This window comes from Ekhidna sp. (assembly GCF_039960695.1).
Taxonomy (GTDB): domain Bacteria; phylum Bacteroidota; class Bacteroidia; order Cytophagales; family Cyclobacteriaceae; genus Ekhidna.
The window spans coordinates 230,685-288,355 of the sequence record NZ_JBDVKP010000020.1; the positions used below are offsets into that span (position 1 = coordinate 230,685).

General features: G+C 38.5%; 54 protein-coding genes (2 of these 54 cut by a window edge). 39 read left to right on the forward strand and 15 right to left on the reverse strand.

The window, feature by feature from the left end:
- Nucleotides 1-1,029, reverse strand: the 5' portion of a protein-coding gene (locus ABJG98_RS17235; protein WP_348280790.1) for a sensor histidine kinase. Its footprint begins 453 nt before the window's first position; the window shows 1,029 of its 1,482 coding nt (coding positions 1-1,029); it begins with the start codon at nucleotides 1,027-1,029; its stop codon lies off the left edge, out of view.
- A gap of 147 nt (nucleotides 1,030-1,176) precedes the next feature.
- Here ABJG98_RS17235 and ABJG98_RS17240 point away from each other — a divergent pair, with 147 nt between their 5' ends.
- A complete protein-coding gene (locus ABJG98_RS17240; protein ID WP_348280791.1) occupies nucleotides 1,177-2,961 on the forward strand; it encodes a DUF885 domain-containing protein in 1,785 nt (594 codons plus the stop codon).
- 17 nt (nucleotides 2,962-2,978) lie between these two features.
- Nucleotides 2,979-3,332 (forward strand): ArsC/Spx/MgsR family protein, encoded by a 354-nt coding sequence (locus ABJG98_RS17245; RefSeq protein ID WP_348280792.1) that lies wholly within the window; start codon nucleotides 2,979-2,981, stop codon nucleotides 3,330-3,332.
- Nucleotides 3,333-3,358: 26 nt separating this feature from the next.
- Here the strand turns inward: ABJG98_RS17245 and ABJG98_RS17250 are convergent, their stop codons facing one another.
- Nucleotides 3,359-4,735 (reverse strand): amidohydrolase family protein, encoded by a 1,377-nt coding sequence (locus ABJG98_RS17250; protein ID WP_348280793.1) that lies wholly within the window; start codon nucleotides 4,733-4,735, stop codon nucleotides 3,359-3,361.
- A 225-nt stretch (nucleotides 4,736-4,960) separates the two neighbouring features.
- On the opposite strand from ABJG98_RS17250, the gene ABJG98_RS17255 reads away from it, so the two are divergent.
- The 8 genes from ABJG98_RS17255 to ABJG98_RS17290 all read left to right on the forward strand — a co-directional run bounded on the left by ABJG98_RS17255 (nucleotide 4,961) and on the right by ABJG98_RS17290 (nucleotide 11,248).
- Nucleotides 4,961-5,845, forward strand: a complete 885-nt coding sequence (locus ABJG98_RS17255) for a hypothetical protein (RefSeq protein WP_348280794.1) — start codon at nucleotides 4,961-4,963, stop codon at nucleotides 5,843-5,845.
- Nucleotides 5,846-5,878: 33 nt separating this feature from the next.
- Nucleotides 5,879-6,454 (forward strand): hypothetical protein, encoded by a 576-nt coding sequence (locus ABJG98_RS17260; RefSeq protein WP_348280795.1) that lies wholly within the window; start codon nucleotides 5,879-5,881, stop codon nucleotides 6,452-6,454.
- Nucleotides 6,451-7,419, forward strand: coding sequence for a YafY family protein (locus ABJG98_RS17265; RefSeq protein WP_348280796.1), 969 nt, complete (start codon nucleotides 6,451-6,453; stop codon nucleotides 7,417-7,419). Before ABJG98_RS17260 ends, ABJG98_RS17265 begins: the two co-directional genes overlap by 4 nt.
- Before the next feature lie 5 nt (nucleotides 7,420-7,424).
- Nucleotides 7,425-7,913: a nuclear transport factor 2 family protein gene (locus tag ABJG98_RS17270; RefSeq protein ID WP_348280797.1), complete on the forward strand. Its 489-nt coding sequence runs from the start codon at nucleotides 7,425-7,427 to the stop codon at nucleotides 7,911-7,913.
- Nucleotides 7,914-7,998: 85 nt separating this feature from the next.
- Nucleotides 7,999-8,640, forward strand: coding sequence for a GyrI-like domain-containing protein (locus ABJG98_RS17275; RefSeq protein WP_348280798.1), 642 nt, complete (start codon nucleotides 7,999-8,001; stop codon nucleotides 8,638-8,640).
- Entirely contained in the window at nucleotides 8,633-9,004 is a 372-nt protein-coding gene (locus tag ABJG98_RS17280; protein ID WP_348280799.1) for a VOC family protein, read from the forward strand. Before ABJG98_RS17275 ends, ABJG98_RS17280 begins: the two co-directional genes overlap by 8 nt.
- A complete protein-coding gene (locus ABJG98_RS17285; protein WP_348280800.1) occupies nucleotides 9,001-9,354 on the forward strand; it encodes a DUF1801 domain-containing protein in 354 nt (117 codons plus the stop codon). Before ABJG98_RS17280 ends, ABJG98_RS17285 begins: the two co-directional genes overlap by 4 nt.
- A gap of 73 nt (nucleotides 9,355-9,427) precedes the next feature.
- Entirely contained in the window at nucleotides 9,428-11,248 is a 1,821-nt protein-coding gene (locus tag ABJG98_RS17290; protein WP_348280801.1) for an ATP-binding protein, read from the forward strand.
- A gap of 3 nt (nucleotides 11,249-11,251) precedes the next feature.
- Here the strand turns inward: ABJG98_RS17290 and lpdA are convergent, their stop codons facing one another.
- Genes lpdA through ABJG98_RS17305 form a run of 3 tightly spaced genes read right to left on the reverse strand, consistent with a single transcriptional unit; the run spans nucleotide 11,252 to nucleotide 16,993 of the window.
- Nucleotides 11,252-12,646, reverse strand: a complete 1,395-nt coding sequence (gene lpdA, locus ABJG98_RS17295; RefSeq protein WP_348280802.1) for a dihydrolipoyl dehydrogenase — start codon at nucleotides 12,644-12,646, stop codon at nucleotides 11,252-11,254.
- A 27-nt stretch (nucleotides 12,647-12,673) separates the two neighbouring features.
- On the reverse strand, nucleotides 12,674-14,230 hold the full coding sequence (gene odhB / locus ABJG98_RS17300; protein ID WP_348280803.1) for a 2-oxoglutarate dehydrogenase complex dihydrolipoyllysine-residue succinyltransferase: 1,557 nt from the start codon (nucleotides 14,228-14,230) through the stop codon (nucleotides 12,674-12,676).
- Nucleotides 14,231-14,278: 48 nt separating this feature from the next.
- Nucleotides 14,279-16,993, reverse strand: a complete 2,715-nt coding sequence (locus ABJG98_RS17305; protein WP_348280804.1) for a 2-oxoglutarate dehydrogenase E1 component — start codon at nucleotides 16,991-16,993, stop codon at nucleotides 14,279-14,281.
- Nucleotides 16,994-17,293: 300 nt separating this feature from the next.
- Here ABJG98_RS17305 and ABJG98_RS17310 point away from each other — a divergent pair, with 300 nt between their 5' ends.
- The 12 genes from ABJG98_RS17310 (at nucleotide 17,294) to ABJG98_RS17365 (ending at nucleotide 29,741) form a co-directional block, all read left to right on the forward strand.
- Nucleotides 17,294-18,112: a 30S ribosomal protein S16 gene (locus ABJG98_RS17310; RefSeq protein ID WP_348280805.1), complete on the forward strand. Its 819-nt coding sequence runs from the start codon at nucleotides 17,294-17,296 to the stop codon at nucleotides 18,110-18,112.
- Nucleotides 18,113-18,118: 6 nt separating this feature from the next.
- On the forward strand, nucleotides 18,119-18,640 hold the full coding sequence (gene rimM / locus ABJG98_RS17315) for a ribosome maturation factor RimM (RefSeq protein WP_348280806.1): 522 nt from the start codon (nucleotides 18,119-18,121) through the stop codon (nucleotides 18,638-18,640).
- Between the two features lie 9 nt (nucleotides 18,641-18,649).
- Nucleotides 18,650-19,324 carry a tRNA (guanosine(37)-N1)-methyltransferase TrmD gene (gene trmD, locus ABJG98_RS17320; RefSeq protein WP_348280807.1) on the forward strand — a complete coding sequence of 225 codons (675 nt, stop codon included), beginning with the start codon at nucleotides 18,650-18,652 and terminating at the stop codon, nucleotides 19,322-19,324.
- Between the two features lie 88 nt (nucleotides 19,325-19,412).
- A complete protein-coding gene (locus ABJG98_RS17325) occupies nucleotides 19,413-20,342 on the forward strand; it encodes a hypothetical protein (RefSeq protein ID WP_348280808.1) in 930 nt (309 codons plus the stop codon).
- Nucleotides 20,343-20,534: 192 nt separating this feature from the next.
- Entirely contained in the window at nucleotides 20,535-21,071 is a 537-nt protein-coding gene (locus ABJG98_RS17330; protein ID WP_348280809.1) for a hypothetical protein, read from the forward strand.
- 14 nt (nucleotides 21,072-21,085) lie between these two features.
- Entirely contained in the window at nucleotides 21,086-22,714 is a 1,629-nt protein-coding gene (locus ABJG98_RS17335) for a sensor histidine kinase (protein ID WP_348280810.1), read from the forward strand.
- Complete coding sequence (locus tag ABJG98_RS17340) at nucleotides 22,711-23,328, forward strand: response regulator transcription factor (RefSeq protein WP_348280811.1); 618 nt, start codon at nucleotides 22,711-22,713, stop codon at nucleotides 23,326-23,328. The genes ABJG98_RS17335 and ABJG98_RS17340 overlap by 4 nt, the downstream gene beginning before the upstream one ends.
- Nucleotides 23,329-23,404: 76 nt before the next feature.
- A complete protein-coding gene (gene rplS, locus ABJG98_RS17345) occupies nucleotides 23,405-23,770 on the forward strand; it encodes a 50S ribosomal protein L19 (RefSeq protein ID WP_348280812.1) in 366 nt (121 codons plus the stop codon).
- Between the two features lie 69 nt (nucleotides 23,771-23,839).
- The gene (gene dapF, locus ABJG98_RS17350; RefSeq protein WP_348280813.1) at nucleotides 23,840-24,610 is read left to right on the forward strand and encodes a diaminopimelate epimerase; all 771 of its coding nucleotides are present in this window, start codon (nucleotides 23,840-23,842) and stop codon (nucleotides 24,608-24,610) included.
- A gap of 112 nt (nucleotides 24,611-24,722) precedes the next feature.
- The gene (gene secA / locus ABJG98_RS17355; protein WP_348280814.1) at nucleotides 24,723-28,076 is read left to right on the forward strand and encodes a preprotein translocase subunit SecA; all 3,354 of its coding nucleotides are present in this window, start codon (nucleotides 24,723-24,725) and stop codon (nucleotides 28,074-28,076) included.
- Complete coding sequence (locus ABJG98_RS17360) at nucleotides 28,058-28,558, forward strand: SPOR domain-containing protein (protein ID WP_348280815.1); 501 nt, start codon at nucleotides 28,058-28,060, stop codon at nucleotides 28,556-28,558. Before secA ends, ABJG98_RS17360 begins: the two co-directional genes overlap by 19 nt.
- Nucleotides 28,551-29,741 carry a M20 family metallopeptidase gene (locus ABJG98_RS17365; protein WP_348280816.1) on the forward strand — a complete coding sequence of 397 codons (1,191 nt, stop codon included), beginning with the start codon at nucleotides 28,551-28,553 and terminating at the stop codon, nucleotides 29,739-29,741. The genes ABJG98_RS17360 and ABJG98_RS17365 overlap by 8 nt, the downstream gene beginning before the upstream one ends.
- Before the next feature lie 3 nt (nucleotides 29,742-29,744).
- Here ABJG98_RS17365 and ABJG98_RS17370 read toward each other — a convergent pair whose 3' ends face one another.
- A complete protein-coding gene (locus ABJG98_RS17370) occupies nucleotides 29,745-30,914 on the reverse strand; it encodes a porin (RefSeq protein WP_348280817.1) in 1,170 nt (389 codons plus the stop codon).
- Between the two features lie 220 nt (nucleotides 30,915-31,134).
- On the opposite strand from ABJG98_RS17370, the gene ABJG98_RS17375 reads away from it, so the two are divergent.
- The 4 genes from ABJG98_RS17375 to ABJG98_RS17390 are packed head-to-tail and all read left to right on the forward strand — an operon-like array spanning nucleotide 31,135 to nucleotide 34,753.
- A complete protein-coding gene (locus tag ABJG98_RS17375; protein ID WP_348280818.1) occupies nucleotides 31,135-32,853 on the forward strand; it encodes a Na/Pi cotransporter family protein in 1,719 nt (572 codons plus the stop codon).
- A 26-nt stretch (nucleotides 32,854-32,879) separates the two neighbouring features.
- Entirely contained in the window at nucleotides 32,880-34,022 is a 1,143-nt protein-coding gene (locus ABJG98_RS17380; protein ID WP_348280819.1) for a Na/Pi symporter, read from the forward strand.
- Between the two features lie 25 nt (nucleotides 34,023-34,047).
- Entirely contained in the window at nucleotides 34,048-34,407 is a 360-nt protein-coding gene (locus tag ABJG98_RS17385) for a hypothetical protein (protein WP_348280820.1), read from the forward strand.
- On the forward strand, nucleotides 34,385-34,753 hold the full coding sequence (locus ABJG98_RS17390) for a hypothetical protein (protein ID WP_348280821.1): 369 nt from the start codon (nucleotides 34,385-34,387) through the stop codon (nucleotides 34,751-34,753). Before ABJG98_RS17385 ends, ABJG98_RS17390 begins: the two co-directional genes overlap by 23 nt.
- Here the strand turns inward: ABJG98_RS17390 and ABJG98_RS17395 are convergent.
- The 6 genes from ABJG98_RS17395 to panC form a co-directional block, all read right to left on the reverse strand.
- Complete coding sequence (locus ABJG98_RS17395) at nucleotides 34,750-35,664, reverse strand: AraC family transcriptional regulator (protein WP_348280822.1); 915 nt, start codon at nucleotides 35,662-35,664, stop codon at nucleotides 34,750-34,752. The two genes, ABJG98_RS17390 and ABJG98_RS17395, sit on opposite strands and share 4 nt — an antisense overlap.
- Nucleotides 35,665-35,778: 114 nt before the next feature.
- The gene (locus ABJG98_RS17400) at nucleotides 35,779-36,918 is read right to left on the reverse strand and encodes an acyl-CoA dehydrogenase (protein ID WP_348280823.1); all 1,140 of its coding nucleotides are present in this window, start codon (nucleotides 36,916-36,918) and stop codon (nucleotides 35,779-35,781) included.
- Nucleotides 36,919-37,039: 121 nt separating this feature from the next.
- Complete coding sequence (locus tag ABJG98_RS17405; RefSeq protein WP_348280824.1) at nucleotides 37,040-37,732, reverse strand: zinc metallopeptidase; 693 nt, start codon at nucleotides 37,730-37,732, stop codon at nucleotides 37,040-37,042.
- A gap of 122 nt (nucleotides 37,733-37,854) precedes the next feature.
- Nucleotides 37,855-38,829 carry a lysylphosphatidylglycerol synthase transmembrane domain-containing protein gene (locus tag ABJG98_RS17410; protein WP_348280825.1) on the reverse strand — a complete coding sequence of 325 codons (975 nt, stop codon included), beginning with the start codon at nucleotides 38,827-38,829 and terminating at the stop codon, nucleotides 37,855-37,857.
- A gap of 3 nt (nucleotides 38,830-38,832) precedes the next feature.
- Nucleotides 38,833-39,183 (reverse strand): aspartate 1-decarboxylase, encoded by a 351-nt coding sequence (gene panD, locus ABJG98_RS17415; protein WP_348280826.1) that lies wholly within the window; start codon nucleotides 39,181-39,183, stop codon nucleotides 38,833-38,835.
- Between the two features lie 6 nt (nucleotides 39,184-39,189).
- Nucleotides 39,190-40,041 (reverse strand): pantoate--beta-alanine ligase, encoded by an 852-nt coding sequence (panC, locus tag ABJG98_RS17420; protein ID WP_348280827.1) that lies wholly within the window; start codon nucleotides 40,039-40,041, stop codon nucleotides 39,190-39,192.
- 114 nt (nucleotides 40,042-40,155) lie between these two features.
- Between panC and ABJG98_RS17425 the strand changes: the two genes are divergently transcribed.
- The 7 genes from ABJG98_RS17425 to ABJG98_RS17455 all read left to right on the forward strand — a co-directional run bounded on the left by ABJG98_RS17425 (nucleotide 40,156) and on the right by ABJG98_RS17455 (nucleotide 47,629).
- Entirely contained in the window at nucleotides 40,156-40,965 is an 810-nt protein-coding gene (locus tag ABJG98_RS17425) for a glycogen/starch synthase (protein ID WP_348280828.1), read from the forward strand.
- Nucleotides 40,966-41,002: 37 nt separating this feature from the next.
- Nucleotides 41,003-42,337, forward strand: a complete 1,335-nt coding sequence (locus tag ABJG98_RS17430) for a DUF4270 family protein (RefSeq protein WP_348280829.1) — start codon at nucleotides 41,003-41,005, stop codon at nucleotides 42,335-42,337.
- Between the two features lie 10 nt (nucleotides 42,338-42,347).
- Nucleotides 42,348-44,186, forward strand: a complete 1,839-nt coding sequence (gene glmS, locus ABJG98_RS17435; protein ID WP_348280830.1) for a glutamine--fructose-6-phosphate transaminase (isomerizing) — start codon at nucleotides 42,348-42,350, stop codon at nucleotides 44,184-44,186.
- 9 nt (nucleotides 44,187-44,195) lie between these two features.
- The gene (locus ABJG98_RS17440) at nucleotides 44,196-44,573 is read left to right on the forward strand and encodes a RidA family protein (protein WP_348280831.1); all 378 of its coding nucleotides are present in this window, start codon (nucleotides 44,196-44,198) and stop codon (nucleotides 44,571-44,573) included.
- Between the two features lie 68 nt (nucleotides 44,574-44,641).
- On the forward strand, nucleotides 44,642-46,171 hold the full coding sequence (gene gltX / locus ABJG98_RS17445) for a glutamate--tRNA ligase (protein WP_348280832.1): 1,530 nt from the start codon (nucleotides 44,642-44,644) through the stop codon (nucleotides 46,169-46,171).
- Between the two features lie 11 nt (nucleotides 46,172-46,182).
- A complete protein-coding gene (locus ABJG98_RS17450; RefSeq protein WP_348280833.1) occupies nucleotides 46,183-46,365 on the forward strand; it encodes a hypothetical protein in 183 nt (60 codons plus the stop codon).
- Nucleotides 46,366-46,423: 58 nt separating this feature from the next.
- Nucleotides 46,424-47,629, forward strand: coding sequence for an NAD(P)-dependent oxidoreductase (locus tag ABJG98_RS17455; protein ID WP_348280834.1), 1,206 nt, complete (start codon nucleotides 46,424-46,426; stop codon nucleotides 47,627-47,629).
- Nucleotides 47,630-47,685: 56 nt separating this feature from the next.
- On the opposite strand, the gene ABJG98_RS17460 is transcribed toward ABJG98_RS17455, so the two are convergent.
- Together ABJG98_RS17460 and rho are read right to left on the reverse strand one after the other, a co-directional pair.
- Entirely contained in the window at nucleotides 47,686-48,747 is a 1,062-nt protein-coding gene (locus ABJG98_RS17460) for a hypothetical protein (protein ID WP_348280835.1), read from the reverse strand.
- 105 nt (nucleotides 48,748-48,852) lie between these two features.
- Nucleotides 48,853-50,427, reverse strand: a complete 1,575-nt coding sequence (gene rho / locus ABJG98_RS17465; protein ID WP_348280836.1) for a transcription termination factor Rho — start codon at nucleotides 50,425-50,427, stop codon at nucleotides 48,853-48,855.
- 243 nt (nucleotides 50,428-50,670) lie between these two features.
- Here rho and serS point away from each other — a divergent pair, with 243 nt between their 5' ends.
- The 3 genes from serS to ABJG98_RS17480 all read left to right on the forward strand — a co-directional run bounded on the left by serS (nucleotide 50,671) and on the right by ABJG98_RS17480 (nucleotide 54,676).
- Complete coding sequence (gene serS / locus ABJG98_RS17470) at nucleotides 50,671-51,954, forward strand: serine--tRNA ligase (RefSeq protein ID WP_348280837.1); 1,284 nt, start codon at nucleotides 50,671-50,673, stop codon at nucleotides 51,952-51,954.
- Between the two features lie 74 nt (nucleotides 51,955-52,028).
- Nucleotides 52,029-54,167 (forward strand): prolyl oligopeptidase family serine peptidase, encoded by a 2,139-nt coding sequence (locus tag ABJG98_RS17475; RefSeq protein ID WP_348280838.1) that lies wholly within the window; start codon nucleotides 52,029-52,031, stop codon nucleotides 54,165-54,167.
- Nucleotides 54,168-54,229: 62 nt separating this feature from the next.
- A complete protein-coding gene (locus tag ABJG98_RS17480; protein ID WP_348280839.1) occupies nucleotides 54,230-54,676 on the forward strand; it encodes a GNAT family N-acetyltransferase in 447 nt (148 codons plus the stop codon).
- On the opposite strand, the gene ABJG98_RS17485 is transcribed toward ABJG98_RS17480, so the two are convergent.
- Nucleotides 54,673-54,978 carry a DUF4286 family protein gene (locus tag ABJG98_RS17485; RefSeq protein ID WP_348280840.1) on the reverse strand — a complete coding sequence of 102 codons (306 nt, stop codon included), beginning with the start codon at nucleotides 54,976-54,978 and terminating at the stop codon, nucleotides 54,673-54,675. The two genes, ABJG98_RS17480 and ABJG98_RS17485, sit on opposite strands and share 4 nt — an antisense overlap.
- A gap of 91 nt (nucleotides 54,979-55,069) precedes the next feature.
- Here ABJG98_RS17485 and ABJG98_RS17490 point away from each other — a divergent pair, with 91 nt between their 5' ends.
- From ABJG98_RS17490 to crtI, 3 genes are all read left to right on the forward strand, one after another.
- Complete coding sequence (locus ABJG98_RS17490) at nucleotides 55,070-55,960, forward strand: MerR family transcriptional regulator (protein WP_348280841.1); 891 nt, start codon at nucleotides 55,070-55,072, stop codon at nucleotides 55,958-55,960.
- Between the two features lie 117 nt (nucleotides 55,961-56,077).
- Complete coding sequence (locus tag ABJG98_RS17495) at nucleotides 56,078-56,584, forward strand: RNA polymerase sigma factor (protein WP_348280842.1); 507 nt, start codon at nucleotides 56,078-56,080, stop codon at nucleotides 56,582-56,584.
- Nucleotides 56,574-57,671: the 5' portion of a phytoene desaturase family protein gene (gene crtI, locus ABJG98_RS17500; protein WP_348280843.1), read on the forward strand. 399 nt of this gene lie beyond the right edge of the window; 1,098 of the gene's 1,497 nt are visible here — the first part of the coding sequence; its start codon is at nucleotides 56,574-56,576; its stop codon lies beyond the right edge, outside the window. The genes ABJG98_RS17495 and crtI overlap by 11 nt, the downstream gene beginning before the upstream one ends.

A 57,671-nucleotide genomic window follows, 5' to 3' on the forward strand; every position in this document is an offset into this window, starting at 1 on the left:
TATGTGTTCTTTCTGGACATGAATTCCATCCAGTTGCTTATAACTCCAGTGAAGCAATCGCTCCATGATTACCAAGCTCTCAGATAAACCTACCTTGGTCTTGTGTGTAAAGGCGATCATTTTTTCAGGATCTAACAAATTCTGCTCAAGCAACTCTATTAAGCTCGAAAGATTTTGTAGAGGATTTCTTAAATCATGTGCCACCAGGGTGAACAATTTATTCTTTAAGTCATTGAGTTTTTGAAGCTCATTTCTCTGTTTCTCTACTTCTTTCATTGCCTCTTTCAAAGAACTTGTTTGAAGATCTACTTCCTTTTTCAGCTTCTGGTTAATATTCCGTTCAAGCACAAGCTTTTCTTTCTCAATGTTCTTGATTTTGTATCCTACAAAGACCGAAAAAAGTACCATTTGAGTCGCCATCCCACTATAGATGATCAATCTTATATATGGAATATCCACAGTCCCACCGTCCTGTATTGAAAACCAAATTATGATATAGGCTGCAGAAGCTGCTATCATTGGCAGATTTGTATATAAATAGAGGCTGGCAAGTTTTTCTCTCCTCCACAAGGAGAAGCATACTGTGAAATTGATGAGCACCGTGAGAAAAGTTGTGATAGCAGCCAAATAAGAAAGGCTAGTACTTAATGCGTCGCTACTTAAAAGAATCATATTAAGCAGCTGACACACAATAATTATCAGTGCTGCAACAATCAAAACCCGATACATTATCCACCAGATTCGATACTTATCTCTGGTAATTCCGATGAAGGACTGGGTGAAGTAAAGTGCGCCAACAGCTGTAGATAAGGCTGTAATTACAGAAAATTTACTTACAAAACTGAAATAATTCTCACCCCAAAGTGGCAGTGAAATATGCGTAGCCAAAGCAAATACAAAAACACAAAAATGAATAAATACCTTATGCCTGAGCACGAAGTATAGCAAGAGACTATTTAATCCCAAAATCCCAAAAATTGAGGAAAAAATAACTGTTGTATTAAATTCAAAAAGCTCTGGTGTGGTCAATATCTATCTTGCTTAAGGCTAACAAAGTAACGATTAGATGGGTAAACACGAAAGATTGTGTATTTAGGACCGGTTGCTAATCCTAATTATGTAAACAATACTTTAATAGTTTTGCGAGCGACTTAATTTTAGGATAAAACACAACCTATGAAAAATCTGGCCTTACTATTCATATTCGGACTATTAACTTTTTGTGCCCAAAAAACGCAAGAAGAAGAAAAGTCATTATCAAATGACGCATTCGCGACCATGCTGGAAAACTACTATCAGGATGGACTTAAGCTTTTCCCACTCAATGCTACCTTTCAAGGTGACAATAGATACAACGATAAGCTCAGAAATGATCTATCTAAAAGTTTCAACCAAGAATTGCTATTATATTATAACAGCTATCTACAGAAGCTTGAAACATTTGATCGTGCATCGCTCACTGCAGAAGAACAAATCAGTTATGATATCCTAACATGGGAATGCGAAATTGCCCTTGCCGAAATGAAGTATCATGCAGGCTTGCTACCCATTGATCAGTTCTGGACTACTCAGTTAATGATTGGTCAGCTTGCTTCTGGCTCAAGTGCCCAACCATTCAAGACGAAGGAAGATTATGACAATTGGTTGAATCGTGTTGATGTCTTTGTGGAATGGTGCGATACGGCTATTGTGCGGATGAGAGAAGGTATGTCACAAGGGATTGTGCTTCCAAAATCATTGTCTGCTAAGGTAATTCCACAGCTAGCTGCATGGAAAGATGGCGCTGCAGAGTCTCACCACTTTTACCTTCCCGCAAAAAACATTCCTGAAGAAATTGCAATGGTAGATGAAGAGGATATCAAAGCGACATATAGTGATATGGTTGAAAATAAAATCATTCCTGTTGTAAATAGATTGCATGAATTTTTCAAAGAAGAATACCTCCCGGCAGGGAGAGAATCGTCCGGTATTGGTGCATTGCCAAGAGGAGATGAGTGGTATCAGCACAGAATCAAACTATATACAACCACAGATATGACTGCTGATGAAGTGTTTGAACTTGGGAAATCAGAGGTAGCACGCATCAGAGCTGAAATGGAAAAAGTGATGACGGAAGTAGAGTTTGAAGGAACGCTTAACGAATTCTTCGCTCACGTCAGATCTAATCCTGATCTTATGCCATTCAGTGGACCGCAGCAAGTCATTGATAATTTCAATGCGATACATGAACGTATGAAACCAAACTTGAAAGCATTATTTGATCTTACTCCAAAGACCTCTTTTGAAGTGAGGAGAACAGAAGCATTTAGAGAGGCTTCAGCAAGTGCTGAGTACAATCCAGGATCAATTGACGGTACGCGTCCGGGGATTTTTTATGTACCAATTCCAAATGTGAAAGGCTATAACATGTACTCTGACGAAAGTCTATTCTTACACGAAGCTATACCTGGACATCACTATCAGATCTCTTTAGCACAAGAAAACGAGCAACTACCATCATTCAGAAGGTCACTTTGGTACAGTAGCTATGGAGAAGGTTGGGCGTTATACAGCGAGTCGCTTGGAAAAGAGCTGGGATTGTACACTGATCCATATCAGTATTTTGGAATGTTAAGTGCAGAAATGCACCGAGCCATCAGGCTTGTAGTAGATGCCGGCATACACTCCAAAGGATGGACGAGAGAAGACGCGATCCAATATTCATTAGCTAATGAAGCAGAGTCTGAGGCAAGCATTACCTCCGAAATAGAGCGTTATATGGCAGGACCAGGTCAAGCGCTTTCATACAAAGTGGGGCAATTGAAAATCCTTGAGCTTCGAAAGCGTGCACAAGAAACTTTGCAAGACGATTTTGAGATTCGGGAGTTCCACAATATCGTTCTCGAATCTGGATGCGTTCCACTAACAGTACTTGAAAATAAAGTTGAAAACTGGATGGCATCTAAAAAATCCAATCAATAATCATTCGGACACGCGCAATGAAAAAAATTTATTACCTATCTACATGCAGCACATGTAAACGGATTATGGATGATCTCGGAGATTTAATTGCCGACTTTGAAAAGCAGGATATCAAAACTGATCAGATGACCTTTGATCAAATCGATGAAATGCAAAAAAGAAGTGGGTCATATGAATCACTTTTCTCAAGGAAAGCAATGAAGTATCGCTCCATGGAATTGGGAGACAAGAATCTTTCAGAAGACGATTATCGCACGCTTATTCAGGAAGAATACACTTTTCTGAAGCGACCGGTATTTCTGGTTGAAACTCAAATTTTTGTTGGAAACAGTAAAAATGTGATTGATGAACTTAAATCTCAGCTATCTTAAAAACCTTTGAGCAAAAACAGAGCGAGCTAAATATCTTTAGCTCGCTCTGCTATTTCTGCTAGTTTCATATCGATCATTTTCCGATCTAACCAGCGACCTCTCACCATCACTCCGACTGGCTTTTGCAAATTTTTAATGTCTTCTAGTGGATTACTCTCTAGCAAAATAAGATCAGCGCTGGCTCCAACTTTTACTTCTCCAAATTCACCTTCTTTGCCAAAAAAGATCGCAGGATTAATTGTTCCTGTTTGAATAGCTTCCAATGGCGTGAGGCCGACATCAATTATTGCTGCCAGTTCATGATGAATTGAAAAGCCCGGCACATTAAATACTTGAGGAGCGTCTGAACCAAGTAAAAGGCCATGTCCATCTTCATGCAACGATTTTATCAGTTTATACCTTATGTCAGTAAACAGAACATATTTCTCAATCGTGTACTCCGGATTGTTTATGAGATTTTTCTTGCTAGAGATCCATTGGGCCACTGTAGACTTAGGCATATATTTCAAATCTGCGTTATTCAATGCCATCACTTCAGGATCCACCGGAGAAAACCATCTGCTGAAAAGACTTTGAGTTGGTACTACCCAAACCTTATTTCTTTTTGTCATTTCAACCAATTCATTGATTTGCGATCTATCCGCCAAGTGTGTGAAATTATAACCAAAGAAGCCATTTTGATCAGGAACAATATCAATACTCTGCGGTACCAAGCCTTCCAAAAATCCGTCAACATGATCAATAGATGAATAGCCACTTGCAATTGCACGCCGTACTCCAACATCTACTGGCACATGTCCGCTAAACCCAATTCCTACCTCATTGGCGATTTTCACTACTTCATTGAAAACTTCTAGTTTAAGTCCTGGATGGATTTTCAAAAAATCATATCCATCCGCTTTATATTGAGATATTTTCTCCCTAGCCTCTGCCTTTGTTTGCACTGAGTTACCATTCACAGAAGGGCTGGATGTAAAAATTCGAGGACTTAGTATCTCATTATTCGCTGCCTCTGACCGGAGTTTTAGGTGTGAAGGATGCCCTAGCATACCTCTTATCGTAGTTACACCATTCGATAAGTATAAAAAAAGTGTTTCATCCGTTCTATTTCTTCCCCATTGCGGCGATGGAATATGTGCATGCATTTCTGCTAATCCAGGCATTAGGTATCTCCCCTCTCCCTCTATTATAGAGGCGTCACTTGCTTTTAGATTCTTGTCAATTGCCTCAATCTTTCCATCTTTCACTAAAACCTGCATCCTTTCCGCAATGCTGCCATCTCGCACATTTATGATCTTCACATTTCGAATGATAGTTGTTTTAGCATATTGATTTAAGGCTGATTCCTGTGCATTACAAGAACCAATCAAAAGAATTGACAGAATTAGTATGAATTGTCTCATGGATCAAAGTTTGGATCAAGGTAGTAATACAATCGATGAATTTGAATCGATTTGTGACGAAAGGTGGAAATGACTTTAATTGCACATTTAGAGTTGAAGTAACACTTTAAGTAGAAGCATCTACTATGCAATAGGCACATTACTTATATATAAATGAGTGAATTTAATAGGTAAAACAAGGAAAATGCCCGCCTATGTTTGTATCGTACTAAAGCCACCAAGCTTATGTTACTATACACACTAATACTGAACACCGCGCTTTCACTGTTTTCTCCACAAGAGATGACCGATGGTAAGCAAAATGATTCCGCCGAAGCCAAAGCTATTGCCGGACAATCCATCATGGAAATGGTATTCGATCGTTTTCATATTAATTATGAAATGAGTCGTACTCATAAAATCGGATACTACAAAGAATCAATGTCTGACAGTCAATCCATCTACTATCTAGCGGATGGAATTGTAGACATATACATTCCTTCAAATCTGAATCAGATTGAAAATGCTTCCATCAGTCCTAGAAAGACAAGAAAGAAAGCATTTAAAGAGATCAATGAAGAGAATCTACTTTTTGGAAATGCCAGTGATATGGCTAGATCCTCTGTATGGAGGCCAAATTCTTTCTTGAGTGAAAAAAATAGAGATCATTATAGATTTAGTCTTGATGGGGATTCCATTTTAGATAAAAGTGAAGTTTCAATAATTGCCTTTACTCCTGCAAAAGCCAATGGTAAAGCTGCAGGAAAAATTTATGTGGATAAATCCAGTTTTGCGATTTTAAAAATTGACTACAATCCAATCGTGCATCATTCTAAATATTGGAGTAAAGTCTCATGGACAGAGGAGTTTAAATTCAAAAATGGTGCTTATGAACTTTCTAATGTGGAATTTCATGGCATCAGCATTGAAAACAATTTTCAATACGATGCTATTCTTGTCATGGATCAACTGGAGGTGTTGAGTCAAATGCCACAAAATGAATTATTCTTACCTGAAAATGTATCTCTTTTTGAAAAGGCAGACGATGAGTTTACTGAAAGTTTTTGGGAAGGATACGATTTCCTCAAACGCTCGCTAGACTCTGAGCCTCAATTCTTATCTAAAAACTAAAAACTGCTAGGGTGAATTCGCGTATGAGAATTCATGAGTAAGTACCTACCTCTCCTTTTTCTAGTTGCCTGTGGTATCGATCGAGAAATTTCAGGGCTTTCAAAGGACAATCTTAGCACGCTCCAAGAATATGAGCAATTAGGCATTGAGAGCCATGTTCAAATCGGGAGTGACAATGAACCTGGTGAATCACTAGTACTTTGCCTTTTATTCGTTGACCTTTCTTCAAAAAAGCCTCTAGCCAATCAACGCGTTCATTTTTATCATGCCGATAATGACGGGGAATATCGGCCGGTTATTCCCGGTGATGAAACCACTGCACGATTAAATGGTGAAGCCACTACTGACCAAAATGGAAGGATTTTTCTACGGACGACTCTCCCAGGTGACTATGGGAGTTCTGCTGATAATCGACACATACACACCACGGTTTTTAAAGCCAAACCGGAAGCATATGATATTCACTTCAAACAATTTACGGGATTTATGGGCTCACGATTTATAAGCGGCAGCGATCAACACTTTTTAGCCGATCTAAAAAAAGATGCATCTAACAATTTGGTAGCATTCTTGATCATTGAAGTCAAAAATCCTAATTTTCTTCCATGAATCGAATAGACCGACTCAATGCTTTACTTATTCACTTGCAAGGTAAACCTCGTGTACCTATCAAGGAGTTGGAGGATCGATTTGAGGTCGGACGAAGAACAATTTTCAGAGACATCCGATCACTGATTGACTCAGGGGTTCCAATCGGTGGTGATGCAGGTGAAGGATATTTCATCGTTGAAGGATACCATCTTCCTCCTGTTGTTTTCAGTAAGGAAGAAGCAAGTGCCATTTTGTTGGGTGCTAAGTTTATAGAACAAAGCGCCGATCCGCACACGATCCATACGTTTGAAAAAGCGATGTACAAAATCAAAGCCGTACTAAAGTACTCTGATAAAGAATTTCTGGATAACCTAGAGGATAGAATTGCCATTCGCCCAAGCCCATCTCCTAATCCAACACCAGATTCTCACATTGCTGAAATCCAGTTGGCCATTGCCACCAACAGGTTAATAGATATTACTTACTATTCTCAGTACAACGATTCTACAACGCGACGAGATGTAGAGCCTCTTGGAATGGTTTTTTACTCTGGAAGATGGCACCTCATCGCTTATTGCAGGTTGCGCGAGGACTTGAGAGACTTTAGGGCTGATAGAATACAAAAAGTAAAATTGCTCCCACAAACCATCGACCCTTCTCTTCATCCAAATTATATGGATTTTCTAAACGAAGCTTTGATAGGAACGGATGCCAAGGAAGCAACAATTATTTGTTCTTCATCAATCATTCGATTTATGGGAGAGCAAAAATATTTCCAAGGTTTTGTAGATGAAAAGAAGCTCGAAGATGGGAGGTATGAAATGAAATTTGTACCTCCATATTATGATTATTTTGCCAGATGGCTCCTTATGTATGGCAAGGAAGTGGAGATTATCTCACCATCGGAATTGCAAGGCCATACAGCTACTTTATCCAAAGAGCTACTAGATCATCACAGTACTCCATTTTTAGCCAAATCATAAAAAAAATGAAAGCGATCATATTATCCATAATTACTCTTATCTCTACAATTACTTTCAGCCAGGAAACACAAGCAGAAATAGATAATCAAATCTGGATACCCTTCACCAAAGCATGGGAATCAAATGATGGAGCAGGATATAACGCAATACATTCTGATGATGTCTGGAGAATCAATCCAGGTAGGCTACTAGTTGGAGATGAATACAAGAAAAGAAATACGGATCGAATGCAAGGGCAAATAAGTAACAGCATTATCGAATTTTCATTCGAAACGCGGACTTCAAATGGAACCAATGCATATGAGGTAGGTTACTATCGCATCACAAGAAAAGCAGATAGTGGTGCGCAATATTTTGTAGGCAGATTTCATGTGGCATTAAGGAAGATAGATGGTGCTTGGAAAATAACACAGGATTGGGATACTGGTGAAATCAATGGAGTGAAACTGACGGCAGAAAGCCTAAGTAACAGAGAATTCACTCACTTTCAATAATTTTTTCTTTATCATTTTTTTTGAGTGACATAGGGCTGTCACTGACTCCTATTTCTTTGTTTCATAATCTAAAATTCACACAATTATGGAAGCAATTATTGAAAAACTAGACCTAACAAAAGAAGATCCGAACTACTATTCAGCAAAGAAAAACCCTGAACTTCGTGACTTGGATAGCTATTATTACCTGTCACTCTCAGGAAGATGTGATCCACAAGCTGATGAATTTCTTGCCGCCATTGATAAATTATACGCAGTTGTGTATGCAATTAAGTTCATTTGCAAAGCAGATGATATGGATTTTGTAGTACCGAAAATGGAAGGTTTTTGGTGGGTAGATGGTGGACTTGAAGAACAGCAGAAATTTGCCCAAACGTCTCCAGATCAATGGAATTGGAAGATCGTCATTCGGATGCCCGATTTCGTGGAAGGCGATCATTATTACAGAGGTATTCAAAAAGTAAGGGCTAAGAATCCAGAACTTCTAGAAAATGATGAAGTGAAGTTTGAACTTATAAATGAAGGACTAAGCGTACAAGGACTTCATATCGGTAGCTTTTATGAGGAAGAGCCTACTATTGCCCGTATCATGGACTTCATACAGGAAAACGGATTACAACCAAATGGGTATCACCATGAGATCTATCTTAGTGACCCACGTAGAACACCCGAAGAGAAGCTTAAAACTATTCTGCGCTATGCGGTAAAAAGAGCAAAAAATGAATAAGAATATACTTGGTTTGAGAACTGTGATTTACATGGTTCCAGACATTACAGAAGCGAAACAATGGTATTCAAAAGCTTTTGGCAAGGATCCATACTTTGATGAGCCCTTTTATGTTGGCTTTGAAATAGGTGGATACGAACTTGGATTGCATCCTGAAAATCAGAATCAAAAAAGAGGAGATAGTGTGGAGGCATATTGGGGCGTCAAGGATATCCGTGCCGAACATGCTCGCTTTATCCAATTAGGTGCAAAAATGCACACCGAGATCAAGGAAGTTGGCGGCGGGATTGAAGTTGCAACCTTGCTTGATCCTTGGAATAATGTTATTGGCTTGATTTATAATCCACATTTTAAGGTTTCGTGAAAACTGTTGAAAATTTCATTTTAGAACTCGATAGTCAACAAAAGGCTATCGTTTCTTATTTACACCAACACCTAACTCAGCATCATGATTTAATGGCCAAGATCAGTTTTAACATTCCTATGTACTATAAGAGAAAATGGGTTTGCTATTTAAACCCAATCAAGAACGGGGGTATTGAACTTGCTTTCACAAAAGGGCATAGATTATCTAATGATCAGGGGATGTTAAAATCCAAAGGAAGAAAAAGAATCTCTGGCATAGAACTTTTTGACGTTCAGTCAATTCCGGATCGGTCTATTGATGAGATCATTCAAGAAGCGCTGATCTTAGATCAGCTCTATAACACTTGAATAAATTTCTGAATAAGCAAATTACTTAAGAAATAGGTCCGTAAAATCCCCTAATTTTTGATACAAAAATTAGATGGCTCTCCGAATTTCTAAAAAATATATTCACCCTCCTGTATCTTTCTTGAACAATCATTTTCAGTTTTTGGAGATCTCAGAAAAAATCACCCGTTCTAAAATTCAATCGCTTCTGGATGAGGCTTATGAAAGTCGTATCAATAATCTAAGCAGAAGTATTGGATTAGCTGAAGAAGCATTAAGCTTAAGTAAAGAAAGTGCTGATAAATCTTTTATTGGTAAGTCACTATCACATTTATCTCTTTTCCATATGATCATAGGTGACTTTGATCTATCGATAAATATGGCCAATGAAGCAATAGAAAATTTTGAAGATCTGGATGATGCAAAAGGGATAGCTGATGCGAAGTACACAATTGCTGGGGCACTCTATAAGACAAATGACTTTAGTAAAGGTCTAACCCATCTAATTGATTGTTTAGCTACTTATAAAAAGCTTGAAGATTACCATAATTTGGCCAGAGTTCAAAAATCAATCGGCACGATTTATGAATTCTTCGGTGACATTAAAAGTGCGACTCAGAGCTATGAGGAAGCCATAGATTCCGGCAAGAAGGCAGGTGATTTGAATTTGCAATCAAATGCATTTAATCCACTTTCGGGACTTTACTTAAATCAGAATAAAATACCTAAGGCTCTTGCTATCATTGAAGAATCGATAGTGATAAAAGAGAAAACTGAAGATATAAGAGGTTTAGCGTTCGCATTATACGGTCGAGGAAAAGTGTATACACAGACCAAGCAGTTTGAGCAGGCTGAGCAGGACTTTTTGCAATCGATTAAGATTCATGAAGAAATGGGCGAAAAGCTCGGATGGGCAATGAGCCATCATAAACTAGGTGCCTTATACATAAAGATGAATCGGCTAGAGGAGGCCAGAGAGATACTTGTGAGAGCACTAGAATACAGCAATAAGAATAAAATTATCCTCATAAAGTTCAAGGCAAATCTGCTACTTCACGAAATTGCCAAGAAGGAAAAGAATTACGAGCTGGCACTTAAGTATTTGACACAGTACGTTGAGGAAAAAGAGAGTGTAATCAATGATCGGACTGCAAAAGTAATTGAAGGGTACGACGTGATTTCAAAGATGCAAGCACTAGAGCTTGAGGCCAACGCTCAACGCGAAAAAGCTGACATCATTGAGAAAAAGAAGATTGAACTTGATTCATTCTTCTATAGAATTTCACACGATCTAAAAGGCCCCATTACCTCCTTGATGAGTCTCAATTATGTAGCCAAACTAGAGGTTAAAGATGAGGCGGCTTTAAAGTTTCTTTCAGAATACGACGCACAAGCAAATCGACTTAACAACATCTTGGATGGACTTTTAAGGCTTACCAAAATGTCGTTCAATGAAGATTCAAAACAAGAAATAGATTTTGAGAAGATCATTTACGATTGCATCGCTTCTTATAAATTCTTAGCAAACTATGAGCTTGTTGAGTTCAAAATTAATATTGATTCCAAAATCGTTTATGAAGCTGAGTGGGCACTTGTTAATACAATTATCCAAAATCTAATTGAAAATGGGATCAAGTATGCAAGAATTGAAGATGGCAATAAGCCTTACATTTCCATATCAATAAACCAAGAAGGAGACGTAATTAAAATTACAGCAACTGACAATGGAATTGGAATGGACGAAAAAACGATAGATAACATCTTTGTTATGTTTTTCAGAGCCAATCGTAAAATAGAAGGCACCGGGCTTGGTCTTCACATCTTGAAAAGGGCCATTGAGCGACTCAATGGTGAAATATCCGCAAAAAGTAAATTAGGAGAAGGAACTACATTTACGGTAGTCCTTCCCAAGTAATTTCTACATGTGTATCGGACGGTTCTCAGTTGCTACAAGTGCAGCCTCTTTGAATGCCTCCATATAAGTAGGATGGGCATGCGACATTCGAGCAATGTCTTCAGCTGAAGCTCGGTATTCCATAGCGGTTACACCGGCGGCAATCATATCTGCAGCTCTTGCGCCAATAATATGTACACCCAACACCTCATCAGTTTCCTTATCAGCCAAAATCTTTACTAGGCCCTCAGTGTCCATGCTAGCTCGAGCTCTACCCAGGGCTTTATACGGGAATTTTCCAGTCTTATATTTTCGACCTTGCGCTTTTAACTGCTCTTCAGTAAACCCAACTGATGCAACTTCTGGCCAAGTGTAAACAACACCAGGAATCAAGTTATAGTTGATATGTGGTTTTTGACCAACTATTGACTCTGCAACAAAAACTCCTTCCTCTTCCGCTTTATGGGCCAACATTGCTCCCTTCACCACGTCACCTATCGCATAAATATTCTCTACGTTAGTTCTCAGATGATCATCGACCTCTACTCTGCCCCGATCGTCCATTTTCACACCCGCTTTATCCAACCCAAGATTGTCAGTATATGGTCTTCTACCAATAGATACAAGGCAATAATCTCCTTTTATCTGGACCTCTTCACCCTTTTTAGTTTCTGCCTTTACGGTCACATTCTTACCTTTCTTTTCGACACCGGTAACCTTATGTCCCAGGTAAAATTCAAAACCCAGACCTTTGAGTGATTTTTGAAGCTCTTTCCCCATTGTTGAGTCCATGGTTGGTATGAGGCTGTCCAAGTATTCTACTACAGAAACTTTTGTTCCCAGTCTGGCATATACAGATCCAAGCTCAACTCCTATAACTCCACCACCTATGACTATCATATGCTTTGGCACTTCTTTAAGTTCGAGCGCCTCAGTACTTGTGATAACTCTGTCTTTATCCAGCTTGATAAATGGTAAGTTGGCTGGTTTAGATCCCGTAGCTATGATCACTTTTTCAGCAGTAATTTTCTTCTTATCCTTTCCATCAATTTGGATGGTATTCTTATCAAGAAAGCTGCCCATTCCATGAAAAACATCAATTTTATTTTTGTTCATCAGATAGTCAATACCTTCCACATTCTGCTTTACCACATCTGCCTTGCGGTCAATCATTTGTTTCAGATTCACCTTTGGCTTATTGATGTCGATACCATGCGTTTTGAAGGTATGCTCAGCATTGTGAAAGTGCTCAGACGAATCCAACAGTGCTTTTGAAGGAATACATCCTACATTCAAGCACGTCCCACCTAGTGTATTATACTTTTCGATGATCGCTGTTTTCAATCCTAATTGAGCACATCGGATTGCCGCGACATATCCGCCGGGACCTGAACCTATTACTACTACTTGATAATCCATTCTTTTTAGATTTTAGATGGGAGAATTTTAGACACCTAACAGAAGGCGAGTTGGATCTTCCAACAGTTGCTTAACTCGTACAAGGAAGCTCACAGACTCTCGGCCATCAATGATTCGATGATCATAAGAAAGAGCCACATACATCATGGGTCTAACGACAACTTCGCCGTTTTCAACTACTGCTCGTTCCACGATATTGTGCATTCCTAAAATGGCAGACTGTGGAGCGTTAATGATTGGTGTAGACATCATCGAACCAAAAACTCCCCCATTGGTAAGCGTGAAAGTCCCCCCTTCCATCTCTTCGATGCTCAACTTGTTGTCTCTCGCTTTTGTTGCCAATCTTATTACCTCTTTCTCTATTTGCACAAAGTTCATTGACTCGGCATTTCTGATCACTGGAACCACCAATCCTTTCGGAGCAGATACAGCAATAGAAATATCACAATATTCATTGAAAATCATCTCGCTACCATCAATCTGAGCATTCACCGCTGGCCATTCTTGTAAAGCAACACATACAGCTTTGGTGAAGAATGACATAAAGCCTAAACCTACTTCGTGTTTCTCTTTAAATTCTTCTTTGTATTTCTTTCTCAAATCCATGATTGGTTTCATGTTTACCTCATTGAAGGTGGTCAACATGGCGGTTTCATTCTTTACAGAAACCAATCGGCGAGCTACTGTCTTTCTCAATGAAGACATTTTCTCTCTTCGTTGTTCTCTACTCACACCTCCTCCAAAAGTTGGAGCTTCAAATTGAGGTTTAGAAGGTTTATCATCAGATTTAGAAACATTCTTGGATGAGGATTTCTGAGCACTCATCGCATCTTCTTTGGTTATGCGCCCGTCTTTTCCTGTTCCTTTCACATCTGAAGCTGAGATTCCTTTTTCATCTAGAATCTTAGCCGCTGCTGGAGAAGCATGTCCAGTGGCGTATGTTTCTTTGTCTGTGTTAGAGCTAGTGCTAGAACCTGTACTTTCCGAAGTAGATGATGAACCCGAGGATGGTGCTCCTCCTTCCATGACTTCTATCTTGCAGATAAGTGCTCCTATTTCCAGTGTATCTCCTTCCTGAGCTACAATCTGTAGTTTACCCTGCGCTTCAGCAGTAAGATCAAAAGTTGCTTTATCTGATTCAATTTCAGCAATCACTTCGTCTAGCTCAACAAAATCACCATCACCCTTAGCCCAATTGGAGATCGTTACTTCCGTTATAGATTCTCCTACGGCTGGAACTTTCATTTCCAAGACTTCTCCGGTTGCTTTTGCTTCTGAAGTGGGGCTGTTAGAAGACTCACTTTTTGCAGTCGGTTTTGATTCTGAAGTAGAACCACCTCCATCTGAGGCGCTCTCATCTATCTCACAAAGTACTGCACCTATTTCTAGTGTATCACCTTCTTGAGCTTTGATGCTGAGCTTTCCCGCAGCTTCGGCAGTTACTTCAAAAGTGGCTTTGTCAGACTCAAGCTCGCAAATCACCTCGTCCATCTCTACAATGTCTCCGTCGCTCTTTGTCCATGATGCTACGGTCACTTCGGTGATCGACTCACCTACCGCAGGAACTTTCATTTCAAGACTCATTTTCTTCTTGTTTAATTTTTTGTATTTCTATTCGGACAGTTCCGAGTTTTATATTTCAAATGCTTTTTTCACCAAATTGGATTGTTCTTCCTTATGGATTTTAGAATATCCAGTTGCTGGTGACGCCCCTATCTTCCTTCCTACTATTTCAAAATCCATTTCTATCCTGGTTTTGATAAAGCTCCATGCTCCCATATTTCTAGGCTCTTCCTGTACCCACACCAATTTAGGATTATTGTACTTTTTAAGAATTGCGTCAATCTGCTTTTGAGGCCATGGATATATCTGTTCTATTCTAACAATAGCCACGTCCTTTGCCTTCTTCTTTTTTTGCTCTTCCAAAAGATCAAAATATATCTTACCTGAACAGAAAAGAACCTTCTTCACATTTTTGTTGGTAACAAAATCATCTCCTATTACCTCCTTAAAACTTCCTGAAGTGAAATCTTTTAAAGGGGAAACCACACCAGGGTGCCTCAGCAATGACTTTGGTGAGAACACAATTGCTGGCTTTCTAAACTCCCATGTCACTTGTCTTCTCATCAAATGAAAAATATTTGATGAAGTGGTAAGATTCGCAATCACTATGTTTTCATTTGAACACATTTGTAAGAATCGCTCCATGCGAGCACTTGAATGTTCAGGACCTTGCCCTTCATAACCGTGAGGTAAAAGCATAACCAGTCCATTCATTCGTTGCCACTTGCTCTCTGCGCTGGCAATAAACTGATCAATCATGATTTGTGCTCCATTAGCAAAATCGCCAAACTGAGCTTCCCAAATTACCAACGCATTTGGAGTGGCCATAGCATAACCATACTCAAATCCTAAAACGCCGTATTCAGAGAGTAATGAATTGTATATTCTTAAAGGTTGCTGTTTTTCCTGAATTTGATTCAATCCGCAATACGGTTCATTTGTATTTGAATCGAAGAAATAGGCATGTCGATGAGAAAATGTACCTCGCTTCACATCTTGCCCGGACATTCTCACAATTGTCCCATCAGCTAAAAGAGAGCCATACGCTAATAATTCGGCGTCAGCCCATCCAAGTTCTTTCTTCTCAAAGAAGTTTGCTTTCCGATCTTTAAGTAGCTTCTCAATTTGACGAAGTGGCTTAAATCCTTTAGGAACCTGACTAATTGCCTCCCCTACTTTTTTGATCATCACTTCTGTGATGCTTGTGTCAGGAGATTTATCAAAATCTTTCTCTTTTGATCTTCTTAAGTGATCCCATTCTTCCTCAATTTTTTGTGGCTTATAGGGAAGAGGATGTTCCTTTATCTCATTTAATCGATCTTGGAGCTTATCCTTAAATTCTTTTTCAAGTTTTTTTATTTCACTGTCACTCAAATCTCCCTGCTCAGTCAGTTTCTTTACATATACTTCGCGAGGATTTGGGTGCTTACCAATAGCATTGTAAAGCTTTGGCTGGGTGAATTTAGGCTCATCACTTTCATTGTGTCCATGTCGTCTGTAGCACAGCATATCAATGAAGATATCCTTGTTGAATTTTTGTCTATACTCAATTGCAAGATTTGCACAGAATTGTACTGCTTCAGCATCATCTCCATTTACATGAAGAATTGGCGCATCAACGATTTTGGCTAAGTCAGTGCAGTATATACTCGATCGTGCATCTGCAAAGTCGGTAGTAAAACCAACTTGGTTATTTATAACAAAGTGGATTGTTCCGCCAGTTTTATATCCTTCCAATAAGGACATTTGAATACACTCATAAACGATTCCTTGTCCAGCCACCGCAGCATCACCATGTATCAATACAGGAATTGCTTTTCCCATATTGCCAGAATATTCATCATCAATTTGAGCACGACTATACCCAAGCACTACTGGATCTACAGCTTCCAGGTGAGATGGATTCGGTGCCAACTTAACATAAATCTTCTTGTCAGCAGTAGTTTCAAGATGCGATGCATACCCAAGATGATATTTCACATCACCATCTCCCATTGTCAAATCTACTTCTTGATTTCCTTCAAATTCACTGAAAATCTCTTCATAGGTTTTACCCATAATATTAGCCAAGACGTTCAACCGTCCACGATGAGCCATTCCAATGATGACTTCTTCTGCGTCTAGCTCCGCACCTTTGTTGATAATCTTGTCCAGTGCGGGAATCATATTCTCGCCACCTTCTAGAGAAAATCTCTTCTGGCCTAAAAACTTGGTATGTAAGAAATTCTCAAACCCACTAGCTTCATTCAATTTTGAAAGAATTCGATTCTTCTCCTCTTTTGATGGATTGATAGCTGCTCCTTCAGACTCAATCTTAGTCTTTAACCATTCGCTGATATTGGAATCCCTAATGTGGTTGTACTCGAACCCTATATGCCCAGCATAAACTTTCTTAAGCTTCTCTAAAATCTTTCGAAGAGAGGTTTTGCCCAAGCCAACTTCAGCTCCAACTTCAAACTCAGTATCTAGATCTTTTTCTGACAGGCCAAAATCGGACAGCTCTAACTTTGCTGAATGTGGCCTACGCTCTCGTACAGGATTCGTGTCAGAAACAAGATGCGCCCAAGATCTGTAGTTGTAAATTAGGTTTCTAACTGCAGTTTCCTTTGGAGTCGTGACTGACGCGCTTTCACCTGCTTCACCATATTTCTCTTGAGCAAATTCAAATCCTTCGAAAAACTTCTTCCAGGATTCGTCAATACTTTCAGGGTTATCTTTGTATGCTTTAAATAGCTCATCGAGATAATTACCATGAGCATTGGCGATGTAGGAATATTTATCCATATTCATTTGTGTTCTGAAACAAAGGTAGATTGAATAAAGTTTCTTTAAAAATCGTAAAGTCGTTTATACAAATACATAATAAACTTAGCTAGAATATTTTTGCATGAAAAGCCGATTTTAGGCGCAAAAAAGCAGGTTCCCTTCTTAAGGTTAAGGTTTTATGTATAGAAGTGTTTTCCTTACGACTAAATGCACGTTTTAATTGTTTCGCAATTACCTTCTCACATCGATAAAAATAAACTACATTTGCGCTCCATTTTTAAAACTTTTGATGGACGAGTTCCATAAACAAAAAGAATTATGTCAGTAAAAATTAGACTAGCGCGTCGAGGACGCAAAAAACAAGCCATGTACGATGTAGTTGTGGCAGACGCTAGAGCACCACGAGATGGTCGCTTTATCGAAAAACTTGGTACCTACAATCCAAACACAGATCCTGCTTCCATTAATTTGGATGACAGCAAGGCTTTTGATTGGGTAATGAAAGGAGCTCAACCTACAGATACTGTACGTGCTATGCTTTCATACAGAGGTATCATGATGAGAAAACACCTTCAAATAGGTGTAAATAAAGGAGCAATCACACAAGAAGATGCTGATAAAAAGCTTGAAGCATGGATCAAAGACAAGGAGTCCAAGATTCAGGGTAAAGTTGACAAGCTTGCTAAAACAAAAGCTGAGCAAAAGAAAGCTGCTCTTGAAGCTGAGAAGAAGGTAAGTGATGCTAGAGCTGAAGGGTTGAAGAAAAAAGCTCAGGAAGCTGAAGCCGCTTTGGTTGAAGAAATCAAAGAAGGTGGGGCGGAAGGAAACGAAGACGTTGAAGAAGATGTAGCTGAGGTAGAAGAAACTCAAGCTGTTGAAACTAAAACTGAAGCACCTGAAGGGGAGACAAAAGAAGAACCTAAGGCTGAAGTTAAAGAAGAAGCTCCTGCTGAAGAAGCGAAAGAAGAACCTAAGGCTGAAGCCACAGAAGAAGCTCCTGCTGAAGAAGTGAAAGAAGAACCTAAGGCTGAAGCTACAGAAAAAGCTCCTGCTGAAGAAGTGAAAGAAGAGCCAAAAGCTGAGGTTAAGGAAGAGGCTGCCGAAGAAGCCAAAGAAGACGACAAAAAAGAGGGTTAATCTGCAATGAGGCAGGATGATTGCTACCAACTAGGGGAAGTGATCAAGACCCATGGTCTTAGCGGAGAGGTTAATATTTCACTAGAAGTAGACTTTCCGGATGAATATCAAAACTTGGAATCAGTTTTTCTTGAACAACAAGGAAAGCTGATTCCTTTTTTTATTGATACAATCCAAATCAATAAGGACAAGGCATTAGTCAAATTCGAGGACATTGATTCTATTGATGAAGCTAAGAGTATAGTTAAGTCAAAACTATATCTTCCATTGAGTACACTTCCTGAACTAGAAAATGGCCAGTACTATTTTCATGATTTGGTTGATTGCGAAGTTTTTGAAGAAGATTCAAAACTGGGAGTCGTCAAAGAAGTCATTGACTTGAATGGAAATCAGCTCCTCGTCATTGATTCTAATGGAAAAGAAATACTGATTCCACTAAAGGATGAGATTCTAACAGTAGTTGATATCCAAGCAAAAAAGGTTACTGTGTCACTTCCTGATGGGCTTTTGGATGTATATAATGATTAACTTCATCTCATGCGGATAGATATCATCACTTGTCTTCCTGATCTATTTGAAGGTCCACTCACGCAAAGTATCGTGAAACGTTCAATGGATAAAGGCTTGGTTGAGCTGGAAATACACAATCTCAGAGATTATTCTACCAGCAAGCATCTAAACGTAGATGATTATGCTTTTGGTGGAGGCGCTGGAATGGTTCTTATGATCGAACCAATCGATAAATGCATTTCCGGGCTGCGAGCTGAAAGATCATATGATGAAGTGATTTATTTAACTCCGGATGGCGTAACCTATAATCAAGGAATTGCTAACCATCTATCTCTTAAGCAAAACTTCATTTTCCTCTGTGGGCATTATAAGGGCGTGGATCAGCGCGTAAGGGACCATCTAATCACCAAGGAAATAAGCATTGGTGATTACGTCCTTTCTGGTGGTGAATTAGCAGCTATGGTATTAGCAGATTCATTGATAAGATTAGTTCCTGGAGTTTTAAATGATGAAACCTCTGCACTATCGGATTCTTTTCAAGACAACCTATTGGCACCACCTGTATATACACGCCCCGCTGAATATAAAGGATGGAAAGTTCCTGAGGTTCTTACCTCCGGTCACGAATCAAAAATTGAAGCTTGGAGAAATGATCAAGCACTGAAACGCACGCAGCAACTTAGACCAGATCTACTGGATTAAAACGTCATCAGCTATATTAAAATACCCCTAAGTAGGTATTTCAATTGACCTATATACATGGTGTATTTGTATAAAAAACAATACTGCCATGAAGACTCTTTACAAATCAACCAGACTTTTGAGCTTAATGCTCGGTTTTTCAACCTTACTTTTTATTGTCAGCTGTGGAGGTGATAGTGACAGCCCTGCACAACCTGATGACGCTAATGCATACCTTAATGATAATGTGATTCTACCTCCAGGAAGTATTCGAGTGAGTGCAGATCAAGTAACAGAAACAAATGATATTTCAATCACAAGCACAGGATCAAGCGCTACGACACAGGTTGCAGCAGGCCAATCGGTAAATGTTAGTATTCCATTTACATCCAGCGGAGCCGCAGTAAACGCTGCTGCACTTCGGTTTGGAGATACCGGTGATTTTATAATCATACCTATTAGCGGTTCAGCGACCAGCGGTACATTGGATTTTTCATTTGGGATTCCATCAGACATTTGCAACAACTTAAATGACATATGTCATGATATCCGCTGTTATGAATATGCTGTTGTCGACGATGGTACAGGAGGAAATTTCCAAGTTTCACGAGCAAATATCAACCAACTAGCTTCCGCTTGCGGTGGCTGTGATGAACCCCAGTGTGTGGCTCTTCTAGGACCAGGATGTGGTGCATCTGGTCAAGATGGTAGTCCAAGATTTAACCTTACCTGGAACACTACTGGTGTAGACCTTGATCTATATGTAACAGATCCATCAGGCGAAACTATTTCTTATACGAATACCACAAGCGCCTCGGGAGGGGAGTTAGATGTAGACTGTATCAGCTCGTGTACTAACGAAAACATTACTTGGGTGAATGGTGGTCCTTCAGGGAGCTACTCATACTATGTAAACAACCTAAGCTCCAATAGTGAGTCGTACACAATTCGAGTTTTTGATGGAGGCCGGATTGTAGATACTAAATCTGGGACGGTCAGTGGTAATAGTAACTCTTCTACGTTCACTTACTCAAGATAAAATTATCTAGCTTAAGCAAAAGCCCTTTTATCAAAGGGCTTTTTTTATGTCTAATAATGAACAATACCCCTGCATAGGTATTTTACGGATACTGTTTTTACTCGACCTTTATACAAAAGCATATTAATCAAACACAGCCTCATTTTATCTATTTTTATGTAAAACCAAATAACTAACCAAAATTCTAAAAAAATGAAAAATTTGAAACTGATTATTCCCGCTATTGCATTATTAGCTCTGGCAGGGTGCAACAAATGCAACTGTGAAGACGATGATTTCAATCTATCTCATTATTATGAACCCCACATCACAGTAATACACAATGCTGAAGATTCAGCTGACCACTACTATAGCGTGATGTTGATTGTCAAAAATGACTCTGATGTCTATGAGAAAAGAAACAATAGCACAAGCAACTATTATGATGTAGAATTTTATTTTAAGCCTGGCAAAGGAACGCTTCTAGAAGAAATAAAGAGTTATCAAATTAATAACGATTACGAGCTTAGAATATATAAATATCCAATTGAGACCGCTATGCTAAAGGCCCTTAGAGACACTACAACAACTAATGGGATGACACCCAAAGACAAAGCCGAAGAGCTCAAATTTAGAGCAGTTGTATACGACCCACCGATTAATCACCCGCACACACATCCAGTTCCATTGCATCAAGGAACTATTCACAGACCAGGAGTTGGCGGAGATGGAGGAGGAATTACAGAATAATAAACATTAATTCATTGAGAAACCTCATTGTACTTTTCACTCTTTTTCTATTCGGAGACGTCTTCTGTCAAGGCATTTCTGATCGGTTAGAAAGAGCGAAAGAAATGACTGATAGCCTGAGATATGATCGGGCTATCAGTCTTCTACATGAATTACTATTGGAAACCGAACAAGCCAGTCTAGATTCATTATCAACCCTTATAAACATCAAGCTTGGGAGTGCCTATTCAGATGTGGAAAAATTAGACATTGGAATAAATTATTACAAAAAAGCACTCGAACAAGCAACGATGAGAAAGGATCCTAGGCAGGAAGCCTTAAGCATATACGGTATTGCATCAGCCTTTCAATCACTAAACCAATACGATTCATCCTTAAATTATTATCAGAAATCAGTTAGATACTTCTCAGAGGCAAAGGATTCTCTCACGTTAAGCTACCTGTACAGCAATCTAAGCCTACTTCATTATGATCAGGGTAACCTTGATAAAAGTAAAAATTATTCCGATTTAGCCCTTGAAATACAATTAATCATTGGAGATAAATATGGTGCTGGGGCTAGCTATTCCAATCTCGGATTAATAGCACGAGAACAAGGAAAGCTTTCAGACGCTGTAAAATTTTACTCCCTTAGCATGAATGAATATGCTGCTGTAGATTATATAAAAGGGTTTTCAGAAACTTTAAGATGGCTTGGAATTACCTATCATAAAATGGGACTCTCAGACAGTGCCTCCAATTATTTTTACAATTATGACTCAATTGGTCACGATCTGTATCATACAGATTATCAGGACAAAATCCTTGAACTAGAAACAAAATTCAAAACAGCAGAAGTGGAGCGTGACAATGCTTTGAAGCAAGCCGAAATAGAAGAAAGTAGAAGACAACTTCTCATACTCTATCTATTTTCATTTTTGCTCATTTTAGCATCCATTGCTACTTATTTATTCTTCAATCAAAGAAGAAAAAGACTTAAAGAAGCTTCAAATAAACAAATAAGAGACATCCTTCAGGAGCAGGAAATGAAAGCTACCTATGCTTTATTGGACGGTCAGGATAAGGAACGGAAAAGGATTGCTGCAGAGCTTCACGATAATTTGGGTAGCATTCTTGTTACTTTAAATATGTATGCAGATACATTACAGAATAAGAATCCCAAGGAAATACAATCACTTGCAAAGAAAATCTCTGAAGTATCACAACTAGCCAATGAAGAGACACGCAAAATTTCCCACAGCTTAGACTCTGGACTTCTCAAACACTTCGGACTTGAAGCTGCCATCCGCCAGTTGACAGAGGCTGTATCCACCGCAAGGGGAATTCAATTTCAGCTGTCTCTACAGATTGAGAAAATATCATCAGAGACTGGTTTAGAGATATACAGAATCATACAAGAGCTGGTAAATAATACATTGAAACATTCCCAATGCACTAAAGTCCATTTAGCTTTTGATCAATTAGGTCATTCATTAAGTATCATCTATGAAGATAATGGCATTGGCTTCAATAAAGCAGAAATAGTCGCTGGAATGGGGCTAAAAAATATCGAGAACCGCGTGAAGAAGCTTGATGGCGAATTAACTATAGACTCATCGCCAGGAAAGGGGAGCACATTTATTATTGAAATTACACACGTATGAGCCATGTGAAAATATTATTAGCAGATGATCATAAAATCGTAATTGATGGCTTAAATCTTGTTTTAAGTTCCAGAGAAGATTTTGAGGTCGTCGGTGAAGCTGCAAACGGATTAGAGGTGCTGGATTTTTTGTCTAAGAATTCCGTTGATATCGTAGTGCTAGATATCAATATGCCAGAAATGGATGGAATTAAGTGTGCCAAGAAGATAAAAGAATTACACCCAAAAACAAAAGTGATAATTCTCACTATGTATGCTCAAAAATCTTTTGTCGAAGAGATTATCAAAATAGGAATAGATGGTTGTTTACTGAAAAACAATACAGGCAAAGAGCTTTCAGACGCGATTGCGAGAGTTCATAGTGGAAAGTCATACTACGATCAAATTCAGAATTTTAATAAAGATGATTCAGAGACGAAAGAATATCCATTGAGTGAGCGTGAATTAGAAATCATTAGAAAATTAGGTGATGGCATGACAAGCTCACAAATTTCAGATGCATTATTTATCTCAGAACACACAGTAAAAACACACAGAAAGAACATTTTGAAGAAGCTAGATCTGCATAGTAGTTCCGAGCTAATTCAATATGCCTTAAACAATGGAATTATTTAATTCCTTATCTTTTTTTCCAATAGTTATTTCTATATTTGCACTCCTTTTTCAAAACACTCAGCAAAAGAGTACAGAAATGAGCACAGAATTATTGAACATAGTAGCGGAAGAATACAAAGACATAAAGTCTAATCATCCTTCATTTGGACCTGGTGATACCATTAATGTTCACTACAAAATTAAAGAAGGTAACAAAGAGCGTGTGCAGCAGTTCCAAGGAACTGTAATGACAATTAATAACCGAAATACAAACGGTGAGACTTTCACTGTAAGAAAAGTTTCTGGTGATATCGCTGTAGAAAGAATTTTCCCTATCCTTACTCCAAACATCGAAAAAATCGAAGTGCTTAGAAGAGGAAAAGTAAGAAGAGCAAAACTTTACTACCTAAGAGGAAGGAAAGGAAAAGCTGCTCGAATCAAGGAAAAACTTATCAAAAAATAAATTTAAATCCCTTGCCAAATGGCGAGGGATTTTTGTTTCTACCCCTCGCTCCGCATTAATTTAGCACTAATGGAGCAACACTTCACCAAATATCAAGGAACAGGTAATGACTTCATCCTCATCGATGATAGAAATGAATCTTTTCCTGTCAGTAATCCACTTATTAAAAAGCTCTGTGACCGACGTTTCGGAATTGGTGCAGATGGTTTAATTCTAATTCAGAATCATCAGGATTTGGACTACCGGATGGTTTATTTTAATTCAGATGGCTCTCAAAGCTTATGTGGGAATGGTTCACGATGTGGATTCGCATTTGCGAAATCCTTGGGTCTGGTAGATCAAGAGGCAACTTTCGAAACTACCGACGGTATTCACAAGATCAAATTAAAGAACGAAAAAATTCATTTCCAACTCTTTGATATCCGTCAACTTGAAAAAATCAATGAGAAAGAATGGTTCATAAATACTGGATCACCACACCACATTGTAATTTCTAATGACCTGAATGAAGAAAATGTTGTATCTAAGGGCAGGCAAATTCGTAATCTACCAACATATTCCGGCCATAATGGCACTAATGTCAACTTTGCACAGCTTTTGCAAGACAAAGTGAAAATTAGAACTTATGAAAGAGGCGTAGAAGATGAAACGCTGAGCTGTGGCACTGGCGCGACCGCTGTTGGTGTGATGGCAGGCAAACTTGGTTTTGAAAGCCCAATTCATATTCAAACAATGGGAGGTGAACTGAGCGTATTTTTCAAGCAAGACGGAGATTTGTTTACTGACATTTGGCTGGCAGGTCCAGCAGAAAAAGTCTTTGAAGGAAGTGTGACAATCTAATCGCTCTTACATTAAACCATTATAACTTTAAGGCCTTATAACAAAGGCTAAATTTTAAAAAACTGACGGTCGAAACTTAAAAGAGATTAAGACCTGTAAATAAAATTTTTCAATGCTACATTCGATTACGAAGGGATTTGCCAAGATTTTTGGCACGAAGACGGAGAAAGATCTAAAAGAACTTACCCCATATGTTGGACTCATCAATGCTGAGTATGATAAACTCAGAAATATCAGCGATGACGAACTTAGAGGAAAGACCTCAGAGCTTAAAGGTGTTATAAAAGGTCATCTAAAAAGTATAGATGATCAGATTGAAGCTCTTCACAAGCAAGTAGAAGAAGATCAATCACTAGATGTTCATCAGAAGGAAGAGTTTTTTGCACAGATAGATACGCTAGAAAGTGATCGTGATGTAGAGCTCGAAAAGGTTTTGATGGATATTTTGCCCACTGGCTTCGCAGTGGTGAAGGAGACCGCTAGAAGATTTGCCGAAAATGAGAAACTGACAGTACAGGCCACACAGCATGACAAAGAAATTGCATCGAAAAAGAATAATGTCGAAATAAGTGGTGAAACAGCCACGTGGAGAAATAAGTGGCTAGCAGCTGGTAATGAAGTTATCTGGAACATGGTTCACTACGATGTACAGTTAATCGGCGGCGTAGTACTTCATCAAGGTAAAATTGCTGAGATGCAGACAGGAGAGGGTAAAACATTGGTCGCTACACTTCCGGCATACTTGAATGCCTTAGCTGAGCGTGGTGTTCACATTGTAACCGTCAATGACTACCTCGCCAAAAGAGATGCTGAATGGAACGCGCCAATTTTTGAATTTCATGGATTGAGAATTGACTGTATAGATAATCATCAACCCAATTCGACTGAAAGAAGAAATGCCTACATGGCCGATATCACCTATGGCACCAACAACGAATTTGGTTTTGATTACCTCAGGGACAACATGTCCAGAAGTCCAGAAGAGTTAGTACAAAAAAAGCATCACTACGCAATGGTCGATGAGGTTGATTCTGTATTGATAGATGATGCCCGAACACCATTAATCATATCTGGACCTATTCCAAAAGGTGATGAACACGAATTCTATGATCTGAAACCTCGTATACAACGTTTGGTAGATGCTCAAAGAAAACTTGTTAGTGACTATTTAAACGAAGCAAAAAGGCTGATTAAGGAAGGGAAAGAAGCAGAAGCAGGCCTACCGTTGTTCCGAGCATTTCGTGGCTTACCGAAGAGTAAGCCACTCATCAAGTTTATGAGTGAGACCGGAATCAAGCAAATCCTTCAAAAGACTGAAAATATTTATCTGGCAGACAATCAAAAACGTATGCCAGAAGCTGATGAACCACTTTTCTTCACTATTGATGAAAAAATCAATAGCATCGACCTTACTGAAAAAGGCATTGATCTTATTACAGGTGAAGGAGAAGACACTAGCTTTTTCATCCTTCCAGATATTGGAGATGAAATAGCGAAGCTGGAAAAAGACGGAGAAGTTTCTGAACCAGATAAGCTTCAGAAAAAAGAATCAATCATTCGAGACTATAATATAAAAGGTCAGCGTATTCACTCTGTGAATCAACTCCTAAAAGCATACTGCATGTATGAAAAAGATACCGAATATGTAGTAATGGATGCGAAAGTAAAGATCGTAGATGAGCAAACAGGCCGAATCATGGAAGGCCGTCGCTACTCTGACGGACTTCACCAGGCGATTGAAGCAAAAGAAAATGTAAAGGTTGAAGATGCAACTCAAACCTACGCTACAATAACCCTTCAAAACTATTTCCGAATGTACCACAAGCTTGCTGGTATGACAGGAACAGCAGAAACAGAAGCAGGTGAATTTTGGGATATTTATGAATTGGACGTTGTAGTTATTCCTACAAATAGGCCAATTGCCAGAAAAGATGTCAACGACAAGGTCTATAAAACCATTCGTGAAAAGTTTAATGCTGTCGCAGAGGAAGTGGTAGAGCTAACCCAAGCTGGTAGACCTGTACTTGTTGGTACAACATCTGTAGAAATTTCAGAATTGCTTAGCAGGATGTTACAAATGCGAAACATTAAGCATCAAGTATTAAATGCCAAGCAACATGCTAAAGAAGCCGATGTTGTGGCTGAAGCTGGAAAGCCAGGAGCAGTAACCATTGCTACCAACATGGCCGGTCGTGGTACTGACATCAAGCTTTCAGATGAAGTGAAAGAAGCTGGTGGGCTTGCGATTATTGGCACAGAACGTCACGAATCCCGAAGAGTTGACCGACAGCTGAGAGGTCGATCCGGCCGTCAGGGAGATCCAGGATCGTCACAATTCTATGTTTCTTTGGAAGACAATCTTATGAGACTCTTCATGTCAGATCGAGTAGCTAAGATCATGGATAGGCTTGGGCTTCAGGAAGGTGAGGTTATTCAGCATTCAATGATTACAAAATCAATTGAGCGGGCACAACGAAAAGTAGAGGAAAACAACTTTGCCATTAGGAAAAACCTTCTTGAGTACGACGATGTAATGAACAGTCAGCGAGAGGTAATCTATAAGCGTAGAAGAAATGCACTTTATGGTGAGCGGCTAGAGCTTGATATCCTCAACATGTTACTCGAAACATGCGAAGACATTATTTTCAACGCTAAAGGCCAAAATGATCTAGATAGCTTAAAGCTAAATGCGATTTCAATTCTTGGGCTTGATTTTCATATTACTAAGGAAGAACTCGAAAAGAGTGATGAAAATATACTTTCAGAAAAGCTTTACAGTGAAGCTTTAAAAAATTATAGCCAGAAAAATCAGTTGATAAAGGATAAAGCATTACCAATTCTTAAACAACTTGAACTGACTAGAGGAGCTACTCTTGAAAATGTATTGGTTCCTTTTACAGACAGCAAAAAGCAAATTGGCACGTCTGTAAATCTCAAAAAAGCAGTAGAAACTGATGGTAGAGAAGTAATTCTTGAAATGGAGAAAATGATCGCATTAGCTACCATTGATCTACTTTGGAAAGAACATTTGAGAGATATGGACGACCTTCGTCAAAGCGTGCGAAATGCTCAATATGAGCAAAAAGATCCACTTCTTATCTACAAGTTTGAAGGATTCGAAATGTTCAAACGCTTCATTGGTAAAGTGAATGAAGAAACCATTTCATTCCTGATGAAAGCTGAAATTCCGGTGGAGCAAGCCGACGATGTTCAAGCAGCTCAAAAGCAACAAACATCCAGAAATTACAGGGAGCAGAAAGACGAAAGCAGATCAGCCCTTGCTGGACCTGAAGGCGGGAACAGACCTCCAGTGCAGCAACAAACTCAACCTGTGCAATCGCAAAAGATCGCCAGTAGAAATCAACGCGTAAATGTGCAGTATGTAGATGGACTGGTGAAGAAAGATGTAAAATATAAAACGGTAGAAGATGACATTAAAAATAATAAATGCGTGCTCATAGACTAATCATATTGCTACTTCTCGTGGGATGTAAGGCTACTGCACCCACTTCATCCACAGGCTCTTACGTTGAGGATCTAAGTATTCATCGCCCCGTGATAATGCCCACGGAAAATGAATCTGAAGAGCCTGATACGCAAGAGGTCCAAACAGAACCATATACTCCACTTACAGGTCACATAAAACAAGAACTAGACAGCATCTCAAAAGTGGCCTATGCAGAAAATATAAAGGGTCGGTATGTAGATGGATACGTTATTCAGGTATATTCGGGGAATAGCAGAGGTGAAGCAAATCAAGCACGATCTAAAATGTATGAATTCTTTGCAGAACTGGAACCAAAAGTTTCTTATCATCAACCCAATTTTAGAGTTAAAGCTGGAAAATTCACTGATCGACTGAAAGCCAATAGAATTCATCAACAAGTGAAGCAGGAATTCCCTCGAGCATTATTACTACCTGAAAGATTCCTGATTAAGTATGAATAACTTAATCCAGAAAATAAAATCTCTATCTGAAGACTATTTCGAAGAAATTCTTGAAATAAGACGCCACATACATGCCAATCCTGAGCTTTCTTTTCAGGAACACCATACCGCCGAATTTATAGAAAAGAAGCTAAGTGAATTTGGCATCACAACTACCCAAAGAATTGCAGATACAGGCGTAACTTTCTGCTTAGATGGGAAAAGAAAAGGCAAAACAATTGCATTACGCGCAGATATTGACGCACTACCTATTCATGAAGCGAACAATGTAGATTATAAGTCAACTAATGAAGGTGTGATGCATGCCTGTGGTCACGATGTGCACACCTCCAATCTATTGGGCGTAGCTAAAATACTTTCACAACTCACAGATCACTTTAGTGGCACTATCAAATTCATCTTTCAGCCAGCTGAGGAAAAGTCTCCTGGAGGAGCTTCAATTCTAATTAAAGAAGGGATTCTTAAGGAGCCTGCACCAGAAAAGATATTAGGACAGCATGTCATGCCCTTGATTCCTGAAGGAAAGGTTGGATTCAGACCAGGTAAATACATGGCAAGTGCCGATGAGGTGTACTTAACAGTAAAAGGAAAAGGTGGACATGCAGCCATGCCAGAAACATTTGTAGATCCTATTGCTATCGCGAGTCAAATAATTGTATCACTCCAGCAAGTGGTCAGCAGAATCGCTAATCCAAAGACTCCTTCTGTCCTCTCATTTGGTAAAATTGCTGGGGGTAATGCCAACAATGTCATCCCGGATGAAGTGAAAATTGATGGTACCTTCAGAACCTTCGATGAAGAATGGCGCAAGAAGGCTTTGCAAAAGATAAAGGACATTTCTACTGCACTTGCAACGTCAATGGGTGGGTCGTGTGAAGTTGATTTTGCTCCCGGATATCCGTTTCTTGTGAATGACGAGACTTACACCCAAAAAAACATTGCTGCTGCAAAGGACTACATGGGAGAAGAGAATGTAGTGGAGCTGGATCTATGGATGGCTGCAGAAGATTTCGCTTTCTACACCCATAAAATCCCTGGCTGTTTTTATCGGTTAGGAACAAGAAACGAAGCAAAAGGAATCGTATCAGGTGTACACACACCCACTTTCAATATCGACGAAAACGCATTGAAAACGGGCATGGGCCTGATGGCTTACCTTGCCATAAATGAGTTAAACAGCTAATATTTATAGTGCGATTTCCGTCTGAAACCTGAAGATCAAATACTCCGTGGTTTGTCCAGGAAATGTTTGATAACTGATGTCCGTTTGGAATTTCAAATCATGCCCTGATATATATCTGGATAATCCCAAAGTATATTCTCTCTGATCTGCAAATACTGACTGAACATCATCTGCATCGATATTTGTGAATCTCCCTGCAATCTCCCAATTAGACGGAAACAAGTAACCCGCTTGAAATACAAATCCAGTGCCCGTTCCGTAGATGCCAGTTTCATTATCAGATGTGCGTTTCACAAATTCGGACATAGCTGATATGCCATTATATTTAAACATCATGTCAGCCATGAATGACTTCAGGTCGCTCGACACATACTCACCCACACTGTCTACAATAAAGCCCCCGAGATTACCCCTAGAACGCGAAGCATTGATATTTAAATCTCCAGTAATACCTATTGCCAGCTTGGGGGAAGACTCTCTTTTTAGATCAGATCCAAAATAGTCACCCTTTCCTGTAAAACTACCCATTGGTAAGAATTCAAGTCTACCTGTAATCTGGTGACCTCCTCCCGGATTTCTATCAATTACATTACGTCCTTGGCCCATTGAAATTGCTAATATTTGCCTGAATTTGTCACTTGGGCTTTTATGTCTTAGTTGAACTCCTAAGTCACGATCGAGATTATATCTTGAGTTTACCAAGCTTCGATCTACAAATTGTAAATTTTGTGAAGAAATAACCCGTTCCCTATTACCTGGTAGTTTTGTTTGTCCCCACCATACCTGCCAATTATCAGCAAACGACCATTTCACAACTGCATCAAGAACGATATTGGCTGTATTGCCGAATTCATCCGCGTGACCGCTACTCTGATCTCGGTTTGAGACTGCCAGCTCAAGTTTATAAACAATGCTCGGGTCAATTGCCCATCCATCAAACTTCAATCGTGTCCTTCTTACAAGTAATGCGTCTTCGTATTCATCAGTATCTAAGTTATACCTTCCATCATAAAGCGTCTGAAACCTGAACCCGAACTTTAGAGCGAAAGTTGAATCTTTGGCAACAAGACTTAATCTCTTTCCCCATGAACTTGAAACAGAATCCTGTGCCTTAACAATCTGTACACATGTGATTAAAATCAATGCAAAGAGTGCCTTTTTGAAAAATTTCATAAATAATTAATGATGTTTTTAAGAAAGCGCAATGTTAGCACCTTCATGTTACTTAAATGTTTTCTGTGTATTAAATACGCAATAGGTCTTTAAGTACGATAAAAAGAGAAATGCAGATTGTCGTGCAATTGATCCGTCATTAAATCAACATTTAGAATACACGATTTCTTAACATATACGAAACATTGAGCGGATACCTTTGCGTCATAAAATATTTGCAATGCAATACGGAATATTCGAATTATTAAATCTTATCGGTGCTCTCGGCTTTTTCATTTACGGAATGAAAGTCATGAGTGAGGGTATCCAGAAAGTAGCTGGAGCTAAAATGAGAAACATTCTCAGCTCAATGACTTCCAATAGATTCAAAGGAGCTTTTACTGGTTTTACAATAACGAGCTTAGTGCAGTCATCTTCTGCGACTACAGTGCTTGTAGTAAGCTTTGTAAATGCAGGCCTGCTTTCTCTGACCGAATCTATTGGTGTAATTATGGGTGCCAATATTGGTACGACAATCACAGCATGGTTAATCTCAATCGTTGGTTTTAAAGTTAAGATTGCAAGCTATGCACTTCCAATTATAGCCATTGGATTCCCGTTAATGTTCTTTAACCGTGAACGATTAAAATTTTGGGGTGAAGTACTTGTGGGATTCGCACTTCTTTTCATGGGTCTTGCCCTACTTAAAGACTCAGTTCCGGATCTCAAGGCAAACCCTGAAATACTGGAATTTCTTAGTCGATATACAGATTTAGGCTATCTATCGATATTACTTTTCGTCCTCATAGGAACGCTACTTACGGTAGTTGTTCAGTCTTCAAGTGCTGCAATGGCACTTACCTTGGTAATGGCTAACAATGGATGGATTCCATTCGAACTTGCCGCTGCAATGGTACTTGGTGAAAATATTGGTACAACAATCACTGCAAACCTTGCAGCATTAGTGGGTAACGTCCATGCTAAGCGAGCAGCTTTATCACATCTAATATTCAATCTATTTGGTGTGATTTGGATTCTAATCCTAATAAGACCAGCACTCAACTTAGTTGATTGGTATTTGGTTTCTACTGGTTCCACATCTCCATTTGTATCCGCGACCGGTATTCCAATAGCACTCTCGATATTCCATTCAACATTTAATATTCTCAACACGCTCCTACTAATCTGGTTTGTCAACTTTATAGCCAAGACAGTTACAAAAGTGATTAAATCTACTGGTGAAGATGAATTTTCACTGGAGTACATCAGTACTGGTTTGATGAATACTTCTGAGTTATCAATAGAAGAAGCTCGAAAAGAAACAGTGCGAATGGGTGAAATGACTCAGAAAATGTCCAAGCATTTCCAAAATCTCATTGTTGAAGAAAAGTCTAAAAAACAGAAGAAGCTTTTGAAAAAAATTAGGGATTACGAAATAATCACTGATCGAATGGAGCAAGAAATAGGAGAGTATCTAATGAAGGTTTCGTCTGATGGTACATTAAGTAACACTAGTGCCGTAAAGATGACAAGTCTTTTAAGTGCTGTGAATGATTTGGAAAGAATTGGAGATATCTTTTTCCAAATGTCCAGAGATGTTGAGCGTATCCTCAAGAGTGAAAAGAAATTTAAGAGTAAGCAAGTAAAGAACCTTCAAGAAATGATGGAACTGATTGATGAAGCGCTTAAAATCATGAATGCAAATCTTGACTCAACTGAAAGAATTAATTCGCTTGAACCAGCAATGGTAGTTGAGGAAAAAATAGACTCGCTGCGAAATGCCTTGAGAAAAGACTTAACCAAGGACATCAAGAAGGATAAGTACGATCCTCAACGAGACGGGTGGTATAAAGATCTCTTTCACTTATGCGAAAAAGTCGGAGATCATGCAATCAATGTGTCTGAAGCAATGACTGGTGAAAAAGAGCGTGAGTTAAAGGAAGAATTGGAAGCTGGATGATAAGTGACCTGCTCCTGTCAACGGACATGGAAAATAGTAATCATCAAACCATATTATCAAGGACAATTGTCATTGTCACCTCAATTCTCGTGTTCCTTCTCTCCATAGAGCTAATGGGAATTTCAATAAATGAGATGACAGGAGGAATGGTTGAAAGTATTTCAACCGTCACGGCGAATCCATTTATTGGGCTTTTTATCGGCTTGCTTTCCACTGCACTATTGCAAAGTAGTTCTACCACTACTTCAATTACTGTTGCAACAGTCGCTTCCGGTGCATTAAGCCTTCAAAATGCAATTCCAATTGTGCTTGGAGCTAACATAGGCACCACGATTACCAGCACCATTATTTCTATGAGCTATATCTCTAAACACAAAGAATTTAGAAGGGCAGTTGCAGCAGGTACTTCTCACGACTTTTTCAACATTCTTACTGTTCTATTGCTTTTCCCATTTGAAATCAAATATCATTTTCTTGAACGCATAAGTGCTCACATTTCTTCAAGTATTCATATTTCCACAGAATACACAGCAACGTGGAAATCATTTGGTATAACATCCATTTTTGAGAGCTTTTCCGAATGGATCGTTTCAGTATTTGGACCGTTATTGACTCTTCTGTTAGGAATAATTTTACTTTTTGCATGCATTAAATTCATTTCCAAATGGCTTTACAAAAGTTTAATTGGCCGAACAAAAGATCAATTTGAAAATGTTGTATTTAAGAATAAATACCGTGCATTTGGGTGGGGCTTAGTTATTACTTCGGTTGCTCAGTCAAGCTCTCTCACTACTTCTTTAATAGTACCCTTGGTAGCAACAGGGAAAGTTAAAATCAAGAAAGCATTTCAATTCATCTTAGGAGCTAACATTGGCACAACTATAACCGCACTATTGGCGGCCATCTTTCAGTCGGAAGCGGCAATAAGTCTGGCAATAGTTCACTTACTATTCAATCTGACTGGCGTGCTCGTTTTCTTTACTGTTCCATATCTATCCAAGGTTCCCGTTTATTTAGCAAAAAAAATGGGAACGCTAACAACTCGTGTAAGACTCGTGGGGTTCGCCTACATATTTTTAGCCTTTTTTTTACTACCATTTACTTTGATATATATTTCTCAATCCACTGAAAAATCAACAGACCCTGTAGAAGTGCGAACAGAGGATTAGCTTTGCGAACAAACCACAGCTAAATATGGCATCATCCGCTAGAAAGGTGATTGATAACATTGTTGAATTTATAGAAGTAAAGACTGAGCAAATCAAACTCAAGATCATTACCAGAATAGCGCGAATGCTCTCAGGAGTAATTGCTATTTCCATGCTTGCATTATTCTCAATGTTTTTTCTATTCTTCTTGAGTTTTGCGTTTGCAGAAATGATAAATATGAACCTGGATAGCAGCTATCTAGGTTATTTAATTGTTTCGGGTGGATTTTTTCTCATTATTTTGATAGTGATCTTATTATTGAAAACTGGGAAAATGCAAAAGTGGATTGAAAATTTAATTGTTAGACTAGAAGAAGCCAAGTATGAGCAAAAAAGAGACAATTGAAGACAGAGTCAAATCACTTGAAGCGAGAGAAAAAAAGATAAAGCTTCAAATAGATAGTGATTCCGATGAGATGAAAGGCAATGCAATGAGAATCGGTAAAATCGCACTCATTGCTGGGGCTGTAGGAATTTTAGGTTATTGGATATTCAATATAATTTTTCAAGATGATGAAACTGATGAAAACCCTAAAAAGAAAAGAAAAAAGAAAAACGTTGAATCTAAAGGATTTAGCCAAAGAGTGACTGCACTAGCAATGCCTTATTTAAACAAGGTCTTAGATGGAATTCTTGATGATGATGAATTGAAAAAGAAAGAACCAGAAGAAAGAGAAATAGAGGAAGATTAAACGTTCATTAAAGATTCTCGTCTCCTCATCTTACCTGCTGGAATTCCAAACATCATTTTAAATCTTCTACAGAAATAAGCAGTGTCTTTATAGCCAACTTCTTTGCCAATATCCCGAATGCTCTTCTTACTTGTTCGGAGCAGATTTACAGCAGCTTCCATTCTTTGATATTCAATATAGTCTTGAGGGTTAATGCCTGTAAGCATCTTGAAGTACTGACCTACATAATCCTCTGATACATTCGCCACGTTTGCCAACACCTTATTTGATAGATCTTCTGACAGATGCTCCTTTATAAAAGTGAAAATATCTATTAAGCGTGGATCTTTAAAATAAGTGCTATTTGTCGCTAGTTTTTCAACGAAAAGACTGTTATTTAAAATATATCGAATCAATTCAATAGTCATGTTCTCTGTAAGAACCTTCACGATTCGATCTCTACCAGGCATACTCGCCTTTACTTCATCATTTATTTGCTTAATGAGTCCAGCCAGCTTGTAGTTTTCCTCAATCTTAAATGGTGGGATGTCTAGTGAAGAGAAGAAATTTACAGAATCGAATGCTTTCGCATCGAAAGCCACATAACTGTAATGTTCATCACTGATTGAATGTTCACCATATGACTTTAGAAATTGATCTTTATTGGTCAAAAAATCATCTTTTGATAAGATTGTTGGTGTCCCTGCTCCATAACTCATCGATATTGGACGACCACCTGGCGCGAAAATCACATCCCCTTCTGTGGCAGTCTCTTTGTCCCTACCAAACTTAATCTCACCACTAGTAACTAGGAGTAGATAGTTCTCTACTTCATAGTTATTATCAATTGTAACCGGCTTTAAAATATTAATATTTTTAGCCTTTACGAATCTTATTTCTAAGGATTCGATAATCTTGTTATAGTCCTCCATTTATGAATATAGCAGGTTAATCTATCAATAAATAGTAAAATAATAGGACGAATCTAATAATATTCGCCTTTAAAACCTAATAAACAAAGGGTGGGTAAGCTTGCTACTATTGAACTATTTCAATAAACCTCTGGAAATCACTATACGCTGTATTTCCGAAGTGCCTTCATATATCTGTGTGATTTTGGCGTCCCGCATTAATCGCTCCACATGAAATTCCTTGACAAACCCATAGCCTCCATGTATCTGAACAGCCTCTACTGTTTGTTTCATAGCTACTTCAGAAGCAAACAATTTTGCCATAGCCCCTTCTTGTGAAAAGTCTTCTCCAGCGTCCTTTTTTTGGGCCGCTTGTAAACAAAGTAATCGAGCCGCTTCAATTTCAGTAGCCATATCTGCAAGCTTGAATTGAATCGCCTGGTGCTTGCATATTTCTACTCCAAATGCCTTTCGCTCCTGAGAATATTTAAGTGCCAATTCCATTGCACCAGAGGCAATTCCAAGAGCTTGAGATGCAATTCCGATTCTTCCACCGTTCAGTACATTCATCGCAAAGCTGAATCCAAATCCATTATCACCAATTCTATTGGCTTTCGGAACTTTTACATCCTGAAACATCAATGAATGAGTATCACTTCCTCTGATACCGAGTTTGTCTTCTTTCTTGCCAACCACAAAACCTTCCATTCCTTTCTCAACAATCAAAGCATTAATGCCTTTATGCTTCTTTTCTGGATCTGTTTGTGCCATTACAATGTAGTAAGAAGCAGAATTTCCATTGGTTATCCAGTTTTTGGTTCCGTTCAATAAATAATAATCACCTTTATCTTCGGCCGTAGTTCTTTGAGATGTAGCATCAGATCCTGCCTCTGGTTCGGAAAGGCAGAAAGCACCAATCTTTTGCCCACTTGCAAGCGGCTTTAAATATTTTTCCTTTTGCTCTTCATTTCCGTATTTTTCGAGCCCCCAGCATACCAAAGAGTTATTTACGGACATACAAACAGATGTAGAAGCATCAACTTTAGATATTTCTTCCATGGCTAAGACATATGATACCGTATCCATACCGCTACCACCGTATTTTGGGTCTACCATCATTCCCATAAATCCAAGCTCACCTAATTGCTTGATCTGTTCAACAGGAAACTGCTGCTTTTCATCACGTTCAATTACTCCAGGTAAAAGTTCTTTTTGCGCGAAATCTCTTGCCGCGTCCCTTACTGCTAATTGCTCCTCGGTAAAGTTGAAATTCATCTCGATCTTAGATTAAAAATTATTGAATGGCCGCAAATATATTCATTGTTATGCATGCTGACTATCAACCAATAAAAAAGCCCCTTTGTTTGGGGCTTTTTAAAATCAAAATTTCTATCTATCAATCTCGGCTTCCAAGGAATATCATCACGTAATATAATAGTGTAGCAAGCGCTCCTAAAGCAGCAACTAAATAGGTTGATGCAGCAGTATTGAGTGCGTCTTTGGCCATATCATGCTCTCGATCATCCACAATATTTCGATCCTTAATCCATGCCAGCGCTCGGTTACTTGCGTCATATTCTACGGGAAGAGTAACAAATGCGAATAATGTAAATACACTATAACATGCGATGATAACCAACAAAGCAAGCTGTGGGTTAATAATTCCCGGAAGTGCAAATGCCCCAAAGAGCATCGCCATGAATATAATATTCATCACTCGTGCACTTATATTCTGAACAGGCACCATCGCTGATCTAAACTCTAGCCACCTATAAGCTTTTGCATGCTGAACCGCATGACCGCATTCGTGTGCAGCAACGGCTGCAGCGGCAGCCGATCTTCCGCTAAATACGTCAGGACTAAGATTTACTGTTTTATTAGCAGGGTTATAATGGTCAGTTAGTTTACCCTGTACAGAAGTAACAGTAACATCATGGATTCCATTATCTCGTAGCATCAATTCAGCGATCTCTTTTCCAGACAAACCTGAACCCAATGATACTTGCGAATATTTTTTGAATTTACTCTTCAATCGTGAACTAACCACCCAACTGGCAATCATGAACACTACAATTATTACGATTAGCATATTTTCTATTTCTCTATTTCAATCTAAAATAATTTGATCCAATTCTGAATCAAGAATACGTCAATTTCTTTGAGATGTTGCTGCCAAATTCAAGCCAATTTTATTACCTGCCAAATTGGCGCTTATTTGGCCGCTCTCCTTCTTATTAAAAAAGAAATTATTAACGATATACTACCAAATAAAGCTACCGCTGCAATCTGGGATGTATGTAGCAGTGTGGCTAGAAAAATGCCAGTCGTTTCTTCTATTGAGTACAATACCAGCATTCCCGCAATCATGCCATGGTAGGTGCCAAATCCACTTTGAACCGGAATTGAAAGTGCAATTCCACCAGTTATTAATAGCATTAGACCTGCTCCTATTCCTAATTGGGATGTCTCCGGAAGCGAGAATACAATGATGTACGACATCATAAAATATACTACCCATATGACAATCGTAGAAAGAATGAATCCGATCGGTCGCTTAATGTCCTTTAGGGATAAAAATCCTGAAATAAATCCTTTTATCAAGTCTGCAAACTTTCCTTTGAGCTGGTCTTGTTTTCGAATAAAGACAATCACCAAAATCGCCCCCAGAATTCCAGTAAAAAAGACAATCCAAATAATATACGATGGTATGTTCAAGTCCCTATATGCAGAATCTAAAAATGCCATAAGTCTAGCTGACTCCACCATAAGACTAACCAAAATTAGAATCAACAATGTGACCACATCAATTATTCGCTCAGTAACAACACTTCCAAGAGCAGCAGGAATCGCTACTTTATCATTTCTGTTGAGCACACCACAGCGTGTTATTTCTCCAAGTCGAGGCAGAGCCAGGTTAGCTAAATAACCAATTAAAACCGCTAGAGTAGTTCGGGAAGTCTTTAAATTATAGCCCAGTGGTTCAAGAAGAATGTTCCAGCGATACGCTCGAGCCACATATGCAATAATTGACAATAAAATAGAAACTACAACCCATGTGTAATCCACGGATTTTGCTCGTTGCCAGAATTCTTCCCACGCTACATTTCTAAATACCACGTAGAGGAGTATACCAGCCAAGCCAATACTGACCAGGACCTTTAAAAAATTAATTAGCGATTTTGACATTAATTAAGAACCGAGCCTATTCTTTTCATCTGGAAACACAACTACTGGAGCATGAGATTTTGCCTCTGATGGGTCAATGGTACAATATGAGATAATAATTACAATATCTCCTACTTGTGCCTTTCTTGCTGCAGGACCGTTTAGACATATCTGACCTGAGCCCCTCACGCCCTTTATTACATAAGTTTCCAGACGCTCGCCATTATTGATATTTACAATCTGAACTTTCTCATTCTCCACCAAGTTGGCTGCATCCATTAAATCCTCATCGATGGTAATTGATCCAACGTAATGAAGCTCTGCTTCAGTGATTTTAACTCTATGAATCTTTGATTTTAGTACCTCTATGTACATGCCCTTCTATTTGAGCCGCAAATATAAATTATCAATTAGTCTTATACCCTCTACATAACCAGCAACACATACTGCAAGTTCATCAAGATCTTCATATTTTACCACTTTTGAGAAATCCTTTGGATCAATTGCTTCCAGGTATTCCAGTTTAAAATTTTCCGCTTTGTCATAAATGACTCTGGTATTTTTGAGTAAAGCTTTTAGTGATTGGCCTTTCATTACACCTTCTTTCAAAATCTGCAGTCCTTTGTACAGAACTGAAGCATTGTTTCTTCCAGTCTCTGACAGAAGGCTATTCCTGGAAGACATAGCCAGTCCTGATGGTTCTCTTACCGTTTCCACTCCTATTACTTCACAAGCAAAACTTAGATCTTCACACATTCTCTTAATAAGAATAAATTGTTGTAAGTCCTTTAAGCCAAAATACGTACGATCGGGACTAACAATATGTAGAAGTTTGCTAACGACAACTCCTACCCCTTCAAAATGGCCAGATCTAAACTCGCCCTCCAATCCATTTGCCAGTACGCCAAAATTTATTGACACTAAAGGTTTGGTTGCATAGAGTTCGTTTTCAGTAGGCGTGAATAACACATCAACATTTTGGTTCTCTAATAATCTAATGTCATCTTCTAAAACGCGAGGGTACTTCTCAAGGTCATTAAGATTATTGAATTGTAGAGGATTAACAAAAATACTAACCACAGTAACATCATTATCCTTAGCCGACTGCTCAATCAACGCCAGATGACCATCATGAAGAGCGCCCATTGTGGGGACAAAACCTATTGTTTTGCCATTTTTAACAAAGGCAGAAACTGTCTGAGAGAGGGCGTCAAGGGCGCCAATAATGTGCATACTATGCGTTTATTTAATTGGCTAACTTATTGAAAGCGTTGATAATAAATCAAAAAAATGGTAAATTTGTGCTCATTTTAAAAGGTCCCATCAAGAATTTAATTAAAAGCACTTATGGAAAACATTAGAATCCTCTATGTGGCAAGCGAGATCAATCCATTTCTCAAAACCACAGAAGTAGCGGAGTTTGTGAGAAGGCTTCCCCAAGCGATGCAAGAAAGGGGAATGGAAATTAGGATTTTAGTTCCAAGATTTGGGCTTATCAACGAAAGAAAGAATCGTTTGCATGAGGTTGTAAGACTTTCTGGAATAAACATTGCGGTTGGAGATGAAGAAAAACCATTAGTTATAAAGGTAGCATCCATCCCTAATGCAAAACTTCAAGTCTACTTCATTGATAATGAAGATTACTTTTATAGAAAGTCTGTCTTTTTTGACAAGGAAGATAATTTCTTTGAAGATAATGACGAGAGAGCAATCTTTTTCTGTAAAGGAGTTCTTGAAACCGTTAAGAAGCTTGGGTGGTCTCCAGACATCATTCACTGTAATGATTGGATGACAAGCTTAATCCCGCTTTATACCAAAACGACTTATAAAAACGACCCTATCTATAAGGACTCAAAGACCGTTTTCACAATTTATAACAATCGATTCCAGCATAAATTTGGAGAAGACCTGTTAGAAAAAGTGAAAATGATCGATATTGACGACCAAATGCTTGATCCATTAAAAACAGCAGATTATGATGGGTTTGTAAAGCTTGGCATGCAATATGCAGATGCTGTAATTAATGCAAAAGAAGAAAATACAGCCAGTTTCAAAAAGCTAATTGCAGACCTTGGTCATAAGAAAACAGATACGATTGAAAAGGATGAAAATTTTGAGGAGTCTTACTATAACTTATATAATGAACTTATTGGCTAAGAAATTCTCACTTAAAAATATGATTAAACCGGGATTAATGATTTTAATCCCGGTTTTTTTCGGTTGTGAAACAAGTGAAGATATTGGTATAAAATATGATCTTGGAACAGATGCATCTGTCAAATTCCAAGAATTCACGCTGCCTGCAACAAACCTTTATATTGACAGCTTAAGAACTGACGGAGAGACAAGAGTTCTTGTTGGTAATTATTCAAATCCAATTACAGGAACTGTGTCTGCCGAGGGTTATTTGCAGTATTTCTATGAAAAAGGTCCAATGCCTAGGCAGAGAGATGAAGATGATCAAATTTTTCTTGACACATTAAAGCTCGACTCAATAGTAGTAGTGCTTGAAACAAATGCAATAGTTCCTCAGCAAGGAACATCGTTTCAAGAATTTTCCGTGTATGATTTAGAAGACAGTCTCATAAATAGTGCGATCTACCTAGCAAGCCTTCAGCAGACTCCAAGAACGCTGGCTGGATCATTTAGTGGTTCCATTAATACAGAAGTCGATACACTTTACAGAATTAAACTGGAAAACGGCTATGCACAATCATTTTTCAATAATGTGAGCAACATTGCAGGAGATCCTGATAAATCAATCGCAACAACGGTCTTTAGATCAATGGGATTTATACCCGGATCATCTGCCGAAAGTATTGCGTCTATTAATCTCGCTAGCGATACAACCAGAATCATCATGTATACTTCTCCGGTATCTCCTGGAGCAAAGGATACAACTTATCTAACTTATTTTAGATTTAATGGTAAACATTATTCATATTTAAATCGAGACAGATCTGGTTCAGAGTTTGCTGCAATTAATGAGTTTGAAGATTTTGATCTTACCTCTGGAGAGACCATCATTGACCCAATCGCTGGAATAAAAACAGCAATTTCAATAGCGGGAATAGAAGATTTTTTCGATCAGAATAGAAACATTCTAATTAATAATGCTACGTTATCGATGGATTTTGAGTCTGAAACTGAGAGAGACACGCTCACTCGTTTTATGAATTTCTTCAGAAAACAAGATGGGAGAATTTTCGGGCCAGCCACAGCAGATAATCCGTTTGGGAATATAATAATGTCAGATAATGGTTACCTGTCCGCTCAATCTGATCCAGCAACATCTTCCTTGAATGATACTAAGAATAAAATTATTCTTTCCTCAACACTGTTCTATCAGCAATTCTATCAAGAATTTTTAGAGAGGGATAGTTTGGTATACCAAAATCCAACAAGAGGAACCCTCATCCCAATTGATGATTTAGTTACAATTAGTACCGCAGATGTCACGTTGCAACGGACAATTTTTAAAAATAACGGAATTAAATTGAGACTTTATTATACTGAAGTAGAACGATAAATAAATTTTCATGTGTGGTATTGTCGGTTATTTGGGTAATAGACCCAGCTATCCTATTCTTATTAATGGGCTAAAAAGATTAGAATATCGAGGTTACGATAGTACAGGAGTAGCTCTCCTGGAAAATGGTGAAATCTCTGTTTTTAAGAAAAAAGGGAAAGTCCACGATCTCGAGCAAATTATTTCAAAAGACAATTTTGAAAGTAAAATTGGAATCGGCCATACAAGATGGGCAACTCACGGTGAACCAAATGACGTAAACGCCCATCCACACGTCTCAAACAGTGGAGAGCTTGCATTAATTCACAATGGTATCATTGAAAACTATGGTTCTATTAAAGAAGATTTGATAAAGAAGGGATACACTTTTCAGAGTCAAACTGATACCGAGGTATTTGTCAACTTCATAGAAGACATAAAAATAAATGAAAAACTTTCTCTTGAAGATGCGCTGAGAGTAGCATTATCTAAAGTAATTGGAGCTTATGCAATCGCAATAATTTCTAGTGAAACTCCCAATAAATTGGTGGCTGCCCGAAAAGGAAGCCCTCTTGTACTAGGACTAGGCAAGGATGAATTTTTCTTAGCGTCTGATGCAACGCCAATCATTGAATATACAAATGAGGTAATCTATTTGAATGATGAAGAGATAGTTGTTATTGAGAATGGAGAATACCTGATTAAAGATGCTAAAGACGTACCACAAACTCCTTATATCCAAACGTTAGAATTAGAATTAGAAGCAATAGAGAAAGGTGGTCATGAACATTTCATGCAAAAAGAAATTTTTGAGCAACCCATATCAATAGCAGACTGCATGAGAGGACGACTCAATGCAGAAAAGGGAGAATTAGTTTTGGGTGGAATAAGGAACCATGCAAAAGCACTCCAGAATGCAGAGCGAATTATAATCATAGCTTGTGGAACTTCATGGCATGCTGGACTTGTAGCAGAATATGTTTTTGAAGATTTATGCAGAATTCCAGTTGAAGTAGAATATGCTTCAGAATTTAGATACAGAAATCCAGTGATAAAGGAGGGTGATATCGTAATCGCCATCTCTCAGTCAGGTGAGACTGCTGATACACTTGCTGCAATTGAATTAGCAAAGAACAAAGGAGCAATTGTTTTAGGTGTTGTAAATACCGTCGGTTCATCAATTTCTAGAGTCTCTCATGAAGGGGCTTATCTTCATGCAGGTCCAGAAATTGGAGTAGCTTCCACTAAGGCATTTACCGCTCAACTTACTGTCCTTTATATGATCGCTTTAAAAGCTGCTTTCAATAAAGGAACCATAACTGATAATAAATTTCGTGAGCACCTAACTGAACTAAGTCTAATTCCAAACAAAGTAGAACTAGCCTTAAAGTCAAATGAAAAGATTGAACATATCTCTGATATGTTCAAAAATGCTAAAAACTTCCTCTACCTCGGCAGAGGATATAATTTTCCAGTTGCACTTGAGGGGGCATTAAAACTTAAGGAAATTTCTTACATCCATGCAGAAGGATATCCTGCAGCAGAAATGAAGCATGGTCCCATTGCGTTAATTGATGAAAATATGCCTGTAGTAGTAATCGCTACCCGTGATAGCAGCTACGATAAAATTGTCTCGAACATACAAGAGGTGAAAGCAAGAAAAGGTATAGTAATCGCAATTGTGACTGAAGGTGATGCTTTAATTCCTACCATGGCCGACTTCACGATAGAAGTGCCAGCTACTCATGAATCACTAATGCCGCTTGTTTCTGTTATCCCACTTCAACTTCTTAGTTATCATATTGCAGTAATGCGTGGTGCTAACGTTGATCAACCGAGAAATTTGGCAAAATCTGTTACAGTAGAATAACTTGTAGTTATGAAGGAAATTATTAACTCATCAAAAGCTCCGGCACCGATAGGGCCATATTCTCAAGCGGTAAAATCGGGCAATACGCTGTATATATCTGGACAAATACCCATCGATCAAGAAAATGATATCTTAATTGAGGGTTCCATTGAAGAAGAGACAGAGCAAGTGATGAAAAATATTGGATACATATTGGAAGAAGCAGGATTGTCATTCCCACATGTATTAAAGTGCTCTATTTTCGTTTCTAGTATGAATGACTTTGCCAGAATCAATACTGTTTACGGAAAGTATTTTCTGGAAAATCCGCCGGCAAGAGAAACAGTAGAGGTCAGCGGACTTCCAAAAGGAGTGAATGTAGAGATTTCCTGTATCGCTACTTTTTAAGAATAGCTAAGCATTACTCAACATTCCATCAACTGATCCTTATTTTTGCGCTCCAATCAAAAGTATAGATGGAAAACGTAAGAGTAAGATTCGCTCCCAGTCCCACTGGTGGTTTACATATTGGAGGAGTAAGAACTGCCCTATTCAATTACCTTTTTGCAAAAAAGAACAACGGTCAGTTTATACTTCGAATTGAAGATACCGATCAAACTAGATCTGTAAATGGTGCTGAGAAGTACATCAAAGACACCTTAGATTGGTGTGGGATCACCCCAGATGAAGGTCCCGATCAAGGTGGTTCTTTTGGTTCTTATCGACAATCCGAGAGAAAGGAAATTTATCGACAGTACGCCGATAAGCTAGTAGCTGAAGGTAACGCCTATTATGCTTTTGATACGCCAGAAGAATTAGATGCAATGCGTGAGCGGTTAAAGGAATCAAGAGTCGTAAACCCTCAGTATGATACAATAACTCGCACCACCATGAAAAATTCACTAACGCTATCAGAAGATGAGGTAAAGCGAAGAATTGAAAATGGTGATTCGTACGTTATCAGAATTAAAATTCCCAAGAAAGAAGAAGTGCGACTAAACGATATGGTACGCGGATGGGTGATGGTCCATACTGAAGTTTTAGATGACAAAGTATTGATGAAATCTGACGGTATGCCTACTTATCATTTAGCAAACATTGTCGACGATCATCTAATGAAAATCACACATGTAATAAGAGGAGAAGAATGGCTTCCTTCAGCACCTTTGCATGTTTTACTTTATCAGTTTTTGGGTTGGGCAGATGTGATGCCTCAATTTGCACACTTACCTCTTATTTTAAAGCCTGATGGCAATGGTAAATTAAGCAAGCGAGCTGCGGATAAAGCTGGATTTCCCATCTTTCCGCTCGATTGGAAAGATCCCGATACCAACGAAGTTTCACAAGGATTTAAAGAGATTGGTTTCATGCCTGAAGCACTTATCAATTTCTTAGCATTCCTCGGATGGAATCCAGGAACAGAGCAAGAAATATTCTCATTAAATGAGCTAGTGAAAGAGTTTTCAGACGTTCGAATTAACAAAGCAGGCACAAAGTTTGACTTTGAAAAAGCGAAGTGGTTTAATCAACAGTATATCAAATCAACAGAATCCAACCTTTTCGTGCCGGGTCTAATCAAAGATTTAAAAGAAAACCACAACATAGACTGTACACGAGAGATCGCTGTACAAATCGTAGATCTGCTCAAAGAGCGAGTAACCTTTCCAAATGAATTTGCTGATGGCGGACGGGTCATCTTTCAAGCTCCAACCACTTTTGATGAAAAGATCATTAAGAAAAAATGGGATGAAGATGCCTCTAAAGCACTCTTACTTTACGCAGATAATCTTGAATCGACAGAAAAAATCAATGCAGAATCCGCTAAAAGCCTTTTCTGGGAGACCTTAGAGAGTGCTGGATATAAGCCTGGACAGTTTATGCAAACATTGCGCTTGGCACTTACAGGAGAGGGGTCTGGCCCCGATTTGATGACAGTAATAGAAATTCTTGGCAGTGAGACAGCAGCAAAGCGAATCAAATCATCTATTGCTACGTTAAATAAATAAAGCTGAGAATTATGAGCAAAAAGGAAAAAGCAAGAGTGCATAAAGAATTGGATGGGTTAGAACTTAAGGTTGATTCTTTTGGAGAAATATCATCTAGCATGCCTATCGACGAACTTAATAAGTTCTTAAATAAAAATGTAGAGGATAAAAAGCTGAAGGATAGAGACGATATTGATGAGCTAAAGAAAGACTAGCTGCTTATTTTTACCTCAAAGTCGATTGACTAATTTCGCATGCAATAAACAAGGCGAAATGACAAAAATCGGCATTATCAAAGAGGGTAAAATTCCCATTGACAGGAGAGTCCCTCTTACACCTCAGCAAGCAAAACAAATCGCAGAAAAATTTGAAGTAGAAGTTCTCGTTCAATCCAGCGATATCAGATGCTTCTCTGACGATGATTATCGAAATGAAGGACTTTCTATAGTAGATTCTGTTGAAGATTGTGACATAATTCTTGGAGTCAAAGAAGTGCCAATGAACAATCTGATACCAGAAAAAACACACTTTTTTTTCTCTCATACAATTAAAAAACAAGATTACAATCGAGATTTACTTAGATCTATACTTGATAAGAAAATCAGATTAATCGATTGGGAGACATTGACCAACGAAAATGGCAATCGGATAATCGCATTTGGTAGATGGGCTGGAATAGTTGGTGCATATAATGGCCTTTGGACTTATGGAAAGAGATACAATCTTTTCAATTTGAGAAGAGCAAATGAATGCTTTGATTATGAAGATCTAAAAAAGGAATTCGAAAAGATTGATCTCCCAAATATAAAGATTGCCTTGACTGGTGGAGGACGAGTGACCAAAGGAGCAATGGAAGTATTGCTTGGAGCGGGAATTAGTCAAGTAACTCCTCATGAATTTCTAACACAACGATTCGAAGAACCTGTATTTACACAGCTCAACTCTAGAGATTATAACAAACGAAAAGATGGTGGAGAGTTTCATAGAAATGAATTTTACTCAAACCCCGAGCTTTATGAAGGAGATTTTTTAAAGTATTCTAAGGTGACTGATGTTCTAATAGCTTGTGCATTTTGGGATCCAGCTGCTCCAGTACTTTTCCGTCGTGAAGATATTATCCGTGACGATTTTGACATTAGAATAATTGCTGATATTACGTGCGATATCGAAGGATCAATACCCTCTACAAAAAAACCCAGTACAATTGATGATCCGATCTATGACTATAATCCAAGTGATGATGAGGTAGAGCAAGCATTAACTGATGAGGGAAATATAACAGTAATGGCTGTGGATAATCTGCCATGTGAATTGCCTCGAGATGCTTCAGAAAGCTTTGGAAATGAACTTGTCAATAATGTAATTCCACACCTTCTTGGCAATGATGAAAAAGGAATAATTCATAGAGCTACAATTACAAAAGATGGCGCACTTACCGAAAAATACAACTACCTTAATGATTATGTAGATGGCAAATAAAAAACCTTCCTGTACTTCACAGGAAGGTTTTTTATGTTACATTTTTACTTAAAGTCCTATTCAAACTCAGCAAAAATGGCATCTATCTCTGCCAATACAGGAGCTAATATGTCTTCAAGATTTTCTTGAGATCCATCAGCATATTGCACATATGGAACATAATCCTGGAATCCATCAGTATCCTCCTCCAAAACAAAAACAATATCTCCAACTTTAGAGCCATCAGAATATAAAGTCAGGTTGATAAAATCGTTTGGATTGCCGTCTTCTCCTATCTCCCTTACATCCACATTACCCTCAATTTTTAGACCTCTGTATTGAACGTTCCCTTCAACAAAGTTGACATCATCTTTACTTTCAGTTTCATAAGATACATCTACGTCAATACTTGCTATCAACTCATCACTCATGGATACCGAAGCAAGTAAGCTAGTAGACTTCACAAAAGTGTCCTTAAAGTCAATTACAAAGCTAAAAGGATCAATAAAAAGACTTACATCTGCTTCTTCTGGTGTACCGTCATTTGTCCATTTTACATTGTAAGAAAGTTCAACAATTGTAATGTCATCCACTTTCAAGTGTGCTTCAATCAGACTTGGAACTTCATATTCATCAACAATGTCTTCCCATACTTCTGTAATCGTTTCAAATTCAAGATTTGAAATTTTAAACTCGACATTATTCGTATTTGATCCATCTGTTGGGAATAGAACAATGAAAAAATCTGATTCTTCTACATCGAATTCTTGCAGTTCGAAATTCCATGTATAAAGTCCTTTAATGTCTTCAAAAGTGGTAGGATTGTTCGCTCCAACGCGTGCTGAGGGACCAGCTACGAAATATTGCGAGATTATTTTCAATCGTTCCTTTGTCCATGCTTTCTGGCTAGTTCTTCCGCCTATTAGAGCATAATCATCCAGTAGTTGAGCGAGGTGCATCAACTCATTGACACCATCAGATTCTACCAATGACACAATATCATTAGACAATGATGCAGAAGTCCCATCTACCATCTCCTTCGCTTCGTCAGGATTCAAGTCTACAGTTTGCTCTTCGTCATTTTGACATCCTGTCAAAACGAAAAGAATCATAATTGAAGCAAAAACCAGTTTTTTCATGCGTATTGAGTTTGTACCTTTTTTTGTATTTGTATGCATACCTCAATGGCATAAAAAAAAAGCCAGACCCCTAAGTCCAGCTTTTAATAATTTGTTATTGGAATGTTACCCGTTCATACTCACCAAAAACTCTTCGTTATTGGTGGTGCCTTTCATCTTACTCAACAAGAATTCCATTGCTTCATTGCTATTCATGTCAGACATGAACTTACGCAAAATCCACACACGTTTCAGTTCTTCAGGATCCATCAATAGGTCTTCTCTACGAGTTCCTGATGCTGGAACATCAATAGCTGGATAAACCCTCTTATTAGAAAGTTTTCTATCGAGTTGCAGCTCCATATTACCAGTTCCTTTGAATTCTTCAAAAATTACCTCATCCATCTTCGAGCCGGTCTCAATAAGAGCAGTAGCTATGATGGTTAATGATCCGCCATTCTCAACATTTCTTGCTGCACCAAAAAATCGTTTCGGTTTGTGAAGTGCATTCGCGTCCACACCCCCGGAAAGAATTTTACCCGATGAAGGTACAACTGTATTGTGCGCTCTTGCTAATCGTGTGATTGAATCCAAAAGGATTACCACATCATGACCACACTCTACCATTCGCTTAGCTTTCTCAAGTACCATGTTTGATACCTTCACATGCTTATCAGCCTGCTCATCAAAAGTTGATGCAACGACTTCACCTTTTACAGATCTTGCCATGTCAGTCACTTCCTCAGGACGTTCATCAATAAGTAGCACCATTAGGTAACACTCAGGATGATTCTCAGCAATTGCATTTGCAACGTTCTTTAGAAGCACTGTTTTACCTGTTTTTGGTTGTGCTACAATCATTCCTCTTTGTCCCTTTCCAATTGGTGAGAAAAGATCAAGAATTCTGGTTGAGTAGTTGTCTGGCTTAGTACTTAGATTGAGCTTCTCTTGAGGGAAAAGTGGAGTTAAATACTCAAACGCGACTCGATCTCTAACCTCTTCAGTTGTTTTACCATTTACGGTTTCAACTTTTAGAAGCGCAAAATACTTTTCACCATCCTTAGGAGGCCTAATCTGACCTTTTACTGTATCACCAGTTTTTAGACCAAATAATTTGATCTGTGAAGGAGATACATAAATATCATCCGGGCTGGCCAGGTAATGGTAGTCACTTGATCGAAGGAAACCATAACCATCCTGCATGATTTCAAGTACACCTTCATTTTCAATTACGCCATCAAACTCTTTGATTTCTTCATTATAAGCCTCTTTCTTTCTTCTCTTTTCCTGACGTTCGGCTTCACGTTCTGCTCGCTGGCTATCTCTCTCTTGGCGTTCTTTATTGTCGCCATCTTTCTTTTCAGGCTTGTCATCCTGTTTCTTATCGTCGCTGCGCTTTTTGTCAGAATGCTCTTTTTTCTCTTCCTTTTGGTCTCCAGCTGGTTTATCCTTTTTAGGAGCTTCTTTCTTAGCTCGAGGCTTTTTGTCTAATTTCTCCTTCGGCTCGTCAGTAGGTTCTCCACCTACTGCCTCATTCTTGATTTTTTTGATTTCGCCTTCTGGCATACTTGCTTGCTGGTCCAGGATAGCATAGATAAGGTCCTGTTTTGCAAGTTTCTTGTGGTTCTTAATTCCTAGCTTCTCTGCTATTTCCTTCAGTTCGGATAGCAGCATTACACTAAGATCATCTAGTGTGTACATAACTTTGTATAAAAGTGGGTTTCAATATTTAATTAAAATGATTCCTAAGAATACGTGGTAATCGCTTGTTTGCTTTTGTTAAAGCTGAAAAACCCGGATGAGTTTTTCGTGGATTGCTTCGCAATGATAGGCTATCCCCTACTATTTCACAAATAGCAACTAATATTTTACCTAAATATGATTTGAGTCCCCTTTTCACCGCAAAATCTTTTTTCTTTGCGACCTTATAAAAACTGAAGATTCATGTTGCAGGTTATTACCATAGAAAACGAATTTGATCGATGCGTCAAAGGATTAGAAAAAAGGGGACTGGAGGGTGCAGAAACCCTTTTGAAAGAGGTTCTAATGCTTGATGAACAACGCAAAAAACTTCAAGGAGAACTAGATGAGATTCTACATGAATCAAATAAGCTAGCAAAAGAAATTGGCCAGCTATTCCAACAAGGAAAAAAAGATGAAGCTGAAGTAGCAAAAACAAAAACTACGAAGCTTAAACAAAACAGTAAGACTCTTAGTGAAGAACTGAGCAACGTCGAAGTTTCATTAACAAAACATTTATACAATATTCCAAATATCCCACATGATACTGTTCCCCCGGGGAAGACGGATGCTGATAATGAGGTCATCAAAGTCATTGACGACAACATACCTGATTTGGGAAGTAATAAAAAACCACATTGGGACTTGATTGAAGAATACGATATCGTTGATTTCGAAATTGGTAATAAGGTCACAGGAGCAGGATTTCCATTCTATAAAAAACAAGGTGCTCGATTGGTCAGAGGGATGGTCAATTACTTCCTTGATAAGGCAGCAGAAGCGGGTTATGAAGAAGTACAGCCTCCAGTATTAATCAATGAAGCATCGGGCCTAGGTACAGGACAGCTTCCTGATAAAGAAGGTCAGATGTACCACACGGAAGCTAATGACCTGTATTTGATCCCTACAGCAGAAGTACCTATTACTAATATGTATCGGGATGTCATATTAAAAGAAGACCAACTACCGATCAAGCATGCAGGACATACGCCATGTTTCAGGAGAGAGGCAGGTTCTTGGGGTTCGCATGTACGCGGTTTAAACAGACTTCATCAATTTGATAAAGTGGAAATTGTGCAGATCGCTGACCCATCAAAATCATATGAAGTTTTGGATCAGATGGTAGTACACGTAGAAGAATTAATTAAATCGTTGAATCTACCGTATCGTATTCTTAAACTATGCGCAGGAGATCTGGGGTTTACTTCCGTCATTACCTATGATTTTGAGGTTTATTCTGCTGCTCAAGAAAAATGGCTGGAAGTGAGTTCTGTCTCAAACTTTGAGACGTTTCAGGCAAATAGATTGAAACTTAGAATTAAAAATAACGGTGGCAAAAAAGAACTGGCTCATACCTTAAATGGAAGTGCGCTGGCACTACCCAGAATAATGGCAGCAGTTCTCGAAAATAATCAAGCAAGCGATCACATTAAAATGCCTGAAGTACTCCATTCATATCTCGGTTTCAAGGAGATTCGAAAGAGCTGAAACCTCTGATGTAAAGTCCTTCGAGATTTCAATCCGCAATAGTTACCTTCATAGCCTATAAAAATTTGAAAGCTATGAAAAAACTAATCTTCCTTATGATTCTACCACTCTTGTGGTCATGCCAGCCTCAGGAAAAGAGTAGTGTAAACCTGAATTACCCGGAGACCAAAAAAATTGACACAGTAGATGTCTATTTTGGTAGAGAAGTCCCCGATCCATATAGATGGCTTGAAGATGATACATCGGATGAAACAGCAGAATGGGTTCAATCTCAAAATAAGGTGACAAATTCATACTTGAGTAATATAGACTTCAGAGATGAGGTGAAAGCCCGATTAACAGCACTTGAGGATTATGAAAAAGTGAGCGCACCATTTATGCGAGGTGATTACTACTATTTCTATAAAAATGATGGACTTCAAAATCAATCAATACTATACCGAGTAAAAGACTTTGTAGATGATCCGGAAGTATTCCTTGATCCAAATAAATTCTCAGACGATGGTACAACAGCCCTTGGTGGCCTAAGCTTCTCAGACGATTTTAAATATGCATCATACAACATCTCTATTGGAGGTTCCGACTGGCGTACTGCATATATCATAGATACTGAAACCAAAGAACTACTGGATGACGAAATTAAATGGATCAAATTTTCCGGCATGAGCTGGTATAAAGATGGCTTTTATTATCAGCGATTTGACGAACCGAAAGAGGGTGATGAACTATCAGCTACGAACCAATATGGCAAAATTTATTATCATATGGTCGGAACCGACCAATCTGAAGATAGGCTTGTTTATTCAAATCCTGATAACGCTGAAAATAGATTTGGCGCAAGTGTAAGTGAAGATGAACGATTCTTATTTGTTTATTCCTACACCGGAACAAGCGGAAACGAATTGTATGTAAAGGATCTGTCGAAACCGAATAGCGATTTCACTCCTATTATTACTGGATTTGACAATGATCATTACATTGTTGATAATGATGGCGAAGATTTAATCATTCACACCAATTTGAACGCCCCCAACAACCGGATTGTTCGCGTGAATTACCTGAACCCCTCACCTGACAATTGGGTAGATATGATCCCCGAAACTGAGAATGTAATGAATGCTGGAACCGCAGGTGGAAATATTTTCACGTCATACTTAATCGATGCGAAGACAGCAATCAAACAATATGAATATAATGGCAATCTAATTAGAGATGTAAAACTGCCTGGTATTGGTACAGCAAGAGGCTTTGGCGGAGCTGCTGATGCAAATGAATTTTTCTACAACTTCACATCATTTACGGTACCCTCATCAGTCTACCGTTACAACATTGCTTCTGGAGAATCTGAACTTCACAGAAGACCTGAACTTGATTTTAACCCGGATGAATATATAACCAAGCAAATTTTCTATTCAAGCAAAGATGGTACTCAAGTTCCAATGTTTATTGTCCACAAGAAAGGAATCGAGCTCAATGGGAAAAATCCAACCTGGTTATATTCGTATGGTGGATTCAATATCAGCTTGAGACCTTCTTTTAGTACCTCTCGACTTGTCTGGCTAGAAAACGGTGGCGTTTTCGCCATGCCAAATATTCGTGGTGGTGGTGAATATGGTGAGGAATGGCACAAAGCAGGAACCAAGCTCCAAAAGATCAATGTATTCGAAGACTTTATTGCTGCCGGAGAATACCTCATCAGCGAAGGCTACACATCATCTGACTATCTCGCACTTCAAGGAGGCTCAAATGGCGGGCTACTTGTAGGCGCTACTATTAATATGCGACCTGACCTGGCTAAAGTCGCTTTCCCAATGGTTGGTGTAATGGACATGCTTCGTTACCAAAACTTCACTATTGGTAGAGCGTGGGCTGCTGACTATGGAACATCAGAGGATTCTGAAGAAATGTTTAATTACCTCTATTCTTACTCACCTGTGCACAACATAAATTCGGATGCTACATATCCTGCTGTTATGGTAACAACAGCAGATCATGATGATCGTGTTGTACCGGCTCACTCTTTTAAATATGCTGCCACACTTCAGGAAAATAATCCGAACAATCCTAACCCATTACTGATTAGGATTGAAACCAAGGCAGGTCATGGAGCAGGAATGTCAACAGAAAAGAGAATCGAACTTAGTGCAGATATGTATTCGTATGCATGGTACAGCATGGGCGTCATTCCAGAATTAGCCAGAAAAAAAATGTGACTTTTATTTACAAAAATTTGCTTCCCCTCGATCATGTGGGGAGGCTTTTATTTCAATAGACAATGGTTAAATTAAGAAAAGGAGAAAAAAAAGATCTTCCAGCTGTTCTAAATTTAATAAAAGAACTAGCTGAATATGAGAAAGCACTTGAACAAGTAGCGAACACCGTTTCCAAAATGGAAGAAGATGGATTTGGAGATCAGCCCATCTACGGACTTCTTGTGGCAGAAGAGAATGGAGTAATAATAGGAACATCTATCTATTATTATCGCTACTCCACATGGAAAGGAAAACGACTTTATTTGGAAGACTTAGTAGTTACCGAATCCAAAAGAGGAATCGGAGCTGGCAAATTACTCTTTGATGCAACACTGAAAATAGCCAAAGAAACCAAATGCTCGGGGATGATGTGGCAGGTGCTTGATTGGAACGAACCAGCGATCAACTTTTACAAAAAATATGACACCAATTTCGAAGACAATTGGATCAATTGTAACATCGACTTTTAGACTTCCTCGAGAACGGTTCGAAAAGCTGCCATTTTTGTCCCATATCGAATAATGGACTTCTTCTGGATTTTAGGAGCTACAGTATTTAAATATGTCTCTAAATGACCCAAGGTTTCTGCCATATATTGGATAGCATAAGTAGTTCCAGTATCATCTTGTCCTTCAGAAAGCATCTTCAGCATACGGTAGTCTGAAAAGAAGCCAGTTTCCATAACTTCCGGAATGTGAACCTCTTTCATCCAGCCGATCCAGTCTTGCTCCACATCATCGTCTATATTGACAGTAACATTGTATAAAATCATTCGTCCTTTATTAGGTTTGGCAAATTAAGGAAACGAAAAATTAACCTGACAGGGTTTCAAACAATTAATTTAATCGCTTGTTATTGTGGGCATGAGCGTCTATTCTATAAAAGATCTTGAGCACCTTTCGGGAATTAAAGCCCACACTATACGAATATGGGAGCAACGCTACAATCTCTTTTCACCTCAGCGTACAGCAACCAATATTCGGTTTTACAATGACGATGACTTAAAGCTAATTCTGAATATCGCAACGTTGAAGGATCATGGAATCAAGATTAGCAAGATTGTAGCCATGCCAAGAGATCTTCTGGCACAAGAGGTTCAAAATATTAGTTTTGAAGACCGCTCACATCAAGATCAAATAAGTGCACTAACCTTAGCAATGATCGATTTGAATGAAGATGCATTCGCGCTTATTTTGGAAGAATGCACTAAAATGATCGGATTCGAGAAAGCAATGATGGATATCATATATCCATTCATGCGAAAAATCGGAATTCTTTGGATGACCAATTCTATAAATCCAGCTCAGGAACATTTCATATCCCATCTGGTACGTCAAAAAATGATTGTAGCCACTGATCAGACTATATCAGTTGAGAATGGTTCACTCTTTCTATTATTCCTTCCAGAAGGTGAACTGCACGAATTAGGACTTTTGTTTGCTAACTTTTTATTAAGGTCAAAAGGTTTTAAGACAATTTTTTTCGGCCAAACAGTACCATTGGAGGCACTAGAAGAAGTGTATCATAAACTTAATCCGCAGTTTATGCTTACTGCAATGACTACAGCACCAGAATCAAAAGAAGTTCAAAAGTTTCTTAAAAACCTGGGCAGCAAATTTCAAAACTGTCAGGTTTATGTAACCGGAAGCAGGGTCGTTGGTCAAGGTTTGGAACTTCCAAATAATGTCGAATTGCTAAATCGATTCGAAGACCTAATATCAATTACTGAAAATAATTCCTCCAAAATATCATAATCAAGCCTCTAAGGATAGTTTTTTCTAACAATTCTTATTTTGTTTAACATTTTACTTGTTTTATTAAACAAAATATTTATACCTTCGTTTAACTTTTTTAATTAAACGTTAAACATTATGACAGCTTTAGAATTCGGTTACAAGATTGAAAATCTTACAACTTCATTGAAACCATATGCTTTGAAACTAACCAAAGACGGAGAAGATGCTAACGATCTACTACAAGAAACCGTTTTTAAAGCATACTCAAATCGCGATAAATTCCAGGCCGGTACTAACCTGAAAGCTTGGATGTATACCATTATGCGAAATACCTTCATCACCAACTACCAACGAATGGTGAGAAGAAACACTTTCATCGATACAACTGAAAACAATCACTTCATAAACTCAACCAGTTCAGTGATTGAAAACAAAGTGTATGGAGATTTTGTAATGAAGGACATCAAGTCAGCAATAGACAGCCTGAAAGACATGTATAAAGTTCCCTTTACGCTTTATTTTAGGGGCTTCAAATATCATGAAATAGCCGAAAAGCTTGACATTCCTATTGGAACCGTGAAAAATAGAATTCACATAGCCAGAAAAGAATTAAAAAGAGGATTAAAAGTATATGCCAACTAAAGATTTCCATAGTAGAGTTGTAGTGATAGGGGCCGGATTTTCCGGCCTTTCTTGTTCCTGCCATTTGGCAAAAATGGGCTATCAAGTAACGATACTTGAAAAGAATGATCAGCCAGGAGGTAGAGCTCGTAGCTACAGTGATCAAGGCTTTACATGGGACATGGGGCCATCATGGTATTGGATGCCTGATGTATTCGAGCAATTTTTTAGCACCTTCGGCAAAAAAGTTAGTGACTATTATCAACTTGATCGACTAAATCCATCGTATCGAATCAAGTTCAAAACCGACACAATGGATATTCCAGCAAGTATGCTTGAGCTGGAAAAGCTATTTGATAAAATAGAAGCTGGCAGCAGCCAAAAGCTTAGATCATTCCTAAAACAAGCCAAATACAAATATGATCTTGGTGTCAAAAAATTAGTTTACAAGCCAAGCAGGTCATTACTTGAGTTTGTAGACTTAAAATTACTGCTGGGCCTTCTCAAATTGGATGTATTTACATCTATGGCTAAGCATGTAAGGAAGCATTTTGAAGATGAGCGTCTCATCCAGCTAATGGAGTTTCCAATTCTGTTTCTTGGAGCAACAGCAGAAAATACACCCGCACTGTATAGTTTGATGAACTATGCAGACCTATCTCTCGGCACATGGTATCCAAAAGGAGGAATGAATTCTGTTGTAAAAGGGATGGTTAAATTGGCTGATGAACTAGGTGTTGATATTAAGCTTGAAGAAGAAGTGACAAATTTTTCATTCAAAGGCAATCAAATAGTTTCGGTAAATACATCCAATGAAACGTACGAGTGTGAGATGGTAGTAGCTGGAGCAGATTATCATCACATAGACCAGCATATTCTGCCACCATCATTTCAGAATTACAATAAAAAATATTGGGATTCCAGAGTGCTCGCACCTTCCTCCCTCCTGTTCTATTTAGGCGTTGATAAAGAGTTACCAAATCTCGAACACCATACTTTATTTTTTGATGAAGATTTTAAGCAGCATGCAAGTGAAATATATGATATGCCACAGTGGCCGAGTAAACCACTTCTATATGTTTCTGCTACCTCAAAAACAGATAATACA

Excerpts from the sequence above, each read along its gene's own strand:
- ABJG98_RS17240 (WP_348280791.1), top strand. The coding sequence starts at position 1,177 with ATGAAAAATCTGGCCTTACTATTCATATTCGGACTATTAACTTTTTGT.
- ABJG98_RS17245 (WP_348280792.1), top strand. The coding sequence starts at position 2,979 with ATGAAAAAAATTTATTACCTATCTACATGCAGCACATGTAAACGGATT.
- ABJG98_RS17250 (WP_348280793.1), bottom strand. The coding sequence starts at position 4,735 with ATGAGACAATTCATACTAATTCTGTCAATTCTTTTGATTGGTTCTTGT.
- ABJG98_RS17255 (WP_348280794.1), top strand. The coding sequence starts at position 4,961 with ATGTTACTATACACACTAATACTGAACACCGCGCTTTCACTGTTTTCT.
- ABJG98_RS17260 (WP_348280795.1), top strand. The coding sequence starts at position 5,879 with ATGAGTAAGTACCTACCTCTCCTTTTTCTAGTTGCCTGTGGTATCGAT.
- ABJG98_RS17265 (WP_348280796.1), top strand. The coding sequence starts at position 6,451 with ATGAATCGAATAGACCGACTCAATGCTTTACTTATTCACTTGCAAGGT.
- ABJG98_RS17270 (WP_348280797.1), top strand. The coding sequence starts at position 7,425 with ATGAAAGCGATCATATTATCCATAATTACTCTTATCTCTACAATTACT.
- ABJG98_RS17275 (WP_348280798.1), top strand. The coding sequence starts at position 7,999 with ATGGAAGCAATTATTGAAAAACTAGACCTAACAAAAGAAGATCCGAAC.
- ABJG98_RS17280 (WP_348280799.1), top strand. The coding sequence starts at position 8,633 with ATGAATAAGAATATACTTGGTTTGAGAACTGTGATTTACATGGTTCCA.
- ABJG98_RS17290 (WP_348280801.1), top strand. The coding sequence starts at position 9,428 with ATGGCTCTCCGAATTTCTAAAAAATATATTCACCCTCCTGTATCTTTC.
- lpdA (WP_348280802.1), bottom strand. The coding sequence starts at position 12,646 with ATGGATTATCAAGTAGTAGTAATAGGTTCAGGTCCCGGCGGATATGTC.
- odhB (WP_348280803.1), bottom strand. The coding sequence starts at position 14,230 with ATGAGTCTTGAAATGAAAGTTCCTGCGGTAGGTGAGTCGATCACCGAA.
- ABJG98_RS17305 (WP_348280804.1), bottom strand. The coding sequence starts at position 16,993 with ATGGATAAATATTCCTACATCGCCAATGCTCATGGTAATTATCTCGAT.
- ABJG98_RS17310 (WP_348280805.1), top strand. The coding sequence starts at position 17,294 with ATGTCAGTAAAAATTAGACTAGCGCGTCGAGGACGCAAAAAACAAGCC.
- rimM (WP_348280806.1), top strand. The coding sequence starts at position 18,119 with ATGAGGCAGGATGATTGCTACCAACTAGGGGAAGTGATCAAGACCCAT.
- trmD (WP_348280807.1), top strand. The coding sequence starts at position 18,650 with ATGCGGATAGATATCATCACTTGTCTTCCTGATCTATTTGAAGGTCCA.
- ABJG98_RS17325 (WP_348280808.1), top strand. The coding sequence starts at position 19,413 with ATGAAGACTCTTTACAAATCAACCAGACTTTTGAGCTTAATGCTCGGT.
- ABJG98_RS17330 (WP_348280809.1), top strand. The coding sequence starts at position 20,535 with ATGAAAAATTTGAAACTGATTATTCCCGCTATTGCATTATTAGCTCTG.
- ABJG98_RS17340 (WP_348280811.1), top strand. The coding sequence starts at position 22,711 with ATGAGCCATGTGAAAATATTATTAGCAGATGATCATAAAATCGTAATT.
- rplS (WP_348280812.1), top strand. The coding sequence starts at position 23,405 with ATGAGCACAGAATTATTGAACATAGTAGCGGAAGAATACAAAGACATA.
- dapF (WP_348280813.1), top strand. The coding sequence starts at position 23,840 with ATGGAGCAACACTTCACCAAATATCAAGGAACAGGTAATGACTTCATC.
- secA (WP_348280814.1), top strand. The coding sequence starts at position 24,723 with ATGCTACATTCGATTACGAAGGGATTTGCCAAGATTTTTGGCACGAAG.
- ABJG98_RS17360 (WP_348280815.1), top strand. The coding sequence starts at position 28,058 with ATGCGTGCTCATAGACTAATCATATTGCTACTTCTCGTGGGATGTAAG.
- ABJG98_RS17365 (WP_348280816.1), top strand. The coding sequence starts at position 28,551 with ATGAATAACTTAATCCAGAAAATAAAATCTCTATCTGAAGACTATTTC.
- ABJG98_RS17370 (WP_348280817.1), bottom strand. The coding sequence starts at position 30,914 with ATGAAATTTTTCAAAAAGGCACTCTTTGCATTGATTTTAATCACATGT.
- ABJG98_RS17375 (WP_348280818.1), top strand. The coding sequence starts at position 31,135 with ATGCAATACGGAATATTCGAATTATTAAATCTTATCGGTGCTCTCGGC.
- ABJG98_RS17380 (WP_348280819.1), top strand. The coding sequence starts at position 32,880 with ATGGAAAATAGTAATCATCAAACCATATTATCAAGGACAATTGTCATT.
- ABJG98_RS17385 (WP_348280820.1), top strand. The coding sequence starts at position 34,048 with ATGGCATCATCCGCTAGAAAGGTGATTGATAACATTGTTGAATTTATA.
- ABJG98_RS17390 (WP_348280821.1), top strand. The coding sequence starts at position 34,385 with ATGAGCAAAAAAGAGACAATTGAAGACAGAGTCAAATCACTTGAAGCG.
- ABJG98_RS17395 (WP_348280822.1), bottom strand. The coding sequence starts at position 35,664 with ATGGAGGACTATAACAAGATTATCGAATCCTTAGAAATAAGATTCGTA.
- ABJG98_RS17400 (WP_348280823.1), bottom strand. The coding sequence starts at position 36,918 with ATGAATTTCAACTTTACCGAGGAGCAATTAGCAGTAAGGGACGCGGCA.
- ABJG98_RS17405 (WP_348280824.1), bottom strand. The coding sequence starts at position 37,732 with ATGCTAATCGTAATAATTGTAGTGTTCATGATTGCCAGTTGGGTGGTT.
- ABJG98_RS17410 (WP_348280825.1), bottom strand. The coding sequence starts at position 38,829 with ATGTCAAAATCGCTAATTAATTTTTTAAAGGTCCTGGTCAGTATTGGC.
- panD (WP_348280826.1), bottom strand. The coding sequence starts at position 39,183 with ATGTACATAGAGGTACTAAAATCAAAGATTCATAGAGTTAAAATCACT.
- panC (WP_348280827.1), bottom strand. The coding sequence starts at position 40,041 with ATGCACATTATTGGCGCCCTTGACGCCCTCTCTCAGACAGTTTCTGCC.
- ABJG98_RS17425 (WP_348280828.1), top strand. The coding sequence starts at position 40,156 with ATGGAAAACATTAGAATCCTCTATGTGGCAAGCGAGATCAATCCATTT.
- ABJG98_RS17430 (WP_348280829.1), top strand. The coding sequence starts at position 41,003 with ATGATTTTAATCCCGGTTTTTTTCGGTTGTGAAACAAGTGAAGATATT.
- glmS (WP_348280830.1), top strand. The coding sequence starts at position 42,348 with ATGTGTGGTATTGTCGGTTATTTGGGTAATAGACCCAGCTATCCTATT.
- ABJG98_RS17440 (WP_348280831.1), top strand. The coding sequence starts at position 44,196 with ATGAAGGAAATTATTAACTCATCAAAAGCTCCGGCACCGATAGGGCCA.
- gltX (WP_348280832.1), top strand. The coding sequence starts at position 44,642 with ATGGAAAACGTAAGAGTAAGATTCGCTCCCAGTCCCACTGGTGGTTTA.
- ABJG98_RS17450 (WP_348280833.1), top strand. The coding sequence starts at position 46,183 with ATGAGCAAAAAGGAAAAAGCAAGAGTGCATAAAGAATTGGATGGGTTA.
- ABJG98_RS17455 (WP_348280834.1), top strand. The coding sequence starts at position 46,424 with ATGACAAAAATCGGCATTATCAAAGAGGGTAAAATTCCCATTGACAGG.
- ABJG98_RS17460 (WP_348280835.1), bottom strand. The coding sequence starts at position 48,747 with ATGAAAAAACTGGTTTTTGCTTCAATTATGATTCTTTTCGTTTTGACA.
- rho (WP_348280836.1), bottom strand. The coding sequence starts at position 50,427 with ATGTACACACTAGATGATCTTAGTGTAATGCTGCTATCCGAACTGAAG.
- serS (WP_348280837.1), top strand. The coding sequence starts at position 50,671 with ATGTTGCAGGTTATTACCATAGAAAACGAATTTGATCGATGCGTCAAA.
- ABJG98_RS17475 (WP_348280838.1), top strand. The coding sequence starts at position 52,029 with ATGAAAAAACTAATCTTCCTTATGATTCTACCACTCTTGTGGTCATGC.
- ABJG98_RS17480 (WP_348280839.1), top strand. The coding sequence starts at position 54,230 with ATGGTTAAATTAAGAAAAGGAGAAAAAAAAGATCTTCCAGCTGTTCTA.
- ABJG98_RS17485 (WP_348280840.1), bottom strand. The coding sequence starts at position 54,978 with ATGATTTTATACAATGTTACTGTCAATATAGACGATGATGTGGAGCAA.
- ABJG98_RS17490 (WP_348280841.1), top strand. The coding sequence starts at position 55,070 with ATGAGCGTCTATTCTATAAAAGATCTTGAGCACCTTTCGGGAATTAAA.
- ABJG98_RS17495 (WP_348280842.1), top strand. The coding sequence starts at position 56,078 with ATGACAGCTTTAGAATTCGGTTACAAGATTGAAAATCTTACAACTTCA.